Annotated in this window: 42 protein-coding genes and 3 pseudogenes (1 of these 45 cut by a window edge); 28 read left to right on the top strand and 17 right to left on the bottom strand. The window is 60.3% G+C overall.

What is annotated here, in order from left to right; translation table 11 throughout:
- The first annotated feature begins 244 nt into the window (after positions 1-244).
- The gene (locus tag ACVMB1_RS30000; RefSeq protein WP_456849581.1) at positions 245-859 is read left to right on the top strand and encodes a phosphorylase family protein; all 615 of its coding nucleotides are present in this window, start codon (positions 245-247) and stop codon (positions 857-859) included.
- 199 nt (positions 860-1,058) lie between these two features.
- Here ACVMB1_RS30000 and ACVMB1_RS29995 read toward each other — a convergent pair whose 3' ends face one another.
- Both ACVMB1_RS29995 and ACVMB1_RS29990 read right to left on the bottom strand, forming a co-directional pair.
- Positions 1,059-1,754 (bottom strand): sensor histidine kinase, encoded by a 696-nt coding sequence (locus ACVMB1_RS29995; RefSeq protein WP_456849579.1) that lies wholly within the window; start codon positions 1,752-1,754, stop codon positions 1,059-1,061.
- 568 nt (positions 1,755-2,322) lie between these two features.
- Positions 2,323-3,258, bottom strand: a complete 936-nt coding sequence (locus ACVMB1_RS29990; RefSeq protein ID WP_456849577.1) for a LysR family transcriptional regulator — start codon at positions 3,256-3,258, stop codon at positions 2,323-2,325.
- Between the two features lie 432 nt (positions 3,259-3,690).
- Between ACVMB1_RS29990 and trpC the strand changes: the two genes are divergently transcribed.
- The 3 genes from trpC to ACVMB1_RS29975 all read left to right on the top strand — a co-directional run bounded on the left by trpC (position 3,691) and on the right by ACVMB1_RS29975 (position 6,906).
- On the top strand, positions 3,691-4,536 hold the full coding sequence (trpC, locus tag ACVMB1_RS29985; RefSeq protein WP_456849575.1) for an indole-3-glycerol phosphate synthase TrpC: 846 nt from the start codon (positions 3,691-3,693) through the stop codon (positions 4,534-4,536).
- 422 nt (positions 4,537-4,958) lie between these two features.
- On the top strand, positions 4,959-5,768 hold the full coding sequence (locus tag ACVMB1_RS29980) for a class I SAM-dependent methyltransferase (RefSeq protein ID WP_456849573.1): 810 nt from the start codon (positions 4,959-4,961) through the stop codon (positions 5,766-5,768).
- 376 nt (positions 5,769-6,144) lie between these two features.
- On the top strand, positions 6,145-6,906 hold the full coding sequence (locus ACVMB1_RS29975) for a response regulator (RefSeq protein ID WP_456849571.1): 762 nt from the start codon (positions 6,145-6,147) through the stop codon (positions 6,904-6,906).
- Between the two features lie 235 nt (positions 6,907-7,141).
- On the opposite strand, the gene ACVMB1_RS29970 is transcribed toward ACVMB1_RS29975, so the two are convergent.
- The gene (locus ACVMB1_RS29970; RefSeq protein ID WP_456849569.1) at positions 7,142-9,706 is read right to left on the bottom strand and encodes an ATP-binding protein; all 2,565 of its coding nucleotides are present in this window, start codon (positions 9,704-9,706) and stop codon (positions 7,142-7,144) included.
- An 885-nt stretch (positions 9,707-10,591) separates the two neighbouring features.
- Here ACVMB1_RS29970 and ACVMB1_RS29965 point away from each other — a divergent pair.
- Positions 10,592-11,647, top strand: coding sequence for an LLM class flavin-dependent oxidoreductase (locus ACVMB1_RS29965; protein ID WP_456849567.1), 1,056 nt, complete (start codon positions 10,592-10,594; stop codon positions 11,645-11,647).
- Positions 11,648-11,814: 167 nt separating this feature from the next.
- On the opposite strand, the gene ACVMB1_RS29960 is transcribed toward ACVMB1_RS29965, so the two are convergent.
- A complete protein-coding gene (locus ACVMB1_RS29960) occupies positions 11,815-12,219 on the bottom strand; it encodes a baeRF12 domain-containing protein (protein WP_456849565.1) in 405 nt (134 codons plus the stop codon).
- A 107-nt stretch (positions 12,220-12,326) separates the two neighbouring features.
- Complete coding sequence (locus ACVMB1_RS29955) at positions 12,327-13,418, bottom strand: ATP-binding protein (RefSeq protein ID WP_456849563.1); 1,092 nt, start codon at positions 13,416-13,418, stop codon at positions 12,327-12,329.
- Positions 13,419-13,875: 457 nt separating this feature from the next.
- Between ACVMB1_RS29955 and ACVMB1_RS29950 the strand changes: the two genes are divergently transcribed.
- From ACVMB1_RS29950 to ACVMB1_RS29915, 8 genes and pseudogenes are all read left to right on the top strand, one after another.
- Complete coding sequence (locus ACVMB1_RS29950; RefSeq protein ID WP_456849560.1) at positions 13,876-14,562, top strand: antibiotic biosynthesis monooxygenase; 687 nt, start codon at positions 13,876-13,878, stop codon at positions 14,560-14,562.
- 304 nt (positions 14,563-14,866) lie between these two features.
- Positions 14,867-15,802: a LysR family transcriptional regulator gene (locus ACVMB1_RS29945; protein WP_456849558.1), complete on the top strand. Its 936-nt coding sequence runs from the start codon at positions 14,867-14,869 to the stop codon at positions 15,800-15,802.
- Entirely contained in the window at positions 15,799-16,143 is a 345-nt protein-coding gene (locus ACVMB1_RS29940; RefSeq protein ID WP_456849555.1) for a hypothetical protein, read from the top strand. The genes ACVMB1_RS29945 and ACVMB1_RS29940 overlap by 4 nt, the downstream gene beginning before the upstream one ends.
- Before the next feature lie 34 nt (positions 16,144-16,177).
- Positions 16,178-16,537: pseudogene (locus ACVMB1_RS29935) on the top strand (redoxin domain-containing protein); the annotation flags it as partial.
- A gap of 12 nt (positions 16,538-16,549) precedes the next feature.
- Complete coding sequence (locus ACVMB1_RS29930; protein ID WP_456849553.1) at positions 16,550-16,831, top strand: GNAT family N-acetyltransferase; 282 nt, start codon at positions 16,550-16,552, stop codon at positions 16,829-16,831.
- Between the two features lie 239 nt (positions 16,832-17,070).
- The gene (locus ACVMB1_RS29925) at positions 17,071-17,622 is read left to right on the top strand and encodes a cytochrome P460 family protein (RefSeq protein WP_456849551.1); all 552 of its coding nucleotides are present in this window, start codon (positions 17,071-17,073) and stop codon (positions 17,620-17,622) included.
- Positions 17,623-17,694: 72 nt separating this feature from the next.
- Entirely contained in the window at positions 17,695-18,273 is a 579-nt protein-coding gene (locus ACVMB1_RS29920) for a DUF1993 domain-containing protein (RefSeq protein ID WP_456849549.1), read from the top strand.
- A gap of 75 nt (positions 18,274-18,348) precedes the next feature.
- Positions 18,349-19,674, top strand: a complete 1,326-nt coding sequence (locus ACVMB1_RS29915) for an MFS transporter (protein WP_456849547.1) — start codon at positions 18,349-18,351, stop codon at positions 19,672-19,674.
- A gap of 195 nt (positions 19,675-19,869) precedes the next feature.
- On the opposite strand, the gene ACVMB1_RS29910 is transcribed toward ACVMB1_RS29915, so the two are convergent.
- The 3 genes from ACVMB1_RS29910 to ACVMB1_RS29900 all read right to left on the bottom strand — a co-directional run bounded on the left by ACVMB1_RS29910 (position 19,870) and on the right by ACVMB1_RS29900 (position 22,546).
- A complete protein-coding gene (locus ACVMB1_RS29910; RefSeq protein ID WP_456849545.1) occupies positions 19,870-20,571 on the bottom strand; it encodes an alpha/beta fold hydrolase in 702 nt (233 codons plus the stop codon).
- A 1-nt stretch (position 20,572) separates the two neighbouring features.
- Positions 20,573-21,937, bottom strand: coding sequence for an MFS transporter (locus tag ACVMB1_RS29905; RefSeq protein ID WP_456849543.1), 1,365 nt, complete (start codon positions 21,935-21,937; stop codon positions 20,573-20,575).
- A gap of 132 nt (positions 21,938-22,069) precedes the next feature.
- A complete protein-coding gene (locus ACVMB1_RS29900) occupies positions 22,070-22,546 on the bottom strand; it encodes a redoxin domain-containing protein (protein WP_456849541.1) in 477 nt (158 codons plus the stop codon).
- Between the two features lie 437 nt (positions 22,547-22,983).
- Here ACVMB1_RS29900 and ACVMB1_RS29895 point away from each other — a divergent pair, with 437 nt between their 5' ends.
- The 4 genes from ACVMB1_RS29895 to ACVMB1_RS29880 all read left to right on the top strand — a co-directional run bounded on the left by ACVMB1_RS29895 (position 22,984) and on the right by ACVMB1_RS29880 (position 26,728).
- Positions 22,984-23,901, top strand: coding sequence for an NADP-dependent oxidoreductase (locus ACVMB1_RS29895; protein ID WP_456849539.1), 918 nt, complete (start codon positions 22,984-22,986; stop codon positions 23,899-23,901).
- A gap of 283 nt (positions 23,902-24,184) precedes the next feature.
- Positions 24,185-25,621 (top strand): MFS transporter, encoded by a 1,437-nt coding sequence (locus ACVMB1_RS29890; protein ID WP_456849537.1) that lies wholly within the window; start codon positions 24,185-24,187, stop codon positions 25,619-25,621.
- Between the two features lie 91 nt (positions 25,622-25,712).
- Positions 25,713-26,126, top strand: coding sequence for a cupin domain-containing protein (locus ACVMB1_RS29885; protein WP_456849534.1), 414 nt, complete (start codon positions 25,713-25,715; stop codon positions 26,124-26,126).
- 269 nt (positions 26,127-26,395) lie between these two features.
- Positions 26,396-26,728 carry an L-histidine N(alpha)-methyltransferase gene (locus ACVMB1_RS29880; RefSeq protein WP_456849532.1) on the top strand — a complete coding sequence of 111 codons (333 nt, stop codon included), beginning with the start codon at positions 26,396-26,398 and terminating at the stop codon, positions 26,726-26,728.
- A 222-nt stretch (positions 26,729-26,950) separates the two neighbouring features.
- Here the strand turns inward: ACVMB1_RS29880 and ACVMB1_RS29875 are convergent, their stop codons facing one another.
- From ACVMB1_RS29875 to ACVMB1_RS29860, 4 genes are all read right to left on the bottom strand, one after another.
- Positions 26,951-27,496 carry a carboxymuconolactone decarboxylase family protein gene (locus ACVMB1_RS29875; protein WP_456849530.1) on the bottom strand — a complete coding sequence of 182 codons (546 nt, stop codon included), beginning with the start codon at positions 27,494-27,496 and terminating at the stop codon, positions 26,951-26,953.
- A 34-nt stretch (positions 27,497-27,530) separates the two neighbouring features.
- Positions 27,531-28,166 (bottom strand): nitroreductase family protein, encoded by a 636-nt coding sequence (locus ACVMB1_RS29870; protein WP_057016328.1) that lies wholly within the window; start codon positions 28,164-28,166, stop codon positions 27,531-27,533.
- 80 nt (positions 28,167-28,246) lie between these two features.
- The gene (locus ACVMB1_RS29865; protein ID WP_456849528.1) at positions 28,247-29,164 is read right to left on the bottom strand and encodes an NADP-dependent oxidoreductase; all 918 of its coding nucleotides are present in this window, start codon (positions 29,162-29,164) and stop codon (positions 28,247-28,249) included.
- Positions 29,165-29,549: 385 nt separating this feature from the next.
- Positions 29,550-30,041: an OsmC family protein gene (locus ACVMB1_RS29860; protein WP_456849526.1), complete on the bottom strand. Its 492-nt coding sequence runs from the start codon at positions 30,039-30,041 to the stop codon at positions 29,550-29,552.
- 983 nt (positions 30,042-31,024) lie between these two features.
- Here ACVMB1_RS29860 and ACVMB1_RS29855 point away from each other — a divergent pair.
- The 3 genes and pseudogenes from ACVMB1_RS29855 (at position 31,025) to ACVMB1_RS29845 (ending at position 41,550) form a co-directional block, all read left to right on the top strand.
- Entirely contained in the window at positions 31,025-32,281 is a 1,257-nt protein-coding gene (locus tag ACVMB1_RS29855; RefSeq protein WP_456849523.1) for an efflux RND transporter periplasmic adaptor subunit, read from the top strand.
- Positions 32,278-35,452, top strand: a pseudogene (locus ACVMB1_RS29850) (efflux RND transporter permease subunit). The gene ACVMB1_RS29855 and the pseudogene ACVMB1_RS29850 overlap by 4 nt, the downstream one beginning before the upstream one ends.
- A gap of 203 nt (positions 35,453-35,655) precedes the next feature.
- Positions 35,656-41,550, top strand: coding sequence for an AAA family ATPase (locus ACVMB1_RS29845; protein ID WP_456849938.1), 5,895 nt, complete (start codon positions 35,656-35,658; stop codon positions 41,548-41,550).
- Here the strand turns inward: ACVMB1_RS29845 and ACVMB1_RS29840 are convergent.
- Positions 41,515-41,895 carry a response regulator transcription factor gene (locus ACVMB1_RS29840; RefSeq protein ID WP_456849521.1) on the bottom strand — a complete coding sequence of 127 codons (381 nt, stop codon included), beginning with the start codon at positions 41,893-41,895 and terminating at the stop codon, positions 41,515-41,517. The two genes, ACVMB1_RS29845 and ACVMB1_RS29840, sit on opposite strands and share 36 nt — an antisense overlap.
- Before the next feature lie 220 nt (positions 41,896-42,115).
- On the opposite strand from ACVMB1_RS29840, the gene ACVMB1_RS29835 reads away from it, so the two are divergent.
- The 5 genes from ACVMB1_RS29835 to ACVMB1_RS29815 all read left to right on the top strand — a co-directional run bounded on the left by ACVMB1_RS29835 (position 42,116) and on the right by ACVMB1_RS29815 (position 47,992).
- Positions 42,116-42,751, top strand: coding sequence for a response regulator transcription factor (locus ACVMB1_RS29835; RefSeq protein ID WP_456849518.1), 636 nt, complete (start codon positions 42,116-42,118; stop codon positions 42,749-42,751).
- Between the two features lie 280 nt (positions 42,752-43,031).
- Positions 43,032-43,922, top strand: coding sequence for a LysR family transcriptional regulator (locus ACVMB1_RS29830; RefSeq protein ID WP_456849516.1), 891 nt, complete (start codon positions 43,032-43,034; stop codon positions 43,920-43,922).
- Positions 43,923-44,521: 599 nt separating this feature from the next.
- Positions 44,522-44,923 carry an SPW repeat domain-containing protein gene (locus ACVMB1_RS29825; RefSeq protein ID WP_456849514.1) on the top strand — a complete coding sequence of 134 codons (402 nt, stop codon included), beginning with the start codon at positions 44,522-44,524 and terminating at the stop codon, positions 44,921-44,923.
- Between the two features lie 231 nt (positions 44,924-45,154).
- A complete protein-coding gene (locus ACVMB1_RS29820; RefSeq protein ID WP_456849512.1) occupies positions 45,155-46,750 on the top strand; it encodes a GMC family oxidoreductase in 1,596 nt (531 codons plus the stop codon).
- 78 nt (positions 46,751-46,828) lie between these two features.
- Positions 46,829-47,992 carry a DUF3095 domain-containing protein gene (locus ACVMB1_RS29815; RefSeq protein ID WP_456849510.1) on the top strand — a complete coding sequence of 388 codons (1,164 nt, stop codon included), beginning with the start codon at positions 46,829-46,831 and terminating at the stop codon, positions 47,990-47,992.
- Positions 47,993-48,120: 128 nt separating this feature from the next.
- On the opposite strand, the gene ACVMB1_RS29810 is transcribed toward ACVMB1_RS29815, so the two are convergent.
- The 4 genes from ACVMB1_RS29810 to ACVMB1_RS29795 all read right to left on the bottom strand — a co-directional run bounded on the left by ACVMB1_RS29810 (position 48,121) and on the right by ACVMB1_RS29795 (position 52,836).
- Complete coding sequence (locus ACVMB1_RS29810) at positions 48,121-49,134, bottom strand: helix-turn-helix transcriptional regulator (protein WP_456849508.1); 1,014 nt, start codon at positions 49,132-49,134, stop codon at positions 48,121-48,123.
- Positions 49,135-49,426: 292 nt separating this feature from the next.
- Positions 49,427-51,634, bottom strand: coding sequence for a molybdopterin cofactor-binding domain-containing protein (locus ACVMB1_RS29805; RefSeq protein ID WP_456849506.1), 2,208 nt, complete (start codon positions 51,632-51,634; stop codon positions 49,427-49,429).
- A gap of 4 nt (positions 51,635-51,638) precedes the next feature.
- Entirely contained in the window at positions 51,639-52,094 is a 456-nt protein-coding gene (locus ACVMB1_RS29800; RefSeq protein ID WP_456849504.1) for a (2Fe-2S)-binding protein, read from the bottom strand.
- 286 nt (positions 52,095-52,380) lie between these two features.
- On the bottom strand, positions 52,381-52,836 hold the full coding sequence (locus ACVMB1_RS29795; protein WP_456849502.1) for a DUF3788 domain-containing protein: 456 nt from the start codon (positions 52,834-52,836) through the stop codon (positions 52,381-52,383).
- A gap of 914 nt (positions 52,837-53,750) precedes the next feature.
- Here ACVMB1_RS29795 and ACVMB1_RS29790 point away from each other — a divergent pair.
- From ACVMB1_RS29790 to ACVMB1_RS29780, 3 genes and pseudogenes are all read left to right on the top strand, one after another.
- Positions 53,751-55,764 (top strand): annotated as a pseudogene (locus tag ACVMB1_RS29790) (ParB/RepB/Spo0J family partition protein).
- A gap of 725 nt (positions 55,765-56,489) precedes the next feature.
- The gene (locus tag ACVMB1_RS29785; protein ID WP_050421663.1) at positions 56,490-56,801 is read left to right on the top strand and encodes a DUF736 domain-containing protein; all 312 of its coding nucleotides are present in this window, start codon (positions 56,490-56,492) and stop codon (positions 56,799-56,801) included.
- Between the two features lie 504 nt (positions 56,802-57,305).
- Positions 57,306-57,671, top strand: partial view of an IS110 family RNA-guided transposase gene (locus ACVMB1_RS29780; protein ID WP_456849499.1) — the beginning only. 699 nt of this gene lie beyond the right edge of the window; the window shows 366 of its 1,065 coding nt (coding positions 1-366); the start codon lies at positions 57,306-57,308; the stop codon falls past the right edge of the window.

Here is a 57,671-nt window from a genome sequence, read left to right as displayed (position 1 = left end):
GAATCTCTCCGTCCCTCCGCGACGCGGTAGCGGTATATGGGACCTCATCCGATATCGCAGCACACGTTTCGGAGAGCGGTGTCCTTATTTCAACGTCCTTTCGAGTGCATATGAGGCGAACTAGGGGCGCGCGCAAACATGTCGAGCAGATTGCATCTGTAACGCAATAATCCGAAATTGAAATCAATCGGTAGCGAATGGTGCGCAGACTTCGAGTGATGGCTTCACTGCGAATGGGAAAATTATGCTTGATTCAAAGGAGAAAGCATGGAGAGCGCCAACCAAAAAGGAGATGCCGCGGATCGTGGTGCTAACGGCACTGGAGAGCGAACTTGACGCCGCAAGCGCTGTCGGCAACGTTAAGGTCGTTTACGGGGGTGTTGGAAAAATTAACGCCGCGATCGCCACCGCGACAGAGATTTTGGCCGAGAAGCCAAGTCTCCTCGTAAACTACGGAACCTGTGGCAAGATCACGAAAGAATTGCGCGGCCTGGTCGAAGTATCTCATGTGCTTCAGCGAGACATGATGGCAATGCCGTTGGCGCCACGCGGCACAACGCCATTTGACCATGCTGAGTCAATCTTGGCCTCTGGCCATGGTTCTGCTGTATGCGGGACGGGTGACAGTTTCGTTACCTCAGTCGATTCCTGGCTCATTTCGAACAACGTCGATGTGGTTGACATGGAATTGTTCGCCATAGCCCACGTATGTCGGCGATTCGGCGTGGCCTGGCGCGCGTTCAAATACGTAACTGATGGCGCTGATGAATCAGCTCCGGAGCAATGGACGAGCAATTGTGCAAAGGGGTCTGATTTATTCTGGAGCCGACTGAAAACCATTCTCGATGAGTATTCCTGAACACAAACAAGGAGCGGCAGGATTGCGGCGCGTTCCCGATATGCTGACGACGGAGCCGTGGAAGAACCGAGCGTTGCTGCGGTCTGCGACTCGCCAGCCATGATTCTACATGTTCGCGATCGGAGCTGAACATCAAGATCTCTGTCGTCGATGGGCCGGATTTGACTGTTAGCGCACCCGAAGCAAGAATCGCGGGTTTCTAACGTTCGGTTGCGATCGGTAAGTTGATCCTTACACAAGTGCCCTGATGCGGCGTGCTGTGGACTTCAATGTGTCCGCGCGCTTGATCAACAAAATGGCGCACCATCGGAAGCCCGAGCCCCGTTCCAACGCCATTTGGTTTCGTCGTAAAAAAGGGTTCGAATACCTTCGCTATGACGTCGGATGAAATGCCGTCGCCAGAATCTGTGACGCATAGCGAAACATAGCGGTAGCCATTGTCGCCTTCGGATGAGCAAGTCGTGCTCGTTTCGATTGTGATGGTGCCGCCGTTGGGCATGGCGTCCCGGCTATTTATTACGAGGTTGATGATCGCGCATTCGAGCAGGTGAGGGTCGCATCGGACTTCAGTTGTTGAAGCCGACATAATCAAGCGCAGGTCGACGCGGTCTCCGGCGGCGCAGTGCAGCAGATCGTTCATTGAAAGGAGGGCGTCGTCGAGCTGAAACACATTGTCCGCTTGAACGTCCGTTTTGCGCCCAACGTTCATAAGATGATGCGCCAGTTTACTGGCGCTGACCAATGACCGCTCTGCAACTTCTATCAGAGAATCTAGGTCAGACGTGCAGCCGGCCGCAACACGCGCACGCATCAGACTGAGGGCGCTCGCCATGTTCTGCAGTCTGTTATTGAAGTCATGGGCAACCCCGCTTGCGAGTTGTTCCGTCAAATGCATCTTGTGGTCTCCTCGGATCTGCTCATGGAAACTCTCGCAACTCGCGTCTTCAGTTTCGAAGTCATTTTTACCCTGCAGCGCATCAGTGGCTCTTCGCTACGTATCCCCAAGCTGCGGTGCGTCTTGCAAAAGTCGGTGCGCGCCGCCTACAGACAGTCCATGCTGCGGTGATAGCTGAGATGACCGGGGCAGTAGCGCTTCTCGATCCTCGATCAGACGCCAGCGAACGAGCAGGGCTACAGCCATGGCAGTATTCCTAGCTAATCTCACGGACGTCTCGTTTACCGTTCGCGCGCGGTGGGCGACCCGGACGCGGTCTTTCGGTCAGTGTCTCACTGGCGGCGAAACCAAGCGGGTGCGCTTGAACGAAGCACACCCGAACATTCGGACGCTTGCGATGAAGTGTGAAATTCCCTTTGGACATGCATTTGATAGACGGGATATCTCCGTCAAATAGGATATCTCTTTCAAGGGTGTCGCGGGTGCCGTCGTCCAGCACCTTCGCGGGGGGCATTAAGCTGAGGATCGACGGGCTGGAGGTGGTTTGTCGGCTGGGTGCATGTGTGGGTCATGCGGGCGCTCTCGTCACATCCGAAACCGTTGCGTGCGGTCCGGCCCGGTTGGAGGTTTTGAATGACCAGTCGCGAAGGCGCGCGACCTTGACGAAAGCGTCAAGCGCCGGCGAGTAGCGGCGCCCCTGCACGGCCAGTAGCCGCACCTCCCGCGAAACCGGCGAGCCTTCGAGCGGAATGGTCTTGAGCGCTGGAAGGCGAGGCATGTGCTCGGGCGCGAGGATCACGCCAAAGCCGGCGGCGGCCATGTGCTGAAGGTGCAGGTCGTGACCGCTGCAATGGCCAAGTTGGGGCGGTTCCTCAGGGAAATACGACTGCCGGATCTTCACGGCTACGTCACAGTCAGCGCGTTCCAGCAAGATGGTCTCACGGAGGTCGTCGATGCCGATCGAGGGACGGTTTGCCAGTCGATGTGTCGGCGCAAGGACCGCGACGTAGCGCTCCTCGAACAGTGACCAACCGTCGATACGATCGGGCACGTCCTGCACGTCCCCGACCATTGCCGCGCTGATCTCCCCCTCGAGCAAGAGGTCGACGAGCTTGTCAGTCGCGACCTCGCGCAGCTCGACGTGGAGGCCGGGAACGAACTTCGCAATCTCCGCGATCGGGTCGACGACAAGCGAGGCCGAAATAGACGGGGCGAGGCCGATCTTCAGTGGCGCGACGTCCTTGCGCTGGAACTCCTGGGCTCGGCGACGCACGGCCTCTGCCGAGGCCAGCGTCCGCTCCAGCATCGGAAGGACTTCCTTTCCAAGATCGGTGAGCTGCGTCAGCTGACGCTCGCGGTAAATCAACTGGCCGCCGAGTTCCTGCTCGAGCTTCTGCACCCCTTTGGTCAGGGCGGGCTGCGTGACATTGCACTGCTCGGCCGCGCGGGTGAAGTTGAGCGTCGATGCGACGGCGAGGAAATAGCGAACTTGATGAAGCTCCATCGGGTCGATATCACTCCAACACGACGTGACAGGTATGCCTCAACGATGAAGCGTAGATGTAATCTGCATGCAAACGTTGGAATGGTCCGGCTCTATTGTTTGGACGCGCGGACACGCTTTCTAGAGCCTCTGCGAGCATCATCCCTGACTCGCTCTTGCCATTTGTCTCTGACGTAGGCAAGGGGCGCTTAGTCGTCCTGCAACCGTGTTGGTCGCGCAGTGAAGAATGGCGCGGCTTTCCTTTCAGCCGGGAGGCGGTTCGCCGAAGCAATCTCTTACGATTGTGTAGTTTGATGGCACTGCGCGTCGCTCTCCCTCTTAACGCGGGGCTATCCAAGATGTGATTTTGCGTCGATGACGGTTGATTTGTACTCAGTTGGAGAAATGGCGATCTTTCGAAAAAGAATCGTAACGCCGACAACTGAGGTACCAATGTCAGACATCCTGAAGAAGATTGAAGCTTACAAGCGCGAGGAGATCGCGGCCGCCAAACAAGCGCGTCCTCTTTCCGAAGTCGAAGCATACGCAAAGATGGCGCGACCGCCACGTAACTTTGTCGGGGCGATCCGCGACAAGCATGCCGCCAGCGAATATGCGCTGATCGCCGAGATCAAAAAGGCTTCTCCGTCAAAGGGCCTCATTCGCGCCGATTTCGATCCGTCGGCGCTGGCAAAGGCCTACCAGGCCGGCGGCGCCGCGTGCCTGTCGGTGTTGACCGATACACCCTCGTTCCAAGGACACCTCGACTTTATGGTTGCGGCGCGCGCGGCAACTGATCTGCCAGTGTTGCGAAAGGATTTCATTTTCGACGTATATCAAGTTGTTGAATCGCGCGCGCATGGCGCCGACTGCATCTTGATCATCATGGCCGCGCTCAATGACAGTGCCGCGAAGGAAATCGAAGACGCCGCACTAGCGCTCCGCATGGACGTTTTGATCGAAATCCACGACCGCGCCGAACTCGATCGTGCCCTGAAACTCCGCTCGCCGATGATCGGCGTCAACAACCGCAATCTGCGCACTTTCGACACCACGCTCGACACCAGCGAGGCGCTGGCGCCGCTGATACCAAAGGAACGACTAATCGTCGGCGAAAGCGGCATCGTCACGCCGGACGATCTAGCTAGGTTGGAACGGGTCGGCATGTCGACGTTCTTGGTCGGTGAGAGTTTGATGCGGCAGCCAGATGTGGCGGCAGCAGCGCGCTCGCTTCTCACGCGGGACAAGGTCCGCGACGGCGCCGGTCGGGGTCCGGAGCGATCGGCAGGAATTGCATAGCGAGCTGGAGCGCTCGAGTAACTTTGGTACGGTTGGCCTCAGTTTGATAGCAGTTCGCATGGAGAGGTGCGGAGCGGCAGTAGTTTAAGCTCCACGCAGTCGACGTCCTTGCATATCCAGGCTTCGACGAGCCTGCGGATATCGTAAACGCCAGGCCATCACAAACACCGCCCGATACATTCAACGGCTAATGTACGGCACCGCTAGAGATCGCTGCCGTTCGGATGATCATCCGTTTTCCGAGCTGGTTACTTTCCTCGCCAGCAGGTGCCGCACAATCACCGCCGTAGCTGAGTTATGGGAAATTGTAATCCTGACGTGACACCGAGCGGCCACCATGCACTGAAAGCGTTGTGTCCGTTTGAGTCAGAAATCGCCGGTATCGACCATCCGGACCGCAGCGCAACACGGGAGACTGCTTGATGCAAGATTACGTTCTGGGGCATTCGAAGCGGGAGCTTCGCCGGTTGATGCTGCAGGCAGACAACCTGCGCCCGATCACGACGCGGCTACTTCGCGAGATCGGGCTGGCTCCAGGCATGCGAGTCGTCGACCTCGGTTGCGGAGCAGGGGATGTGGCCATGCTCGCAGCGGAAATTGTTGGAGCGAGCGGAGCCGTCGTCGCGATCGATCGCAATGCCGCTGCGATCGCAATGGCACGTGACCGGGCGCGCGCCGCTGGTCACGCAAATATCGAGTTCGTGGAAGGCGATGCCTCCAAAATGATTGGTCCTGGAAACTGCGACTTGGCTATCGGTCGCTATGTCTTGGTGCACCAGAGCGACCCGGTGGCACTGATCCGCGCGGCGGTCACTCATCTGCGGCCGGGGGGCGTAGTTGCCTTTCATGAGGTGTTCCTTCTCGGGACGTGGTGGTCCTTTCCTATGGTGCCGTTGTGGGAGGATACCTCCGACCTCATCGGTAAGACGTTTCGCTCGGTCGTCACGCACCCAGATGCCGGAGCTCGGATGGTGGAGTTGTTCTACAAAGCGGGAGTGGGGTCGCCTCGCCTGTTTTCGGAGACCCCGGTGGGAGGCAGTTCTGATTCGCCTCTTTACGCATGGGCGGCAGAGACCTTGCGCACGCTGTTGCCGAGAGCTGAGGAAATTGGCCTTGCCGCACCCGGCGAGGTCGACATCGACAGACTTGAGGTCCACCTGCGTCAAGCGGTGACCGCAGCCCATGCTCAGATCGGTTTTGCCCATCAGCATTGCGGCTGGTCGCGCGTCTGACGGCGCCTGTCCATTGATGGACTAGTTGCGCGAGACCTCTCGATCGATGCGCTTTCGGTGTGCCCAGTATGGTCGGTTGATCTCGCTGATCAGACCTGGTCCGCACCTCGCCTCATTATACGAACGTTGCCGAGCGGACGCGGAAGTATTCTCCGCAGCTATGAAAACCATATTCGCCGCGCATTGGACGATTTCGGTGCGTACTGCGACAACTGGGCAGTTGAGACTCAGATTTCATCGAGCAACGCTGAGGTCGCCGAAACGAAGTGCGGCGGTCGGAAACGCTGGCCGCAGGCGCACTGGACTGCGAGCCAGGATCAAGGCTTCTCGCTCGTTGAGGTCCGCGGGCGTGACATTCAAGTTTTGAGACCGCGCAATGACATCATTCGGTCCGGAAGGCCGCTCCGAAATGGAGGTGGCGGCCGACGTCACATGCCTCCTCGTCGAGGACGACCATGATTTGCGCAACTTGATGAAGACCTATCTGGGGGAATATGGCGTCCGCGTGATCTGCGTCTCTCGGCCGCGCGAAGTGGCGCCGTTGCTTGTAAAAATTCAACCCGATCTGATCTTGCTTGATTTGCAGCTCGGGCAGGAATGTGGCCTCGATCTCCTTCGTGAACTTCGCGCTCTATCCAGTATACCCATCATTGTCATTACCGGACGCCTCCGGGACGAAGCCGATCGAGTCGTTGGGCTTGAGCTGGGAGCTGATGACTACATCAACAAGCCGTTTAGCTTGAGGGAATTGCTGGCCCGTATCCGCGCTGTCTTGAGAGGCCGTCAGGCTGGATCGACCAAGCGGCGGAGCCGAAATGAAGCGGGCCACCTTTGCTTCGGCGGATGGAGGCTCGAACGGCGGACACGCCGCCTCACCAATCCTGGCGGTGACCCGGTCGCCCTCACCAAGAGCGAATATGCGCTGTTGCGGGCATTTCTTGAGGCGCCACAAAGGCCCCTTTCACGCGAATATCTGCTGCAGGCTACACGGGTCCACGACCACGCATTTGTCCGCAGCATCGACATGCAAGTCATGCGCTTGCGCCGAAAGCTCGAGGACACGGAGCACGGCCGCTCCATCATTCGCGCCGAACGCGGTGTCGGCTACGTCTTCACTCTTTCCGTGGAGGCTTCATGACACTGGAGGTGAGCCCTTGCCGGCGCAAATTGCACGAAAGAGGCCTGCATGACTTCTTCCTAAATTGTGGGAGCTGAAAATGAGGTCGATACCATGGCCTCCCACCTCATCGGTCATACCCGCCATGCCGGCCCGAAGAGATTTGCACGGTGAGGTCTTGGCCTGCGCGTCATTCATCAACTGAATGAACGGTTCGCGGCCTGGACGCTTGCGCTCGAAGGAGACCGCCGCAAATTTAGTGACGCGAGCCATATCGGTCGGCGGACGCGGATTTTGTACACTGCATGACTGCCTGAATGCTGCGCGCCAGCTCCGTAAGGCGAAAGGGCTTGCGGATGATCGGAAATTCATCCACGGCATTATGCCGTTGCAACGCGTCTCTCGCGTAACCCGATGTGAGCAGTATCTTGATGCCATGCCGCAGTCGCCTCGCGTCGCGCGCAAGCTCAACTCCGCTCATGCCGTTTGGCATCACGATATCTGTAAGCAATAATTCAAACTCCTGGTCGCTTTGCAACATTCGAAGCGCCTCCGCGCCGCTCCGGGCGCAAGAAACCTGATACCCGCGCATGGTCAGCATTTCCGACGTGACCTCGAGAATATCCGTGTTGTCATCGACCAACAGGATGCGTTCCGAGCCGGACGTTATCAATTGAGCCTGTTTGACCTCTTTCTCGACTTCAGGTTTCTGCGTAGCTTTAGGCAAATACAGCGAAATCGTGGTTCCCTCTCCAGGCGCGCTTTCAATCGCGACATGTCCTCCGGATTGTCGGACAAAGCCATAGACCATGCTGAGACCAAGTCCGGTTCCCTTGCCAACCTCCTTGGTCGTAAAAAACGGTTCAAACACCCGATCTTGGACTTCCGGATGTATCCCGCACCCTGTGTCGGTTACCGATACCCTGACGTAGGGTCCCGCTAAGCACCCTGTCAGGGCACCTTCTTCCACAACGATGTTTCGGGTCTCAATCTGGAGCGTGCCGCCATCAGGCATGGCATCGCGTGCGTTCAGCACCAAGTTGAGAAGAGCCGCTTCCAGCAGCGATGGATCAACATAGCATAGCCACAATTGATCGTCGGTCCTTAACTTGACCTCGTATCCCGCTCCGACCGCCTGACGAACGAGATCCTGAAACTCTGAAATGCGCTGGCTGGCATCGAACACCTTTGGATTCAATGTCTGGCGCCGTGAAAACGCCAGGAGCTGTGCTGTCAGTTTTGTCCCACGATCAATTGCACGCTGCGCGGCAGCGGCGAACTTGCGAACCTTGCGGACATCCGTGGCCGTCTCGACGAGTTCGAGGTTCGCGGAAACGACCGTGAGCAAGTTGTTGAAATCGTGCGCCATACCGCCTGTAAGCTGACCGACAGACTCCATCTTCTGGCTCTGGTGGAGCTGTTCTTCCATCTGGCGCCGAGCCTCCAATGCATGCTTGTGCTCGGTGATGTCGCGGAGAAAAATCGCGAAGCCCTGGCTGGAAGGGAACGCATTGATTGCGTACCAGATATTTCGCCGTGGGCAATAAATTTCGACGAATGCCGGCAGTTGCTCTGAGGTCTTCTCTTCGATTTGGTGCAAGACTTCAATTTGGCGATGGTCTTGAAACGCCTCGAACAGTGTCTTGCCGATGATATCATGGCCCTCGGCGATCGACGCCCAGGCCGGTCCGTTAAGGTACCGGATGCGCCAGTCCCGATCGACGATGAGCACGCTGTCATTCGTACTTTCAAAGATGGTCGTGATCCGAGCGGCGGCTTCTTCGGCCACATCCTTCGCTTTGGACAATTCCCTCTCGCGGCACTCTAACGCATCGGCCATAGTGTTGAACGCGTCGGCGACGAGCGCGATTTCTCCATCTGCGCCGATGTCCACGCGTCGGGAAAATTCGCCCAGTCGCCATTGGTTTGCGGCATCAACCAACCGTCCAAGCGGTCGGTGGATAAACTGTCGGGCGCCTAATGATGCGAGCGCCAACACCAGCGTAGTGCTCAAGAAAATGAGAAGGATATCTCGCAGCGTTTCACGTTGGATCTCGGTGAAAGCCTGCGCCTTATCGAGACCGAAGCTGATCACGAATCCGCCGGAGCCGTCCTCGAGGACGACGTAGCTTTGGATCCGCTCAATACCATCGACGTCGACAATATCGACAGCGTCGCGGCCGTCCATCGTCAGATGCTTGAACCCGGGCATCTTCGTTCCGACGAACCGGTGGTTATCGGGATAGCGAGCGAGGTAGGTGCCGTTGCGGTCCATGACGGCGAGCGCAGAGCCTGCCGAAGCCTTTCGGGCGACGTAGTCGCCGAGCCAGTCCAGACCGAGACTCGCAATGATGACGCCGCCCATACTCCTGTTGTCGTCGTAGAACGGCAGTGCAAACTGTATGACTTTTTGGTCGGACGATAGGCCTATCGAAAACTCACCGACCGTAAAAGCGCCGGTTGCGAGTGCACGGGTGAAGTATGCGCGCTTGGCAACGGCAACCTGCTTGCCGTCAGTGTGACAAAAGCTAAGCCCGTTCAAGTCGGTTACGATAATGGTAATGAATGCCGGAAACCGCTGCTTTATCGCGCTGAGATAAGCAATGCATCCCGCACTATCCCTCGACTTGATTGATGGGACTTCCGACAGCGCGACCAAGACCTGGCGAATTCCCTGGACGATTTGTTGCTGGTCCGCGGCCGCAAGCTTGGCGAGGCTAAGCGCATGGTCCTGTACGTCGAGCTGGCGCGCACGCCGTCGATCGAATTCATTGTACCCCTGTATCGCGATCGCCGGCAAAAGTGCAACTGCCACCAGCACGAACAGTCTCGACAGAAGAGTCACTTCCGATCTGGCCCCAACCCTGGGAATCTCGTTTGGACAGAGGCGATTGCCGTGCCGATCAAGGGAACAGCAGTCGGTGACCACCCTCCATGCGCGAGTTTCCCGAACTCAGACGGGTTGGACCGACATTTCCAAAAGGCGCGCGCCGCGCGCGCAAAAGTCGCCTGCACAATTTCGCTGCTTATTCTGAGGTCATAGTCGACCCGTTGTATGAGCTGGTACTCCCCGAAGAGCTGAAAGGCTGATACCATCCCAGTCTTCATCTCATGCCAATTCGTCCTGGATACGCTAGTGTCGAATTGCGCGACAGTATGAGGCGATAAGCGTCACAGCATGGTTTCAACGCGGATGAAGCGCGTTACAATTGTGACAGTTTCGCTGGCTTACAGTCGCAATAGCGATTTGTCGGCTCACCGATGGAGCTCCAGGCAAGGGATCGTCTGAGGGGCATTGGTGAAATCGGTCAAGCATATCGTCGAAGCCTTTGGCTCGACGCTGGCACTAGCCACTGGTAGCGGGATTAATGAGCCGCGCTAACGCGCGGTCTGTCGCGACGAACGTCGATCAACGATCCTAATTCATCAATGTCACGCATCGTTTCGATCGAGTGAACCGACGCCACTAATTTAAACACCTTATGCCGCGACCGCCTGGCTATTGTTTCTATAGCTGGAGGTGATTGGACGGTCGGCGCTTCGCGACATATGTCCAAGCGAAGAAGCATGATCAAAGAGAAATGCTCGCGAAGCTTGAGGGACTCGTCACATCAACCGGTCTATGCGGCCGGCGCTACTTCGAAGACCACCAGGACAGCCAGCTAGGCGATCTGACGTCCGAGCATGAGATTAAGGAGAAGCTGCTATGAACCGCGCAATGTCGCCAGCCCTCAGCTTTGGTGTCTTTGATCATTTGGATCACGCAGGCGGCAATCTTCACCAGCAGTACAACGACCGACTAGAAATCGCTTCAGCTTGCGATGAGGCTGGCTTTCGCTCCTATCACGTCGCCGAACATCATGGCACGCCACACGGCCTGGCGGCTTCACCCAACCTGTTCTTGTCCGCCGTGGCGCAACGTACAAGCAGGCTGAGGGTCGGGCCATTGGTCATGTTGTTGAATCTGTATCACCCGTTGCGTGCATTTGAAGAGATCTGCATGCTGGATCAGCTGAGTGGGGGTAGACTCGACCTTGGTGTCGGCCGTGGCGGCGTCCCGCTCGAACTGTCGTTTTTTGGCGTTGCGATCGCTGAGGCACAAGATCGCTACAACGAGGCAGTCGAAATCGTTATCAAAGCGATGAAAACGGACGCCCTTACGTATAGCGGCCGTCATTTCAGCATCTCTGACGTGCCGATCACGCTCTCACCCATCCAAAAGCCGCATCCGCCGCTATGGTATGGGGCGACGAAGCCGGAAACGGTTCGATGGGCGGCTCAGAATTCGATCAACATCGCGTGCGTCGGAACGAGCAGCGCAATTCGGTCAATCACGGATGAGTACCGCGCGCATTGGATAGCGCGACCAACGCAGAAGATGCCATTGCTCGGCATGGTTCGCATTGTCGTGATAGCCGAGTCGGACGTTGAGGCAAATGCTCTTGCAGCTCCCGCCTACGCGCAATGGTTCGAGACATTTACCTTCCTTTCGCGAACTCGCAATTTGCCCCTACCGCCGAATCTGCCGAAGTCCTTTGAAGAGGCACAGGAGGAGGGGTTCTGCTTGGTCGGATCGCCATCCACCGTGCGAGAGGCGCTCGAGGAGCAAGCCGTTGAGGCGGGGGCTACGTACTTGATGTGCCAACTCGCGTTCGGAAATTTGCCGCTCGCGGCATCGCTCCAAACGATCGCGGCTTTGCGATCGACCATCATTCCCGATTTCTTGCGGCATCCGTCAGACGCGCAAGGGGAGGGTCATTGAAGGCGATGGCCCGCGCCGCAGGTAATGCATCAGGACATTGGCTCATTGAGCAGTGAGGATCAGCAGCTCCATCGCCTTCGAAATCGGTTAAGGGACTGATTGATCGTAGCTATTCGCGCGGGCTTTGACAGAACAGGCTTGCCTGCCAGTCGTTTCCGGAGGGCAGGTCAAGCGTCGGCGATGAGTGAGGCGATGTCCTCGAGCGGTCGCCCGCTGAAATCATTCGGGAGCTCACCTATGATCTTTCCCTTCAGGTCGCCGTGGAAGTGTTCGCGCATCTTACCTAGGGTCCTTGGGTCGGAGACAACGACTAGGTGTTCTATGGTCCCGTCCAAGCAGAGCTTGTTCAGGAATGCGGCCGTAATCGCTGCGAAGTCGTCTTCGACGAGCCGCCTGCCCTGGAGGTTGACAACGCCGACGTGAGGCCGTGCACACGAGCTGCTGGGGAAGCGGACAGGCGAAGCCGCCGTAATCTCGACCAAGTGTACCCCGGGTTTCACGCCTGTATTGTGGAACATGCGGATCGACTTGCCGTCAGCGACTGCTACTGTCGTACCGATAGGTAGAATCATCGAAAGATCTCCTCTTCAGGATGCGACAGCTACAACACTTGCCTGCCCGAAAAGTGGTCTGTACTGCGGTGGACCGGACGGTCGAGACGACCGGGCGGATCATGGGCTTACTTGTCGAAGTGGTCTCCGGAGTCGTTCGCCGGCCAAGATGGCGTCATGGCCGTTGCTGGGCTTACAACGTAAAATACTCCACCGTTGGATGACGGCCTGTACGCGATCTCCGTGCCGACGATGGCGTCTCGGAGCGGAGCTGTGTGCACGCGCGGGAGGAAGAGACGTACCTGCGTGCCGGCACCCCGCTCGCTCTTAATACAGATCGTGCCGCCCCGTCCTTCTGCGAAGCGCCGGATCTGGGTAAGTCCGAGTCCCGTGCCGCCTTCGGCCTCTGTCGTGAAATTTGGGGCCGGCAAAAGGGCCTTCTCGGGCGTGCCGTCAGCGTCGTCGGCGACGACGATCTCGACGGATCTCCAGGCAGCGTCGGCGGAGGGCTCGACGTTATGTGCCGTGACCGATATCGTGCCGCCCCTTGGCATGGCATTGGCCGAGTTTCGGCAAAGATCCAGCAAAGCGAAGTACAGCTCCTCCGGGTCGGCATTGAACGCCCATAAGTCAGGGGCGATGTCGATGCGGACCGCGATGTCCGCAGGCAACGTCCAGTAAAGCGTGCCTGCGATCGCTGCGAGGCGAATGCGTGAGACAAACCCGTCGATCGGCTTCGGGCATGGTTGCTCGGCGTCGAGCGGCCGGTTGGACAACGCGCCTTGTGCAATCTCCTCCTGCATTTTGCCAAGAACGGCCTTTCGGTGTGCGGCGTCGCTCTGGCCCTCCAGTAGCAACGAGCCGCTGTCGATCACGACAAGGAGGTTGTTGATGTTGTGGACCAGGAGCTGCGTCGGCTCCGTTATGGCGCGCATCCCATTTCGCCCGCGAGGAGCGACCACACCGCGCGCGTCGGAGGTCGCGCCGGTATGGCATAAAATCCCCGACACCTCGCCATCGGACCCGACGAGCGGGATCTCAACGTACTTGGAGGCGATGAGACGGCAACAGCAGTCACGGGTGCCTCGCACCCTTGCGCTAAACGCACACTCCACTCCGAGCGCGACGCCAGCGCTGTCCACGAGCACGACCACATCCTCTAGCGGCAGGACTTCGACAGAGCTGGGCAATGAAACGCCGATTGTCTCTTTGATCTGCATATCGGACCTCTGACCTGCGATCTTTCAGGGGAACAGCGACTTGCCCGTCTGGGCGCGAACTTCATGCCTGGAGACTGAGTTCATGACGGACGAAAGGAAAATCACCTCTCGCCATGAAGTCGATAGCCGAGCGTTATCGGTTGACTAAAAGGCCGGTGACTAGCTGCAGCGGAGGCGCGCCGGTTACCCAGCGAGACTTGCCGAGCGGAACTCCTTGCGACGCCCAATCGGCGTGCGGTGACCTCATGGGCGCGACAGGTTGCTGAAGCAGCCGCTTGGTGCACGCCGGCCCGATGCTGAACGCGTGCGGCCATCATAACGCCCGGCTATCGACTTCATGGCGTGACGTCACTTCCCATTCGCCGCAGGCAATTCAATGCTTCAACCATATTGCGCTTGGCCGGCGCGTAACATCGAGATCGGGTACGTCGAAGCGTTCCAGGAGCCAGATACGATCATGTTTTCTGCGATTTTCGAGATCCGCCCGAATGATGGGAATTGGGATGAATACCTTGACAACGCCAAGCTGCTGCGCCCCGAACTGCAGCGCGTCGAGGGCGTCGTCGACAACATCGGCTACAAGAGCCTGATCCGCGACGGGTGGTTCCTTTCGCTTTCGAGCTGGCGGGACGAGAAGTCACTTGTCCGCTGGCGGACCAACATGCGCCACCGCGAAGTCCAGCAGAAGGGCCGCGACGAAATCCTCGCGGACTACCACTTGCGCGTTGGTGAGATCACAGCCGACAACCAGGTGCCTGCGGGATACGTTCTGACCGAGCAGCGGCTCGACGAGACTGAGGTCGGGGAGGGAACGACGGTCACGCTGATCAACGCGACTCGCCCCGCGGAATGGAAGCGGACCGACAACCCGTACGACTGCGCCGAATGGCTCGGACTGAACCCTTGGGCTGCCGACTGTATGTCCTGGGACATCTTCGATGCGGTGCTGACGCCCGGCGACCTGATTCTGCTCATATGCTGGAAGGACGCCGCTGCAGCGCGGGCCTATGAGGATGCTTTCGCGCCGATCGACAAGGCAAGAGTCCGAAGGGTCCGGATTGTTCGCGACTATGGGAAATACGACCGTCGCGAGGCGCCGCAATATTACGCAGATACCAAGGGCGGTGAGACACTTCATGTCTGACGCTGCTCGGTCGCGAAGGCGCCGTCAAGACCGGGTCCCCACTTGGGATGGCGCCAGCCCACCAGGCGGAGCTTCCCGGGACGCTGGCTCGCCTTGGGGACGTCCTGTTCTCGGCCGACTTCGCAGAGCGAGCCTCGGCTCTCAGAAGCTCCTGAAAGTGTGTCCGTGCGTCCAAATCAATAGGACAGGCCGTTTCAATGTGCGCATGCAAGTTGCATCTACGCCCTATGATTTGACGTGCCCGTCACGTCGTGGAGAAGGCCCGTCAGTATCGACAGCCGCACCTTGATAGAGAACGCACCCGATGGAGCTTCATCAAGTTCGCTATTTCCTCGCCGTCGCATCGACGCTCAACTTCACCCGCGCGGCCGAGCAGTGCAATGTCACGCAGCCCGCCCTGACCAAAGGGGTGCAGAAGCTCGAGCAGGAACTCGGCGGCCAGTTGATTTACCGCGAGCGTCAGCTGACGCAGCTCACCGATCTTGGAAAGGAAGTCCTTCCGATGCTGGAGCGGACGCTGGCCTCGGCAGAGGCCGTGCGTCGCCGAGCCCAGGAGTTCCAGCGCAAGGACGTCGCGCCACTGAAGATCGGCCTCGCCCCGTCTATTTCGGCCTCGCTTGTCGTCGACCCGATCGCGGAGATTGCGAAGTTCGTTCCCGGCCTCCACGTCGAGCTGCGCGAGGTCGCGACTGACAAGCTCGTCGACCTCTTGCTCGAGGGGGAGATCAGCGCGGCAATGGTCGGGGACGTGCAGGACGTGCCCGATCGTATCGACGGTTGGTTACTGTTCGAGGAGCGCTACGTCGCGGTCCTTGCGCCGACACATCGACTGGCAAACCGTCCCTCGATCGGCATCGACGACCTCCGTGAGACCATCTTGCTGGAACGCGCTGACTGTGACGTAGCCGTGAAGATCCGGCAGTCGTATTTCCCTGAGGAACCGCCCCAACTTGGCCATTGCAGCGGTCACGACCTGCACCTTCAGCACATGGCCGCCGCCGGCTTTGGCGTGATCCTCGCGCCCGAGCACATGCCTCGCCTTCCAGCGCTCAAGACCATTCCGCTCGAAGGCTCGCCGGTTTCGCGGGAGGTGCGGCTACTGGCCGTGCAGGGGCGCCGCTACTCGCCGGCGCTTGACGCTTTCGTCAAGGTCGCGCGCCTTCGCGACTGGTCATTCAAAACCTCCAACCGGGCCGGACCGCACGCAACGGTTTCGGATGTGACGAGAGCGCCCGCATGACCCACACATGCACCCAGCCGACAAACCACCTCCAGCCCGTCGATCCTCAGCTTGACAACTCCCTGCCGATGCTAAGCCAAACCGACAAGACACTCGCCCGGATCCGCACCGAGTTGCTGACGACGTTCAGCGCCGCGGATTGGGAGTCATACAACCACCTCGTGGGCTGGCTCCGCGATACAGACGTGGCATCGCACGCGTTGAAGGTCGGAGACGACGCGCCGGATTTCCTTTTGCCGGACGCTGATGGCCGTCTTCACTCTTCTGAAGAGCTGCGCCGAAACGGACCCCTCGTCTTGAGCTTCTTCCGGGGCGGCTGGGTGTCCGTTCTGCACCGCTGAGCTCTGTGCCCTCCAGGCCGCGAAGGATGAGTTCGAGAGCATCGGCGCGACCCTCGCGGTCGTGACGCCCGAGACGAGGGACTTTCCACGGCAACTCAAGCGAAGCCTGGGCTTGGACCTGAAAGTACTCTCCGACGTCGACCACGGCGTTGCCATGGCGTATGGCGTCCTGTTCCGGGTGCCCGACGAGACCAAGGCACACTACTCCGGCTTAGGGTTCGACTTCGGCGCACGGCACGGGTCATCAACATGGATGTTGCCGATTCCCGCGACCTACGTGATCGACGCGGAAGGCCGAATCCGCAGCGCATTCGTCGAGCCTGACTTCACAATACGGGAAGATCCGGCGCAAATCCTGGCTTCGCTGCGCCGGGCCGCTTCGACATCCAGGTGAAGGGGGCCGAAGGTGGACAGTGACATCCGGGACAATCCGGCAATGAGCCGGTTTGAAATGCCCCTCGGCGGCGGCTTGCTCGCAGTCGCCTACTACAAGATCGAAGACGGACGCGTCGTCCTGCTTCACACGGAGGTGCCGCAAGAGCTATCCGGCCAGGGGTACGGGTCGAGGCTGGCGCATGGCGTGTTCGAAGCCTTGCGAAGCCGCGGGAAAAGAGTGATCGCAAAGTGCCCCTTCATGTCGTTCTACGCGTCCCGGCATTCCGAGTATGGCGCACTCCTCGACGGTTGATCGTGGACGGATGGGACGCCACCGCGCAGCGTTCTTGGACGACAATACCTTACGCCTATCGAATACATGTCCAAAGGGAATTTCTAATTTCGTCGGCTGCGTCCGATCTTTGAAGCTGGCTAGCCAAGCGCATGCGGTCGGCTCCGCGGCGATTGAACCAGTGATTGAAACCGCGCCAAGTCAGCCAGCCGCGCGGACAGCAAAGGAGACCCTCAATGAAATTCTCGAGGACTGTCGGATTGGCTGTCGCCGTCTCGCTGGTCGCCGGCACCGTGACGGCGCTCGCGCAGATCAGCGGAGCTAGGCCGGCCGGCCCGGCCGCGGACGTGGTGGATGCCGCAGGGCACCTGCGCGTGCCGGCGGACTACCGAACCCTCTACCAAGCGCTCGGCAGCTGGGCAATTGCCGCCGACAGCGGCCAGGGCTCGAAAGAAGTTCACGCCGTCTATGCATCCCCGGGTGCGATCGACGCCTATCGGAAGACGGGCCACTTCCCGGATGGTGCCGTTCTGGTGAAAGAGGTATTCGCGACTTCAACGAACGAGATGACCACGGGCACGGTGAGCCACGCCGACAAGCTCCAGGGCTGGTTCGTGATGGTCAGGGACGGCAAGGGAACGCATCCGGGCAACCCATTGTGGGGCGACGGGTGGGGGTGGTCGTGGTTCGACGCCGATAAGCCGCTCAAGACCACCTCGACGGACTACCATTCCGATTGTCAGGGGTGCCACGTGCCGGCCCAGGCCACGGACTGGATTTACGTGAATGGATATCCCGTCCTGCGTCACTAGGCGAGGCGACCTTATGCGTAGACCTCTTCCCGCCGCGGTTTCGCTGAATCCAATGACGAATTCCGTGCGCCTGTGCCCCAAGGCGGAAGGTCAAGTACGAATGAGCGAACGGAGTTCGGCGTGTCCTTCTCAGTGTACGACCTCACGGTCCCTGTCATGCTGCACGGACTGAACGTGATGGCCGACTATCTCGACCACGCCCAGGCTCTGGAGCGAGTCGGCGGTCTTGAGCCCGGAAGGATCCTTGGTGAGCGGCTTGCGCCCGACATGCTAACTTTCGGAGAGCAGTTTTTCGTAAATTGCAACAAAGTCCATGCGCACATGGCGAAGCTGATGCAGCGCGACGCGCCAGCACCCCGTACCACCCCCATGATGTATCCGGCATTGAAGGCGCGCCTCCTCGAGACGCGCGACTTCCTGCAAAAAATGCAGCCGGATGAGATTGCCGGCGCGCAGTCTCACACCTACGAGCTGACTCCGCCTATCGTGCGCGGGTGGTTCGGCGGTGACGACTATATCCGTCACCTGGTGCTGCCTGACTTCTTCTTTCACATCTCGATTGCGCACGCGATCCTTCGGTACGCCGGCGCAAAGATCGGGAAGCGCGACTACCTCGGCAATCTCAGTCAGCAGAGCGGCGACTACTCGTGAAGGCAGGGCGCGGCACGACGCCGAAGTCTTCAAAATCGCCATTTGCGGAGTTCGCATCCTGATGGGTGGTGTTGAATGCTGACGGCGTCGAAGCGCCGCTGGGCGATGCTCTGCATCTTGCTTGGACTTGGTCTGAGTTCCCTTGCAAGCGCGACCGTGAATATCGCGTTGCCTGATATCTCGCGTTCTTTCGCAAGTAGTGAAGCGGCGACCGTTTGGGTCGTGAATGCCTACCAGCTTTCGGCAACGGTCTGCCTGTTGCCCGTCGCAAGCCTGCTTGAATCGCTCGGTCTTAAGTCCGTCTACGCCGCCGGCCTCGCCATTTTTGTCCTCGCGTCGTTGGGTTGCGCTTTCGCTCCAACATTGCCGATGCTGGTGAGTGCGCGCTTGATCCAGGGTGTCGGAGCGGCCGCAGTTTCTGTGGCCGGCGTTGCTTTTGTACGCGTGATCTATCCGCATCGCATGGTGAGCAAGGGTTTCGCGTTGGTCGCGCTAGCGGTGGCGGTACCCGGAGCAGTGGGACCGACCATCGCGGCGACGATACTTGCGGTGGCAAAATGGCCTTGGTTGTTTCTGGCGACTATGCCATTCGGCCTCGCGGTACCACTGTTCATCGCTGTTGCACCGCGAGATGTTCGGATTCCTCGCTCTCTCGATCTGATCGGGATCGCTCTCAATGCGTTGGCGTTCGGGTTGTTCGTTGTCGGTGTCGGCACGCTGGGTATTGGCGATGGGCGCATTGCGATGGTAGAGATGCTGGCCGGTCTTTTCTGCTTCGGCCTCTTCGTTCGACAACAGCTCTGGCATCCCCTGCCAATGCTGCCATTCGATCTTTTCCGTATACGTCCGTTTACTTTATCGGTCTGGACATCTGTCTGCTCCTATGCAGCCCAAATTCTGGCTTACGTCTCTTTGCCGTTTCTGTTTGAGGCGGAGCTCCGTCTTTCGGCCGTGGAGACCGGCTTTCTCTTGACGCCCTGGCCGCTCATGACTGCCATTACGGCTCCAATCGCCGGCCGCTTGACAATCCGCTACGACGCCTCGGCGATTTGCAGCATCGGTTTGGGGTTGTTGGCGGCCGGTTTGTTTCTGATGGTCTTCCTGCCGACAGTTCCGGCAAAGTGGGACGTCGTATGGCGGCTGGCGCTTTGCGGTGTCGGCTTTGGCCTTTTCCAGACCCCGAACAACACTGCGATGATGACGGCCGGACCCATAGGACGCAGTGGCGCCGCGAGTGGGATGAATGCCGCGGCTCGCTACGTCGGATGGTCGCTTGGTTCCGCCTTGGTCTCGCTGATCTTCGGCTTGGGCGGACATCACGGCGTGGCCTTTTGCCTGGTGGCCGCAATGGCCTTCGCTCTGATGGGGGGCGCCGCCAGCAGTGCTCGCTGGTTCAGATAACGGTCAAGTGCGAAACGCCGGCTCTTTGTCGACGGCTGCGTGGTAATGTGCGCGCCGTCGCGGTCTGGGCTCCGGTACACACCGCTACGATACCTACGCCTTAGACGCCGGGATCACCGGCGCCGGCGCGCTCTGCTAGCGAAATGCGTGCCCCATCATCAGCCGCTTACCATGGGACCGAACAGGTGTCTCTCTTTATCCTCGTTGCAGCAACAGGGCCGTCAGTTCGTTTGGCATGTCGAGCATCACATCGTGCCCACATGCAAACTCCTCGCGCCACCAGCGGCGTTCCCGCGCGAGGGCGTAAAAACCGTCGAAATATGGGCTGTCATAGCCCCGCGCCCGGATGTATCCGATGTCTGGAATCTCGTCACAAGCGCCGCTGATCTGCGCTGGCACTTCAAACGTGGACAACGGCTGCATCGTGCACTGTCGGTCCACCCAATCGGCGTCTGCGGCGTTCACCGCCAAGAACGACGCCGGGGGTGGCGGGAGCTTCCAGCCATCGCCTTTCGTCGCGGCGAGTCCTCGGAACTTGTTTCCCTTGTCAGGTACGTAATCGAAAAGAGCTTTGCCGTTATCTGGAACAAAGGCATCAAGATAGATCAATGAGCGAATGCGGTCCGACATCTGGTCGGCGACGTGACGCACGACAAATCCACCATAGGAATGTCCGACCAGGACAATGTCGCGCAGTTCTTCCCAAGTCATGAGGTTGGTGACGTCCGCGATGTGGGTGCCGAGGCTGACCTCACGGCTCAAGAGATGCGACCGTTCTCCAAGACCTGTCAGCGTCGGCGTGAACACCCGGTGGCCTTTTGAGGCCAGCAGGCGGCGCACGCGGGTCCAGCACCAACTGCCGTGGAACGCACCGTGGATCAGAACGTAATCTGTCATTCTAAGCTTCTCCCGAACTGTCCATTTTCGCCGCAGCGAGCGTCGGCATTGCTGCAGCCGCAAAGGCGCCGCAGACCGAGGTCGCGGCGGCTACGAAAAGACCGACTTCGTAGCCGGCCTCGAACGACGCGACACCGGCGGCCATTGCCGCGCCGGCAAGTTGCGCAATCCGGCTCGCAGCATTGTTGACGCCGGAGGCGAGCCCTTCGTCCGCCTGATCAACGCTAGACATGACGGACGCGGTAAGCGGCGCCACGAGCACGGCGAAGGACAGGCCAAGCAGCGCCATCGGTATGATCACGGCAAGCATCAAGGCTTCATTCTGGGCAAGCGCCATCCAGACATAGGCCAGTGCAGCGCCTGCCGGTCCCGCAATGAGCATGGGCCGTCCGCCAATCCTGTCCGCCAAACCACCGAAGACATTCGACAACAGCCCGACGCCGAGCGTGAACGGCAGGAATGCAAGCCCGGCAGCGGTCGATGACAGTACGCGGCGGTCGATCAGGTCAAAAGGTAGCAGGAAGAACATGATGGAAATCCCCGCATAGATCATCACGGTCGCGACGTTCAGTCCGAGGAAAGCGCGGTTCTCCACCAGACGGGGCGGCGTCATCGGGTCTGCGCTTCTGCGCTCCCAAATCGCGTAGACAGCGAGCCCGGCAATGCCGAGCCCGGTGGCTACCACGAGCGCCGTGGTCGTCCGACCGGAACCATCGGCGGCGGCCCGAGCTTCACTGGGGCCGATCTGGCTGAGCGCCCAGGCCAGCGCGCCGAGCGCCGAAGCCAGGATCGCAGCGCCGATCACATCGAACTGGCGCGGAATGCGGCTATCTTTTGGCGCGAAGACCAGCAGAATTCCCACCGCTACGATCGCGAGTGGCGAGTTGATCCAGAACACGAATGGCCAGCCAAAGGCCTCGGTGAGCCAGCCGCCCAGGACGGGCCCCGCGGCGGTGGTGAGAGCCGATGCGGCGGCCCATACGCCGATCGCTTGGTTCCGCTCAGCGCGTGGATAGGTGGCCCCGATCAGGGCGAGGCTGGCGGGAGTAACGATCGCCGCGGCCGCTCCCTGAGCAACGCGGGCAGCGATCAACCAGACCGGCGAAGGTGCCAATGCGCAAGCGGCGGACGCCAGACCGAACAGGACGCAACCCAGCGCGAGCATGCGCGCCTTGCCATAGACATCCGCGAGTGCGCCGCCGATCAATGTCAGCGAGGCGAGCGCCAGCATATACCCGTTGAGAACCCATTGAACGGCGGTGATGTCCGCTCCAAAATCAGCGCGTAGTCTCGGTAACGCGACGGGCAGCGCTGTTCCATCGATGAACGCCATCGAAGACGCGAGCACACAGGCCGTGAGGACCATGCGCCGGCACCGAGGCGACGCCTCGCGCCCGAGTTCTCGGGGGCAGGGTTCAGCATCGATAGCGCCGCGGCTGCACGGTTCCACGAGCGGCTGTGCCATACGTCGACCTCCGCGCACGTCTGCCATTGGGGTTCATTTCTTTACCAAAGATTTGAGGTGGCGGACAAAGCCGAGCACATCATCGGGCATCAGACGGCCGATCGCGCGGGTCGAATAGACGGCCGTCACCACCCGGCCTTCTGGATTGAGGATGAAGCCGGTTGCCTGGAGACAGACAGGATCGTCATTGACGAAGGCGCCGGTGACCGCGGAAACGGCTCGCGCGTTGGCGCCGTAAGCGACGGGGAAGCCGAGCTTGTGCTTTTCGACGAGCATTTCCGATTTTTCGCGGTCATCTACCGATACGGAGACGACTTTGATGCCTTCCGCAGCGAACTTGTCGGCCGCTCGCGCGAAAGCAGCAAGCTGGGCGTTGCAGTACGGGCACCAGGAACCGCGGTGAAACAAGACCACACCGAACCAACCGGCCAGATCGGCGGGCAAATGGATTTCGCCGCCGCCGACGCGAGCAAAGGTGAGAGCAGGAAAGACCTCGTTATTCTGCAGCATTACGATTGCACTCCGTGTTGGACATGTCTGGTGTTCGAGGCGCTAAACGATCCTTCATCTCAGCTCACTGAAAATGTCCCACACCGTGACGGTCGAACCCCGGCGAGGGAAATCACGTCTCGCCATAGAATCGATAGACGATTGCTATAGCCGCTGCTGAGTGCAGCGATGCCGTCGCGATCTGCCAAACCCTGCCTTGATTTACGAATGGCGGAGTGGATCATCGTGGCGGCATTCTCCGCCGCTATCGAAACGATGCGTGCTGGCTATTGGAAAACTTCGTCCCGCGCTGCGAACAAATGGCTGCCACAGCTGCCGATGTCATTGAGAATGCCCAGGGAGGGCACCCGGGCGAATTCTGCGGGCACGAGATGTCGAACGGTTTTTCGCCGCTGGGACACATCCAGAAGAGATAAGTACCCAAAGGGACAGTTCACATGAAGGCAATTGTCGTGACGGATCAGGCCGCGGGAACTGCCGGGATGAGGCTCGTAGAGCGGCCCGAGCCACGCGCAGCGGTCAACGACGTCGTAGTTCGGGTTCGTGCGTCGGGATTCACCGCGGGTGAACTGACGTGGCCCTCGACGTGGACCGATCGCCTCGACCGCGATCGAACGCCGTCGATCCCCGGGCAGGAGCTGGCTGGAGTGGTCACTGCTCTCGGTTATGGCACGACGGGCCTGTCGGTGGGGCAGCGCGTGTTCGGACTCTCGGATTCGTATCGGGGCGGAACGCTGGCAGAGTATGTGGCTGTCGAGGCGCGCAACCTCGCGCCTCTGCCGAGCGACGTCGACTTCACGGTAGGCGCGAGCGTGGCGATGCCAGGTCTGACCGCGTGGCAGGGACTGTTCGTGCACGGACGCCTTCAGGCAGGACAGAGTATCCTCGTGCACGGCGCAGCCGGCGCAGTCGGATCGATGGCGACGCAACTCGCGCGGTCGGCCGGCGCCTATGTTATCGGGACCGGGCGTGCCGCCGATCGTCAGAAGGCGCTCGATTTCGGCGCGCAGGAGTTTATCGACCTCGAGAACGACGTCCTCGAAGACGCCGCCAGAGTTGATCTGGTGTTCGATGTCATCGGCGGCGACATAGGGACGCGTTCCGCTAGAGCGATCCGGCCTGGAGGAACACTGGTGACCATCGCCGGGCCGACCGAGGCGCGGCCCGCCGACGGCCTGACCATTGACTTTGTCCTGATGTCCGATCGCGCTCAACTGGGTGAGATCGTCCAGCGAGTGCGGGACGGACGACTGCGGCCGAACATCGGCAAGATCGCGACTCTCGACGAGGCCGTCGCTGCATTCAATCCGACCAAGCGGATGAGCGGAAAGACGATCATCCGCGTTCGTCCGTAGTGATCTGGGAAAAAGGACCCAGGGGGCCTGTCGATCGCTCACGTCAACCTCTGGATCGTGGCGATCTATCGCTTTCTTCATGTGCACGCAGTGGCGCGACCGTGGCCTCGCGCGTCCGGAGTGCAGCGCGGGCTGGAAGTAACGGCGGTTTTGAGGGTCTGCCTGGGATTGGTTCCATGTTGCGAGGAGTAATTCGCGAACGGACACGACGGCTCGGCTTCGGGCTGCTGGCCAGTAGGTTTGCGCGCCGTGAGTCGCGCGACCTCATCAGAGGGATCAGGTAGTGAGCAGCACGTCGTTGACCCTTGCCGACCGTGGCCTGGCACTCTGCGAGCCTAAGGCCGCCGGCACACAGGACAGCACCAAGGTGCTCGCCGCGTCGAGTCTGGGTGGCTGCCTCGTATTCGTCAACAGTGCCGTCGTCACGGTCGCGCTTGCGGCGATCGGCCGAGACATGCGCCTGTCGCCGCTCGAGCTGCAGTGGGTGATGAATGCTGAGCTCCTGCCGCTCGCGGCGCTGACCTTGGTCGCCGGCGCTCTGGGTGACCGGTTCGGACAGAAGCGGATCTTTCTCGGGGGGATCGCGATTTACGGTCTGGGCGTGGCCGCGATTGGTCTTGCGCCGAGCTTCACGCCGCTCGTCGTTGGCCGCTTCCTGCAAGGCGTTGGCGAAGCTGTGATCCTGCCCAATGGCCTTTCCGTGCTCGGGCAGGCCTTTCCTGCCGACGAGAAAGCCAGTGCGGTCGGCATTTGGTCCGCGGCGGCGGCTGTCGCCAGCGGCGTCGCGCCTGCGATCGCCGGCGCGATCCTGGATCACGGGTCCTGGCGGACGACCTTTCTGATGCTGTTGCCCGTCGTCGTCGGTGCGTTGGCCGTCGGCGCCGCGTGGATACCCAAGGACACCCCGACGGGCCAAGCCCGGGTCGACGTCGGAGAAGCGATCCTTTCGTCAATCGGGCTCGGTGGACTTGGTGCGGGGCTGACCAGCCTAACCAACGGTTCCGCTCTGAACATTGGAGTGGTCGTCACTCTGATCATCGGTCTGGGTGGCTTAGCCGGCCTCATCGTCACTCAACGGCGATTGGGTGACAAGGCGCTGCTGCCGCCGTCTCTCTTCGTCTCGCGGTCGGTCGTCGGTGCGAACCTGTTCACAGCGTTCCTCTATGGCGCATTCACTGTCACGCTAACCTTGATCCCGTTTGTGATGATCCGGGGTGCGCATCTACCAACGCTGCTTGCGGGCTTGGCTTTCATTCCTCTGCAAGTGTTGATTACCGTGATCTCGCCGCTTGCCGGCATGCTGTGCCGTCGGTTCGGCCGCCGCTTGCCATTGTTCGCCGGCGGCGCCGTCGCCGCCTTGGGATGCGCGACGGCGCTTCGTATCGGTCCGAACGCGACTTACTGGACGGATATCTTCCCCAGTATCCTGTTGCTGGCGCTGGGCATGAGCTTGGCGATCGCGCCGTTGACAACTCTGGTCCTCACCTCCGTTGAGCCCGATCGCGCCGGAACCGCGTCTGGCGTCAACGGTGCGGTCTCGCGCGCCGGGTCTCTCTTTGCCATTGCCCTACTCGGCGGCGTCCTTCAGCAGGGCGGTCCTCAGCTTTTCCAGGGATTTCACATGGCGATGGCTGTCGCCGCGGTCGCCTGCGCTCTCGCAACGCTCGCAGTGTTCATTATCGAGCCGGGACCCCACGTCGACTTTATCCCGAGAGACTGATCCGTTCGGTCTCTGCAATCAGCAAACCAGCAAGGCCCGAAAGGGAACGCTGAAATACGAAGACCAACTTAAGGGCAGAAGGAGAAAGCTCATGAACATCCGAACCATTATTGCCATCGTCTGCGCTACCTTCTCGATGGGCAGCCCCATCCACGCCCATGATAGCGAGGCGGAAACTGTCACAAAGAAATTCGAGGCGGCCATTCCCAACATCCCTGGCAAGTCACTGGTTGCCGTGGAGGTCGATTACGCGCCGGCGGCGGCCTCTCCATCTCACACGCACGCGAAGTCGGCATTCATCTACGCCTATGTGATCTCAGGAGCGATCGAATCGAAGGTGAATGACGGTGATACGCGCATCTATCGGGCAGGCGAGGGCTGGTCAGAACCGCCGGGCGCCACGCATTCGATTAGCCGCAACGCGAGCAAGACGGAGCCGGCAAAGCTGCTCGCCGTCTTCGTCCTCGACGTCGATGACAAGCAGCTGACGACGACCATCAAATAGCCTGCTCGCTGCGCCAAGCAAGAATCCACAATGATGATATCGACCGCGAGTTTAGCGCGGCGTTCATCCGCCGCGTCACCGAAAGCGGAAAATGTGCTTCACGCCGACAACAGCATCGACCCAGTTGAAAAAGCACTCGCCCGAGACGTCGTGACCGGATTATCCGCTGAAGTGAAGACACTACCGAGCCGCTAGTTATACGACGCGCGCGGATCTGCACTCTTTGAAAAGATACGAGGCTGGATGAGTAGTACCTGGCCCGAGCCGAAATGTCGATCGCTGCGAGCGGCAGAGTGACATTGCCGATTTTGCACAGCCTGGCGCGATTCTCATCCGAGTATAGTGCGGGAGCTGGCATCAAAACGGAGCTTGTGCTGGCCGGACTGCGTGATCCGCGGGGCTACGTGCCGATCGACATCGCCGACGCTTTCCTCGAAGAAACATCGAAGAGGATCGCTTCACGCTTCCCGTCGCTCTGGGTCCGCCCCATCGAGCGCAATTTCCCTCGGAGGAGAGTTTCGCGGGGCTTGCCCGCTCCGGCGGATGGAAGGTTGCCTAAGATTGGCAGGATGCGGACGGGCTATTTGGCCTGTTCGGCTTGATTCGCGAATGAGCAATCACGTTTAGTCGTCGTTCGAGGCCGGCCTCATGGCCATATATTCTGGGCCGCAAGCTCGACCAAGAAACGTTGCCGGAACGCGAAGCACGTTCGAGATAGTTCCGCACGTGCTCGCTGGTATTGTTAAGTGGCTTTTTGGGCTTACGCTCGCGTCAATCAAAGCTCCAAGAAACCCTTGGCAGTGGCCGTTGCGACTGGACCGAGCTCAGATCGCGCCAGCCGGCGCAACAACGGGAAAGTCCTTCTCCGGATCGAAGACGTTATTGAGAAAATTCGTCAGAGAGTACATCGCAACCAGCGCGACGATCTCCATGACGTTCGCATCCGTGTAGCCCGCGTCTCGGACGGCCTTCAGATCGGCGTCGCTGACCTTGCCCCGGGCCACGATGACTTTGCGCGCAAATTGAATGGCGGCATCCCGCTTGGGGTCGCTGGCATGGCCCATCCGGGCGAGAATGATTTCATTCGCCGGCAACTTGGCCATATGCTCTGCCGTGAAGCTGTGAACCGTGAGGCAATAGTCGCAGCCATTCACTTCGGAGACCGCGAGGCCGATGCTGTCACGCGTTTTCACGTCCAGCGCCTTGCTTAACGAGCCGAGCAGGGTTGCCCATGAATTGAACGCGATCGGACTTGCCGCGAAGGTGGACATCATGTTTGGCGTAAACCCGATGTTCTTGGTGAACATATCGAGGGTCTGTTTCGAGTCGGCGGGCACTCGGTCCGGCTTTAAAGCGGCAGTTCTTGGCATGATAGGCTCCGTAAGTTGCTGGGTGCGCAGAAAGTCAAACGAGATCCAACACGTCGGCCACCGGACGGCGCGGCTTTTGCGCCCAGTTCCCCGAACGCAGCGCCCCTACGGACAACAGCATGACCGGTACTTCGTTTTCGGCCAGTCCGAACTCTTGGTGCACCGCGTCGGCATCGAAACCGATCATCGGCGTCGAACCCAACCCTAGCGAGCGGGCCGCATAGATTATCGCCGCCGCGCCGAACGTGCCGGTGCGAACTGCCTCGTCGCGTTGGCGCTGCGGGTACTCCATGTACAGATCGCGTGCGGGGATTTCCCATTCCGGCACCATCTTCGCCGGCATGATGCCGGCTTCCACCAAGGGCGCTAGCCGCTCTGGCACGACACTGGAGTCGGCCAACTGGCCACAGACGATGAATGTGACTGCCGCCTCGGTGATCGCGGGCTGATCCCAGGCAATCGGACGTAACCGTGCCTTGGCTTCAGGCGAGCGGACCGCAATGAAGCGCCAGTTCTGCAAGTGGAAGGACGTCGGCGCGGTGGTGCCGATTCGTACCAGCTCGCGGATCAGATCGTCGCTCAAGATAGCGGCAGGATCGTAGTACTTGGCGGCGCTGCGGCTGAGGATGCATTCGATGACGGCGTTGGTCATGGTTGTCTCGTTAATCATGGCAGGTCCTGGGTGCGAGGGGTGGCTGAGGCAACGGTTTTCATTCTCGTTGCTCGAGGTGGTGCGGGCACGGTGCGCGTTCACGGACGAATTCGGATAATCGTCTTCCCGTTGATCCGCTTGGTCGCGTTGAAAGCGGCGACGGCATCGTCAAGAGGCACGATGTTGCCGATGTTCGTCCGCAGTCGTCCGTTCCGCACCCGCTGAACAATCTCACTTAGCTGGGCACGATCGGCCTCGACCACGAAGTCGACCGTGAGGACGTCGGCGGGCCGTGCCTCGACCGGCCCGACGATGGACACCAGCCTACCTCCAGCGCGAACCAGGCGCGCAGATCGCTTGCCGATGTCGCCGCCGATGACATCGAACACGAGATCGACTCCACCGACGTCTTCGAGGGCATCGGTCTCAAGGTCGACGAACTCGTTCGCGCCGAAGTCGAGCGCCCTCTGACGATCGGTCGCGCGCCCGGTGCCGATGACGTAGGCGCCGGCCTCTCGCGCGAGTTGCGTTACCATCGATCCGACTGCGCCGGACGCACCGTGCACGACGGCGCTCTGCCCCGCTTGAAGGCGTCCGTGCTCGAACAGCCCCTGCCAAGCAGTCAGACCCGAAATCGGCAGGCTCGCGCCCACCGCGAAGTCGACGTCGCCCGGCAGCGGCGCGAGGTTGCGCGCCTCGATCGCCACATACTCGGCCAGTGTGCCGTCGCGGTGCCAGTCCGCGAGCCCGAACACCCGTTGCCCTACCGACAAGCCCGTCGTGCCGTACCCTAGGGCTGTCACTACCCCGGCCAGCTCGTGGCCAGGGATCGACGGTGTCCGGTCACGATCGAGGCGATCGGTCCAGGTCGAGGGCCACGCCAGCTCGGTCGGAACAAATCCTGACGCATGCACCTGAACGACGACGTCGTTGATGGCAGCCTGCGGCTCGCGCCGCTCAACGAGCGTCATGCCAGCGGCTCCAGCGGTTTGATCCGCTACGACGATTGCCTTCATCGCTCATCTCCTCGTGTGTGTGGGATGTCTTTCCTTGCAGACGAGCAAAAAATACGACCGCGAAATTCGATGGTCCAATGACCTGTGGCTATGGAATCGATGCCATCGACGTGGCTTGGCTCAGATCAAGAATCGGCCGAATTGCCCTCAACAAGCCGCTGCCCGGTGATGCGGTCGTGCTGGCCGAAGAAAGGACGACGGAGAATGGGCGCCGGCGATAGTGGATACGGGGATACGGTTGGGACTAAGCGTCGTGACGGATCAAACGTTGCGCGAGATCTTCTTCGACGCGGGGAGGTCGGGCGCTTCCGCCGACGACAGGGCCTGTTTCGACGCGATGGGCTGGCTTGTTCATTGAGCCGGAGATCGGTGGCGTGAGAGACACTCAATCCGGAGTAATATTCGGGATCGAGAGTTCAGTCAGATCATTTTCGTAACTGGCCCGAGGGCTTTCGTTGCGGCTGGACGCAGTAACGCCCAGGCGCGTACTAATGTCCGCACTGGCGCCGAGAACTTTACCTACGGGACAGAGGTTCGCGGCTTCCAGCAAGAAAGCGCGTTGTTGCGGGTCGAGTTCGCCATCCAGCACCAGGGTGCGCTGGAACGAGTCCTTCTTGCCTTGCGCACCATGGTGGAAGCTGACGCTCACCTCCACCCGCTCCAGTGGCAGCTTCTGGCGCCGAGCTTGAAAACGAACGCTCATAGCGGTGCACGCCGCGAGAGATGCGCTAAGAAGGTCGTACGGAGTGGGACCAGAAGAGACGTGACCGACGCCGTCTGGGCCGCCGACGAGAAACCGGGAGTCGCCGACCTGGCACACCAGCGCACCATGGTTGGTGAGGTCACTTGCGACGACGACTTCGCGAATCTTGGTCATAATTGTGGCCTGATCGTTTGAATGACTGATCCGCCGGCTTCGACGAATGCTTGCGGCAGCACAAAATAGATCCCAAAGCATTCGAGACCTTGGTGGCCGCGTCCAACCGGCGCTTTCAGCAGGTAGATCCAACGACCGTTCGGGTAAAGGTATCGTATCCATAGCCGCCAGGAATGCTCGGCGTGAAGTGCACGTCGAGTCTCCAGTGAGCAAATCCGTGAACAGCTCGGCGGGCATGATCGTGCGTCCATTCAGGTAACAATAGCCAGTCTGACCTTCGCGCCGGGTGAACGCCCCTTCGCCATCTGCTGCCGATCGACTTTCTGCATGATCCGCATGACCGTGCGCGTGACGTCCGTCTCTGCAGGATAAGGGTGCGGTGGCTTTGAGTGCCATCCGGCTTGCGGTACATCTTGCGTCACGCTCGCGCAGCGATCGGCCATAACGACCGTTTATCGACTCGATGGCGAGAGGTGATTTCCTCCGCTGGCATTGCGCGGTCATTCTCCAAGGCATCGTCGAATCTAAACCTGCAGTTCCGAGATCGACGCGCAAAACGCGACGAATGATCAAAACGGCAGAGGGTCGACATGCACAGCAACGACACGATCGAAATCGTCGCACCATGGTCAGGCTGACATTACGACCCGGCGCAACCTTTTGCGGCAGCGGAAGATGGCGGCGCGCCCGCCGTTGGCGGTGGCGCGGTGGGCGAAGAACTTTTGGCAAGCGTTCGACTCCAGTCTGATGACGATGCGATTGGAGTTCGATTTTGGGTCTCGGCGAGGTTCGGCGATCTGTCGGCGCGTCATTGAAATCAAGTAGTCCACGATCGTCGTTGGAAATAACGGTGCCAATGGTCGTGCCGGTATCGAGAGAGATGCCGCTGGTGACAGCGCAAGTTGAGTACTTCGATTGCAACAGCCTAGGTCTTTGGAGGGACGGAAGTGAGTACGATTGATAGAACGGAGCATCGGGCTCCAGTGCTCTGGCTCAATCGCGGTTCGTTTCGTAGCCTTTCTCGATTCGGCTACGCACCTATCGGCCTGCTGTTGACGCTAGCGCTCGCTGGTTGCAACGAGAAGGCTCAATCGCAGGCTGCCGCGCCTCCGCCGCCGGTGACGGTTGCTCAACCGGTCAAGCGCACGGTCACCGACTGGGACGAATTCACCGGCCGATTCGAGGCGGTCGAGGAGGTTCAGGTTCGCGCCCGCGTCGGCGGCTTCGTCAACAGTTTCGAGTTCAAGGACGGTGCGATCGTCCACGCCGGAGATCTGCTCTACATCATCGACCCGCGGCCGTTCGAGGCGGTGGTGCTGCAGGCCGAGGGCCAGCTCGCCGATGCGCGCGCCAAGGGCGAGCTTGCCAAGCGCGAACTCGACCGTGGGCTGACACTGGTGCAGACCAGCGCGGTCTCCGAGCAGGTCGTCGACCAGCGCCGTCAGGCCTTGCAGGCTGCTCTTGCAGCCGAGACACAAGCCGATGGTGGACTGAAGGCGGCCCAGCTCAACGTCGAGTTCACCCACGTGCTGGCGCCGATCACCGGTCGCGTCAGCCGGCATCTGGTGACCCCCGGCAACCTCGTGCAGGGCAGCGACGGCGGCGCGACGCTGCTGACCTCGATCGTGTCGCTCGATCCGATCTACATCTATTTCGACGTCGACGAGGCGACTTACCAGCGCAATAGCAAGCTGTGGTTCGAAGGCAGGCGACCGAGCTCGCGCGACACCGCGAACCCGGTGCAGGTGACGCTGACCGGCGAGACCAAGCCCTCGCATGAAGGCAAGATGGACTTCCTCGATAACCGCCTCGATGTCTCGACCGCGACGCTGCGCAGCCGCGCGGTGATTCCGAACAAGGATCTGTCGATCCTGCCCGGCCAGTTCGGCCGCGTCCGCCTGATCGGCTCCTCGCCCTATGAGGCGCTGCTGATCCCGGACACCGCTGTCGCCACCGACCAGTCGCGCAAGATCGTGTTCGTGGTCAAGGACGACAACACGGTGGAAGCCCGCGCGGTCACGCTCGGGCCGCTCGATGAGGGCCTGCGCGTGATCCGCGAGGGCCTCAAGCCGGAAGACCACGTGATCGTCGACGGCCTCCAGCGCGCCCGCGTCGGCGCCAAGGTGACGCCGAAAATGGCGCAGGCCCCGGCGGGTGACAAAGCCCCGGCGGGTGACAAAGCTCCGGCAGCAGCCACGCCGGCGGCAGGCGACAAACCCGCGGCAGGTGCCAAGCCATGAATCTCGGCAGGCTTTCCATCAACCAGCCCATCCTCGCGATGGTGCTGTCGATCGTTCTCCTGATCGTCGGCGCGATCGCCTACCAGACGCTGCCGGTCTCGGAATATCCGCAGGCGGTGCCGCCGACTGTCACCGTTACCACGCAGTATCCGGGCGCCTCGGCGCAGACCGTGTCCGACACCGTTGCGGCGCCGATCGAGCAGCAGATCAACGGCGTCGAGGACATGCTGTACATGTACAGCCAGGCGACCTCGAACGGTCAATTGACCATTACCGTCACTTTCAAGCTCGGCATCGACCTCGACAAAGCTCAGGTTCTGGTACAGAATCGCGTCGCGATCGCGCAGCCGCAACTGCCGGAAGAGGTGCAGCGCAACGGCGTCGTCACGCAGAAGAACTCACCTGACATCCTGATGGCCGTGTTCGTGCTATCGCCCGACGACACGTTCGACCAGCTCTACATCTCCAACTATGCGCTGCTGCAGGTGCGCGACCAGCTCCTGCGACTCGACGGAGTTGGCGACATCCAGATGTTCGGCGCGCGCGACTACTCGATGCGGCTGTGGCTCGACCCTGACAAGATCGCCAATCTCGGCATGACGTCAAGTGATGTCGTCGCCGCAGTCAGAGCCCAGAACCTGCAGATCACCGGCGGTCAAATGGCGGAGCCGCCGATCGCCGATCGCGCCTTCCAGCCCAATCTCGTGTTCACCGGCCGGCTCAAGGATATCAGGCAGTTCGAGGACATCGTGGTGAAGGCCGGCTCCGACGGGCGGACCGTGCGGTTGCGCGACGTCACCCGGGTCGAACTCGGTGCACTTTCCTACGCCACGAGTAGCCGCATCCTGCGAAAGTCGGCGGTCGCGATGGTAGTGACGCAACGGCCCGGATCGAACGCGCTCGCGACGGCCAAGGCAATCTCGACCACCATGGCGAAACTGAAGGAGAGCTTTCCCAAGGGCCTCGACTACAATATTGGGTACAACCCCACCGAATTCATCACCCAATCGGTCCACGAGCTGATCAAGACGGTCTACGAGGCAATGGCACTCGTCGTCATCGTTGTGTTGGTGTTTTTGCAGGGATGGCGACCTGCGATCATTCCGATCATAGCGATTCCGGTATCGCTGGTTGGAACCTTCGCAGTGATGGCAGCGCTCGGGTTCTCGGTCAACAATCTGACGCTGTTCGGTCTGGTGCTGGCGGTCGGCATCGTAGTCGACGACGCGATCGTGGTAGTCGAGAATGTCGAGCGACATCTTCAGAAAGGTATGAGCCGACGCGAGGCTGCGCTCAAGACCATGGAGGAGGTTGGCGGCGCGCTTGTCTCGATCGCGCTCGTGCTGTGCGCGGTGTTCGTGCCAACAGCATTCCTTGGTGGCATTTCCGGGCAGTTCTTTCAGCAATTTGCTGTGACAATCGCAGTCGCAACCGCAATCTCCTGCTTCTGCTCCTTGACTCTGTCACCCGCCCTGGCCTCGCAGATCCTGGTCCCGCACGAGGAGAAGCGACCGCCGGCGCGCTGGAACGTGATCGCGCGCGGCTGGTCGGTCTTCACAGGAGTCTTCAACCGTGTGTTCGACCGGCTATCGAGTGGCTATGCGGCGACGGCATCCCTTGTGATACGGCATTCGGCGCCGATGTTGTTGCTCTATATCGCGTTGATCGGGAGCGCCGGCTGGCTGTTGGCCACCACTGCTCAGGGCTTTATCCCCGCGCAGGATCGCGGTTACCTCATCATCTCAGTGCAGTTGCCGGGCGCTGCGTCGCTCGCGCGCACCGCTGAGGTGGTCCGCGAAATCGAGCGGATTGCACTGGATACCCCAGGTATCGTCCGTGTTGGAGCGTTCAGCGGCTTCTCTGGCGCAACACGCACGCAAGCCGGAAACGCCGCGGCGTTGTTCCCGGTGTTCGACGAGCCGGAGGCACGACAAAAGAAGGGATTGTCGGCCAGCGCGATCACGGCTGACCTGCGCAAACGGCTGTCGGTGATCCAGGGCGCCTTTATTATCGTCATTCCGCCGCCTGCTGTGCCCGGCATCGGCACCGGTGGCGGCTTCGCCATCCGTATCCAGGATCGACAGGGACGCGGTCCCGAATTGCTCGCGGCCGCGACCGACGAACTCGTCGCCGCCGCACGGAAGTCGCCGAATCTGACCTCTGTGTTCTCGCCCTATACAGCCAACACGCCGCAGCTGTTTGTCGATATCGATCGCGTTAAGGCGCAAAAGCTCGGCATCCCCATTGGCAGCATCACAGACACGATCGAGACCTATTTCGGCTCGACCTATGTCAACGACTTCAACCTGTTTGGGCGCACCTATCATGTGACCGCGCAAGCGGACCTTCCGTTCCGCAAGGAGACCACTGATCTTGCGCGGCTGCGGACCCGTAACGCCAATGGCGACATGGTGATGCTCGGCAGCGTGGTAGACTTCAAGGATGTTTCGGGACCTGATCGTGTCGCGCGCTACAATCTCTACACCGCGTCTGAACTCCAGGGCGAGCCGGCTCCGGGTGTAAGTTCTGCGACCGCCCTCAACACCATCAAGCTGCTGGCCGACAAGACGTTGCCAAGCGGGTTTTCATTCGAGTGGACCGATCTGTCGTATCAGCAAGCGACAGGCGGCAGTGCTGGCCTCTACGTGTTCCCAATCTGCGTGCTGTTCGTCTATCTGGTGCTGGCCGCGCAATATGGCAGCTGGACATTGCCCTTTGCGGTAATCCTGATCGTGCCGATGTGCCTGTTCGCGGCCACCATCGGCGTGCGCATCATGGGGCAAGACGTCAACATCCTGACCCAGATCGGCTTCGTGGTGCTGGTGGGGCTGGCGGCCAAGAAATGCCATCCTGATCGTCGAGTTTGCCCGGGACATCGAGCTCGAGGGCCGGCCTCGGCTGGAGGCTGTGATCGAGGCCTGCCGCCTGCGGCTGCGGCCGATCCTGATGACGTCATTCGCCTTCATCTTCGGCGTGCTGCCGCTGGTGGTGTCGACCGGCTCAGGCTCGGAGATGCGCCAGGCGGTCGGCGTTGCGGTATTCTTCGGGATGCTCGGCGTCACCCTGTTCGGTCTGTTGTTCACGCCGATCTTCTACATGGTGGTGCGCAACCTCGCCGAAGGAAAGAATGAGGGCAGGCCGGCCGCCCGGACGACAGCGGCGGCCGAATGAGCCGCTGCTGCCCCCGCGAATAAAGTCGGCAAGTGGCTCAAAATCGCTAAACTGCTGCTGAAGGAGAAGGTTCCGCGTCCGCGCGACCAAGGGATGACTGACATTTCTCGACCGGCGGGGTACGTTCTCTCCAGGCCGGAGAGGTCTCGTGTGTGAAGCTCGACGCCGGAGTCTCGCAGGTGGTGCAGCAGCCGCTTAACGTCGTGTGCTCGGACAATGACTCTCAGCCGGTTTGGGAGGACGGCGAACGAGTGTTCAGCCGCGGCTGGCGACTGGACGACGATGGCAACCAGATCGCGGTGATGCTCGTCGCCGTTGCTGCCGACCACCCGTCTGGGCCGGCGCTCGATCGCCTCACGCACGAATATGAGCTGAAGGATGAACTCGATGGGGCATGGGCCGCGCGGCCGCTAGCCCTCATGCGCGACGCCGGCCGGACCGTGCTGGTGCTAGATGATCGGGGCGGTCAGCCGCTCGACCATTTGCTCGATGGGCCTATGGAGATAGGGTCGTGCTTGGCTCTGGGTATCGCGGTTACTTCGGCTCTGGGCAAGCTTCATCAGCACGGGCTCATCCATAAAGACATTAAGCCAGCCAATGTTGTGGTGAACTGCGTGGATGGACACGTGCGGCTCACCGGGTTTGGCATCGCGTCGCGCTTGTCTCGCGAGCGGAAGGCACCCGAGCCGCCCGAGACCTTGGCCGGTACGCTCGCATACATGGCACCAGAACAGACCGGGCGGATGAATCGCTCGATCGACGCCCGCAGCGACCTCTACTCCCTCGGGGTCACGCTTTACCAGATGCTCACGGGCGCGCTGCCGTTCACAGCGACCGATCCAATGGAATGGGTGCACTGCCATATAGCAAGGCGACCGATGCCGCCAGGGGAACGGCTTGTGAGTGCTCCGGCTCCGGTCTCGGCGATCATTATGAAATTGCTCGCCAAGACACCTGAGGATCGCTATCAGACCGCCGTCGGTGTCGAGCGCGATCTGCGACGCTGCCTGGCGGAATGGGAAGCCCGCCGCCGCATCGATGAATTTCCGCTCGGCCTGCAGGACGTGTCGAGCCAGCTCCTGAATCCCGGTAAGCTGTACGGGCGAGATCGTGAGATCGCGATGTTGCTTTCCTGCTTCGATCGCATCACGAAAACTGGTGTTCCGGAATTGGTCCTGGTTTCGGGATATTCCGGCATCGGAAAATCTTCCGTCATCGACGAACTACACAGAGTACTCGTGCAGTCGCGCGGCTTGTTCGCGTCTGGTAAGTTCGACCAGTACAAGCGCGATATCCCTTACGCGACACTGGTTCAGGCGTTTCAAAGCCTCATCCGGCCCCTCCTCAGCAAAAGCGACATGGAGTTAGCGAGCTGGCGTCACGCGCTCTTAAAGGCGCTGGGATCGAACGGGCGGCTCTTAATCGACCTCATACCCGAGCTCAAGCTAATCATCGGGGATCAGCCGCGGGTCCCTGAGTTGCCGCCACAGCAGGCGCAAAGCCGATTTCAACTGGTATTCCGTCGCTTCATAAGCGTATTTGCCCGCACGAATCAGCCACTTGTGCTCTTCCTCGACGACCTGCAGTGGCTCGACGCGGCGACGCTTGATCTGCTGGAAGATCTTTTGCGGTCAGATATCCAGCATCTGATGTTGATCGGCGCCTATCGCGACAACGAGGTCGCTGCCGCCCATCCGCTCATGAAAAAGCTCCACGCCATCAAGGCCGCCAACGGAAAAGTAGTTGAGATCGAGCTTTCGCGGCTCGACCAAGAGCATCTCGGTCAACTGGTCGCCGACGCCCTTCGCTGTCAGCCAGAGCGCGCCGCGCCGCTTGCGAAACTGTTGCATGTCAAGACGGACGGCAATCCGTTTTTCGCCATTCAGTTCCTGTCGTCGCTGGCCGAAGAAGGTCTACTTGCATTCGATCGTGATGGCGCGCGTTGGTCCTGGGATATCGACCGTATTCACGCCAAGGGCTACACCGACAATGTCGTGGATCTTATGGTGGGAAAGCTCAGCCGGCTTCCCGTCGCGACGCAAGATGCGTTGCAGCATTTGGCTTGTCTTGGAAGCATTGTCGAGAGCACAGCACTTTCGCTTGTTCTCGGGATGTCGGAGGCGCAGCTCGATACGGTTATGTGGCCGGCTCGTCTTCAGGAGATGGTCGAGCAAGCGGAAGGTGGCTACCGATTCGCCCACGATCGCGTTCAAGAGGCCGCCTATGCACTGATCCCGGATCAGCTACGTGGCGAGATGCATCTTCGAATAGGAAGGCTGCTCGCGGCGAGGACTCCTCCGGAGAAGCGGGACGAAGCGATCTTTGAAATCGTTAACCAGCTCAACCGAGCTCTTCATTTGATCAAATCGATCGAAGAGCGCGAGCAGGCCGCGGAATTGAACCTGGCGGCAGGCCGGCGCGCGAACGCATCAACGGCTTACGTCTCGGCGCTCAGTTACTTTATTGCAGGTCGAAGCCTATTGGCAGAGGATTGCTGGGAACGCCGTAGGGAGCTTATCTTCGCACTCGACTTTCGTCGCGCCGAATGCGAGCTACTGACGGGCGCGCTTTCGGACGCAGAAAGCCACTTCGCAGCATTGTCTGCTCGCGTCACGAGTGCGGGCGATCGAGCGGTGGTGGCGCGCCTGGGTGTCGACGTTTACATCAGGCTTAATCGACCCGGCCGCGCGGTCGCGGTCGGTCTTGATTACCTAAGTTATCTAGGGATCAGTTGGTCGCCGCATCCGACGGATGAGGAAGCGCACCAAGCGTACCAGCGTGTCTGGTCGGAACTCAACCGGCGCACGAGCGAGGAGCTGAAGGCGCTTCCCATCATGACCGACTCGGCGTCTCTCGTCGTGCTGGATGTTTTGAATCGGCTTTCTTCGCCGGCGCAATACACCGACTTCAATCTCTACACGCTCGTGGTCTGCCAAATGCTCCGTCTTACCTTGGATAGTGGCAACAGCGATGCGTCTGCGGTCGCCTATGCCCGGCTTGGAATGATCGTCGGGCTACGGTTCAGTGACTATGAGGGCGCATATCGCGTCGGGCGGCTCGCCTATGAACTCGTCGAGGAGCGAGCACTGTGGCGTTTCCAAGCGGGCGTCTATCTGAATTTCGGAAATATGGTCATGCCGTGGAGGAAGCATATCCGGGCGTGCTGCGAACTTATGGATCGTGCATTCGATGCGGCGCGGAAAACCGGCGACCTCGTGTATGCGCGCATCTGCTCCCATCTAAGGGTGCTCAATCTTCTTACAGTCGGCGACGCGCTCGTCGACATCGAACGAGAAGCTGAGAGGGCAAGGTTTCGGCAAGTACAGCTTGGCACGGACGTCGAATTCATCAGTGTGGCGGTCGCATTAGTGCGGATGCTGCGCGGCAAGACGATAAGATTCGGCTCTTTGGATCACGATCAGTTTGATGAGCAACGGTTCGAACGCGATTTCGTGGGCGCCTCGAAAGGGACGGCCGGCCAATGCTTGTACTGGATTTGCAAGTTGCAGGCTCGCTTTATGGCTGGTGACTACCCGGCAGCGATTGATGCCGCATCGAGGGCGCGACCCCTTTTGAGCCTCTCTCTCACTATCATGGAGGCCGCCGATTATCACTTCTACAGCGCCTTGTCATACGCGGCGTTCTACGACTTGGCGCCTGCAGACCGGCGGGTGTCAATCTTGGAGGCGCTGGCTCTTCATCACCGCCAGCTCGCCAGCTGGGCCGCGGCATGTCCGGAAAACTTCGCGGACCGCGCGGCGTTGGTTGATGCGGAGATTGCCCGAATTGATGGCCGCGCATTCGCTGCAATGAACCTCTACGAACACGCGATACGTTCGGCGCAGGCGAGCGGCTTTGTCCACAACGAGGCGCTTGCCAACGAGTTGGCTGCACGCTTCTACACCAGCAGCGGCTTCGATCAAATCACGCACCTTTATCTGCGAAACGCTCGGGACTGTTACCTGCGCTGGGGCGCGAACGGCAAGGTGCGCCATCTCTACGCGATGTATCCGCGCGTCAGGATGGAAGGGCCCACACCTGCCCCGACAAAAACGATCGCAGCGTCTGCCGAACAACTCGACCTCGCGACGGTGATCAAGGCGTCACAAGCGATATCGAGCGAGATTGTTCTGGAGAAGCTGCTCGAAACGCTTATGCGGACAGCGCTCGAGCAGGCCGGCGCCGAACGGGGCTTGTTGATTGTTTTACGAGCGGACGTGCAGCGAATTGCCGCCGAGGCGACGACCGACGGCGATTTGGTGATCGTGCATCTGCGCGACGAGGAGGTGGCCGCGACTGAGCTGCCGGAGACGATGCTCCACCATGTCCTGCACACCCAAGAAAACGTGATTCTCGACGACGCATCATCCCTTAATCCATTTTCGTCCGATCCGTACCTGGTTGAAGGCCATCTTCGTTCTATTCTCTGTTTTCCATTGATCAATCAAGGAAACCTTACGGGCATTCTCTACTTGGAGAATAATCTGGCGCCCGGGGTGTTTACATCGGATCGCGTCGCTTTGTTGAAAGTGCTTGCGTCGCAGGCGGCGATCTCGCTCGATAATTCACGGCTTTATCGCGACATTGAAGACCGCGAACGCAAGATCCGGCGTTTGGTCGATGCGAACATCATTGGGATCATCATTGCCGACCGCGAAGGTAGGATTATTGAAGCAAACGACGCGTTTCTGCACATCTTAGGATATAGCCGTGAGGAGTTGGTCTCGGGCCGCGTACGCTGGACCGAGCTGTCCGCGCCCGAATGGCGTGAGCGCGACACATTGACTCTGGCGAAACTGAACTCAACCGGGATAGTGCCGCCCTACGAGAAGGAGTATATTAGGAAAGACGGCACTCGCGTTCCTGTGCTCGTTGGCGCCGCTTTAGTTAAAGAAGGTGGCGACGAGGGCCTCGCATTCGTGCTTGATTTGACCGAGCGCAAGCGCATCGAGGAAGCGCTCAGCCAAGCACAGAGACTGAGCCGCACCGGCAACTGGATCTACGACGCAACAACAAAGCGTTTCCTTTATTGGTCGGACGAGTGCTACAGGATCTGGGGGTTTGATCCACTGCAGGGCCTTCCAAGCCATGACGATGTGTGGCGACGCATCCACCCAGAGGACCGCGACAGGGTGTCAGGAGCGGTTCAGGAGGCCGTGCACCAGAGAAGAGGTTTGAGGGCCGAATTCAGACTCCTCTTACCTGATGGAATAGTAAAATTGATCGAAGGAACCTGCCATCTTGTGTTTTCCCCCCAGGGCGCACCGGTTGAGGCTATCGCCACAAGCGTCGATGTGACGGAACGAAGGCGTGCGCAGGACGAACGCGAAAAGCTGCGCCAGCTCGAACTGGATTTCGCTCATATGAATCGCGTGAGCGTGATGGGAGAATTGGCGGCCTCGTTGTCTCACGAAATTCTGCATCCGATCGCTACCGCACGTAACAACGCCCGTGCGGGGATGCGCTTTTTGGAGATGAAACCGCCAAATCTGGATGAGATCAAGGAAGCGCTCGCTTGCGTTGTCAGGGACGCGGATCGAGCAAAGGATATCATCGGACGGATGCGTGATCACATCAAGAAGGCGCCTCTGCGAAAGGAGCGGTTTGATCTCAATGCGGCTATCGACGAAGTAATTGTACTGGCGCAAAGCGTCGTTCACAGGAACGGCGTTTCAGTCCATACGCGGCTCGCGGATGAACTTCTTCCGGTTGTGGGGGATTGCGTTCAGCTGCAACAGGTCTTGCTGAACTTGATTTTGAACGCGGTCGAAGCAATGAGTTCGGTTGATGAAGGGCCACGACATCTGTTGATTAGCACCGAGCAGGATCAGGCAGGCGCCCTCGTTACCGTGCGTGATTCGGGGCCCGGGATTGACGCGCAGCATCTCGATCAAGTCTTCGACGCCTTTTACACCACGAAGTCCAGTGGAACAGGGATGGGCCTGGCGATTTGCCGCTCCATCATTCACGCCCACGAGGGCAAGTTGTGGGCGGAAGCAAACGAACCTCGCGGCGCCGTTTTTCAATTCACGTTGCCCACGAACACGGCTCATGAATGGTCTTCAGCTGGCGAAACCAGGCTGCAGAGCCGAACGTAGGCACCGGGCGAGATCTTCGTCGTCCAACGGCTTGCTGAGGTAGCAAACAACTCCATCCTTTAGCGCTTGATCCTTGGCGACCTTATCGGGGTAAGCAGTAATAAGGATCGTCGGGATCGCGTAACCCGCATCTACCAAGCGCCGGTGCAACTCGACACCGGTCATTCCGGACATATTAACGTCGGTGACCAGGCAAGTGGTTTCAGGCAAGACACGCGATGCCAAAAAATCGGCCGCCGACGGAAATGCCTCGACGGTGTAGCCCAGCAACGTTATGAGCTTTCGCATTGACTCACGATATGGCTGGTCGTCGTCGACGATTGATATCAGTGTTCGATTCACCATTGCGGGTTCCAAGCGCCTCCGCAGAGCGGCACGGCAAGACCTCGCGCAGCATGCGGCTTAATGTCATCGACTTTCCTCAATAACGCAATGTTACCGTTCCTAAGCGATGGCTTAGGTTCTCGGCCGTCCGCTTAGGCGACAAGCATTGTTTCTTGCGGTCGATTGGGCATAGAATGATGTTGGTAGTAGGAGAGCGCTTTGCCAACGCAGGATGCCGAGAGTGGGTGAAGCAAATCCCAGTGTCTTGGTAATCGACGATGATCCGGAGTTTCGCGACTCGGTCGCGCGGCTGTTGCGGACAGTCGGCTTGCCTGCCCGACAATTTTCGTCTGTTTCCGATTTTCTCAAGGCCGATCCGCCGGACGGTCCTACCTGCTTGGTGCTCGACGTGAGAATGCCGGGACGCAGCGGTCTTGAGCTTCAGCGCGACCTTGTCGCCGCAAACAGGCAAGTGCCGATCATCTTCATCACAGCACATGCCGACGTGCCGATGACCGTGCAAGCGATGAAGGGCGGTGCGATTGAGTTCCTTACAAAGCCATTCCGTGATCAGGATCTTCTTGATGCCGTCGAGGCAGGCCTAGCTCGCGATCGTGCCCGTCGAGAGAGTGAAAGCGCGGTGGCCGCGCTCAAGGAGCGTTTCGACACACTCAGCTCCCGAGAGCGTGAAGTCATGTTCGGCGTCGTGGCCGGCCGCCTCAACAAGCAAGTTGCCAACGATATCGGCATCTCCGAATCCACGGTGAAGGTGCATCGAGTGAATTTGATGCGGAAGATGAAGGCGCGTTCGCTTCCCGAACTCAGCCGAATGGCGGACCTTCTCAACGAAGGTCTCCATCACCCGCACAGCTCCTGAACCCAGAAGGTGTCTATTCCGCGCTTCGCGTGAGGGTGCATTTCTGCGGCCTCTTGCTGTGCCGACATCTCCAATTGGTGCGCTTATCCGGCTAGCGGTTCCGGGCGCGCGCCGTTTACGTCTTGCGTCTAAGCGAACGCTTAGCACAATTAGCAACAAGTGAACTTCACGGTACCTTCGCGGAATCGACCGTAATACCCCAAGCCGTCAAGATGGGATGCGACGGTGTCGGGTCATCGTAGCATCTCAAGACTCGCCGCGACTTGACGGAGAATCAACGATGGAGCTTCATCAGGTTCGCTATTTCCTCGCCGTCGCATCTACGCTCAACTTCACCCGCGCGGCCGAGCAATGCAATGTCGCGCAGCCCGCGCTGACCAAGGGGGTGCAGAAGCTCGAGCAGGAACTCGGCGGCCAGTTGATCTACCGCGAGCGTCGGCTGACGCAGCTCACTGACCTTGGAAAGGAAGTCCTTCCGATGCTGGAGCGCACACTCGCCTCGGCGGAGACGGTGCGCCGCAGGGCCCGGGATTTCCAACGCAAAGAGGTCGCGCCCTTGAAGATCGGCCTTGCTCCTTCGATCTCGGCGTCGCTCGTGCTCGACTCGATCGCCGAGACCACGAGGGGCGTCCCCGGACTTCACGTCGAGTTGCGTGAAGGAGCAGCAGAGAAGCTTGTCAACCTCTTGCTTAAGGGGGAGATCAGCGCGGCAATGGTCGGGGACGTGCGGGACATGCCTGACCGGATCGACGACTGGTCGCTGTTCGAGGAGCGCTATGTCGCGGTCCTCGCGCCGACACATCGGCTGGCAAACCGTCCCTCAATCGGCATCGAGGACCTCCGTGAGACCATCCTGCTGGAACGTGCCGACTGCGACGTGGCAGCAAAAATCCAGCAGGCCTATTTTCCTGAGACGCCGCTTCACCTCGGCCACCGCAGCGGCAACGACTTGCACCTGCAGCATATGGCCGCCGCTGGGTTCGGCGTAATGCTCGCGCCCGAGCACATGCCGCATCTTCCGGTGCTCAAGACTATCCCGCTCGAAGGCGACCTAGCTTCGCGCGAGGTGCGGCTACTGGCCGTGCAGGGGCGCCGCTACTCGCCGGCGCTTGACGCTTTCGTCAAGGTCACGCGCCTTCGCGACTGGTCATCCGTTGTGCGAACGACGTGAAATTGCAGTTCAGTGGGACGGCATGCAGCGCATACCTCGCTGTTGCCACTCAAAAAGCCAGCCCAACGCGCCGCGCATGAAGCAACGCAGCAGTTCGAGGGCTGACGTGCCGTGGAACGCGTCAGGTCAATAGAAGCGAGCCATTCCACCCGGGAAGGCGCAGTGGCAGCTCGCGAGCATCTCGTCCGACCCGATTGACGACATACTCCGGCAAGATCGGGCCGCTCTGGGCTATGGGCTCCGGGTTAAAGGAGCAAGGACGAGAATAGGGCGGCGACCCGGGAATGAGCGGATGACGTAGTCCTTGGGCTGCGATAGCGGGACACTGAAGCACCATTCTCGACTTGGTGGCCGACGCCACGCACACACAAACCTCGCCTCCCCGGCGCTGAGTGAGGCGGAATGGAAACGATAACGACCGGGCATTTCTAATGGTTCGCGTGCCTGCTTACTGTTCGTCCAACGGGGCTGACCTGTGACGGTTGAACGAAGTGCTACAGCGCAGGGCGGCGCAATCGTCCTGATCACCGTCGGGTGATGCACTCTCCGCACCGTAAGGACCCGCTCAACTAAACAAATCCAACAACTAGGAGACAGCGATGTCGCTTCGCTTCATCACCAAATCCATTCATGCTTACTTGATCGACTATCCGGTCGCTATCCTCTTGATCGCAGCGCCTTTCGTGCTGGATCTCGGTCAGAACAACCCGGTCGCAACGTGGCTTTCGGTCGTTGTCGGTGCGACCGCGCTGCTCTTGGCCGCCCTGACTGACCATCCCACCGGGCTCGTCCGCATCATTCCCTACTGGCTTCACCTTTGGGTCGATCGCGCCGTCGGCGTGTTGTTTATCATCGCCCCGTTTGCGTTCAAGTTCGTCGGGCTCGATGCGTGGTACTACTGGGTTCTCGCTGCCGCCGTTCTGCTCACGACGACAGTCTTGAATGCGCCTGAGGAACAGCTCGCTACGTGCTCGACATTGGGTAGGCGCGCGGCGGGTTAAAAGCGACAACAGTGCGTCACCTGCTCTGTCTCAGCGTACGCCATCGCGCGGTGTGGTGAAGCGTCAATAACGATCGTCTATCGACTCCATGGCGAGAGGTGATTTCCTTCGCCGGTCGAGAAGGATCACCCTCCAAGAGCAAGGTCTAATCAATCTCCGAACCGGGTGCCGCGATAGCGCGGCACTCGGGGCGAGATTGGACTAAAAATGGCGCGAAAGAGAAAGATACGGATGTCCCAGGAGAGATACGACATCGTTATTGTCGGCGCGGGTGCGGCCGGTTGCGTCGTCGCGAGTTATCTCGCCGAACACACCGATGTATCGATTGCGCTGATCGAAGCGGGCGACTTGGATCGCGATCCGTTCATCCACATCCCCGCCGGCTTCGCCAATATATTGGTCCACGACCGGCATGTCTGGAAGTATGAGACGGTTCCCCAGCATGGCAAGAAAAGGGCATATCGTTCGGGCAAGGTGCTCGGCGGCGGCTCCTCGATCAACGCGATGTGCTACGTCCGTGGTCAGATACGCGACTTCGCCGCGTGGCAGGATGCGGTCGGCGACACTGGCAAATGGTCGTATGAAGACCTGCTTCCCGTCTTCATTGCGCAGGAACGCAACGACACCTTCCATGATGAATATCACGGCATCAGCGGCGGTTTGGCGGTCCAGTTGCCCAAGGGCATCAACGAGCTGAATCAACATTGTCTCAAGGCGTTCCAGGAATATGGGCTGCCCTACAATCCCGACTATAACGGCGAGAGCCAGATCGGCGTCTCGCCGGTGCAGTCGACGGTCGGAAATCAACGCCGGTGTAGCGCGGTCGACGCTTATCTGCGTCCGTATCTCGCCTCGGGCCGTGTCACACTTCTCACCGGCAAGACCGTCGTTCGGATTCTCGTCGACGACAAGCGGGCTGTCGGGATCGAACTGAAGGATAACGGCCTAGAGAGGATCATGGCTGGCGAGGTCGTTCTGTCGGCCGGGGCCGTTCATAGCCCCAAAATTCTCATGCACTCAGGCATTGGACCGGCCGAGCAGCTCCGGCGACACGGCATCACGGTAGTCGTCGATTCTCCGGGAGTTGGCGAAAATCTCCACGACCACCCGATGGTCCCGGTTCGCGCCTATGTGAAGGGAGATCTCGGCTATCAGGCCGCCGCTCAGGGACTCGGCACAATTAAGGCCGGCCTGCGGTATCTCGTCACCAAGGACGGCCCCGCGTCGGGCAACGGCATTGAGACGGTTACTCACTGGAGCCCGTCAGACTTCGCCGCCGACCCCACGATCCAATGCTACCACGCTCCTATCATTTTGAACGAGCAACTCGGTCCGACAGGCAACCGCTCGGGCGTCACCTTCGAGCTCGTGGTGCTTCAGCCCAAGAGCCGCGGCTGGGTGCGGCTGGCCGACAGCGACCCGACGTCGATGCCCCTCATCAATCCAAACTTCGTCGGCGAGGCGGAAGACTTGAAGGCCGCGGTGGAATCAGTACGGGCGATCCGCGAGGTTATGGCCCAGGAGTCTTTGGCGTCGGTGATCGAGGAAGAGATGGATCCCGGTCCGCATATCCAGTCGGACGCGGAGATCGGCGAATGGGTGAAGCGCGTCGTAACGACGATGTGGCACCCGGTCGGAACGTGCCGGATGGGACAGGATGAGCGAGCGGTGGTCGACGCCAGGCTCAGGGTCCGCGGGGTCGACAGCCTTCGGGTGATCGACGCCTCGATCATGCCGAACATCACCAGCGGCAATACCAACGCGCCAACCCAGGCGCTCGCACGCCATGCGACGGCGATGCTGGTCGAGGATCTGAAGCGCACCTGAGAAGCTCCGGCAAGGCTATCGAACAGCGAAACTGCGCCTGGCTCCGAACTCCGAAGACGACCGGAGGGTCTACAGACGATGTTGAATCGATCAGGCGACGGTTTCTATCGGGCGCTTGTGCCCTTCGATTCCTTCGATGACGTAATGCAGCGAGATCTGTACCGCCCGCTGCCGGAAGACTGGATCATCGCCGTTACAGATGTCAGCCATTCGACCAAAGCGATTGAACAAGGACGGTACCGAGATGTGAATACGGCCGGCGCGGCGGTTCTTGCCGCCATCAGCAATGCACTACCAGACCTACATCTTCCGTCCAGTTTCGGAGGCGACGGCGCGAGCATCGCAGCGCCCGGCGCCCGTTCGTCCGTTGTCAAGGATACCCTGGCAAGAACTGCCGCTTGGGCTGAAGACGTGTTGGATCTCACATTGCGCGTTGCGGTCATTCCGGTCGTAGACATTCGCGCTCAGCACTTGGACGTCCTGGTCGCCCGCTTCGCGCCCTCTTCGAATGTCAGCTACGCGATGTTCGCCGGCGGGGGGCTTGCCTGGGCCGAGCGCGAACTCAAGGAAGGCAGATACATCGTTCCACGCGCGCCTTTCGGAGTTTCAGCCGACCTCACAGGTCTCTCGTGCCGATTTGCCCCGATCGATACCAAGAACGGCATCATTCTGTCTCTTATCGTCATTTCGCGCGATGATCCGGCTTTGTTCGCGGAAACTATAAAGGAGCTCCTGCAAACGCTTCGTTCCAACGATCTCGACCTGCGTCCGCTGCCCGCCGAAGGTCCGCTTCCCGCAATGACGGGCGACTATCTTGATCATGCTATCAAGGAAAGCAGGCGGAAGATGCTCTTTGCGACCTGGGTCGCGGAGTCCCGGCGCGCCGTTCTGGCTTGGGTAGGCGCCCGGTCGGGGCCTCCGATTGAAGGCTTTGATGAAGCGCGGTTCCGACGTGAGCTTGTGGAGAATACAGATTACCGAAAATTCGATGACGGCCTGCGCATGACGGTGGATTGCTCATCCGAGCTCGCCGATGCGATAGGCGCGCGCCTGGAGGAGGCCCAGCGACGAGGCGCCTGCTTTTTCGGGACGCACCGACAGAAGGCTGCGAATCTGACGTGCTATGTGCCATCACCCACGAGACCCGATCACGTGCACTTCGTTGATGGTGCTTCCGGGGGATATGCCTTCGCCGCGGCCAACTTGAAGCGTAATGTCGCCAGTTTCTCAGAGGATTCGTGACTTGGCCGCTCACGTCAACCATCAGACCTTCGGGCAATTGCGCTTCGGTTGCCATTGCAGAGCGCACAGCGACGGCCATCGTTGTTTGGAGATTGGGTGACCGGCCCGCGCGCGCTAAACAGGTCGTTTCAGACATCCTGCCGGGCATTGCGCTCGCCGGCTGTCCGCCGATAGTCGCTCGGATCTCGCTTGTACGCCTTTCGAAAAGCCCGCACAAAGCTTGAACGGCTCTCGTACCCCGCATTAAGAGCTACGACGTCGATCGGCATCGTCGTCGTCGTCAAATCGACTGCGGCCTGGCGCATCCTCAAGTCCCGCAAGATGGCCATCGGCGATTGTCCAAAGATGGCCGAGAAGCGAGCCATAAATGCCGAGCGGCTCAATCCCGCACTGTGCGCCAAGCTTTGAACTGAATGGGCTGCTCCCGGCCGCGCCACCATATCCGCAAAAGCACGGGTCACCTGCCTGTCGGCAAGTATCGAGAATCGCTCGGTCCACCGCTGGGAAGACCTCAGGGACCGCCGCACCAAAGAGACGACGATCTGCTTGAGAAGAGACGCTGTCATGGCTCCCACGCCGACCTCTTGCTGCAGCAGCTCGTCCATAGCCTCGCGAAGCTTCAAGTCGATTTTGTCAGCCGGCTCGAATTGCTCGATCACTGGTTCGCGGAGTTCTCCGAACAGCCTCACCGATTGACCAAAGGATGCGTTAAAAAAGCCGCATACCTGGACGATTTCGGGTCGCTCATTCGGCGCTGCGACGCGGAGAATGCCTTCCTGATGGGTCCAGCAGTCTTTCGAAATGAGCTTCGGTGGGCCGCTCCCACCGTCAACCTCGATCATGAAGGGAGTGTTTGGCGGCACGATGATGAGCAAATGAGGGCTCAACGGTATCGCTGGTCCGCCGTTGATCGATATGTGTCCCACGCCACTCAAGTTGTAGTGGATTCCGGGTACGTCAATCGTCCCAAATTTCACCCGGTGGCCGTGGGGCACCAGGATCTCGGTCAGCGCGATGACATCGATGTCGAGCGCCTGCATTAGGTTGTCGAGGTCCGTTGTAGACAATTTCACCGTGGACCCCGTGGACAGCAACACGTTCTGCCTGGTGAGTGCGTGCTTTGGAACCGCTTTCGTGTGCATGAGACCGGCCCTTTATTGCTGGCTACTGGCGCCGATAGTGCTCCTACGCCTGTTCTCCAAGGATCAATGGGAGCGTCGCCATTCTCGCTCCTACCACTGCTCGGCCTTCCTCCCGTGCCCGATGGCGCAATCATGATCAGAGTACCGGAGTATGGAAGTGAAACGTTTGCAGATCAATCCTGAACCGCCTTCAGGTCGAGATGCTGCGACGAGTCTTCGACGCCACCATCGAAAAGCGCGGCACGCGATGAACGCGCCAAGAAAGCTGTCATGCGGGATGAATGGCAAGGACCTAGGATGACGACTTCAGCGAATCCGTATCGATCGGCAGGCTGCGTACACGCTTGCCGGTCGCGGCGAAGATCGCATTGGTCACTGCAGCACTCACGATGGCTGTCGGAGCTTCACCAATGCCGCCCGGAGCCTCTGCGTTCTTGATCAAGTGCGTCTCCACCACCGGGACCTCGTCGATACGCATCGGCAGATAGCTGTCGAAATTGCTCTGCTCGACCCGTCCATCCTTGAAAGTGATTGATCCATGGAGAGCGGCGGTTAGGCCGAAAAGCGTGCCGCCTTGAATCTGTGCTTCGATTGTATCCGGATTGACGTACATGCCGCAATCAATCGCACAGACGATGCGCCTGACTTTGACAGAGCCATCGACGCCGACGCTGACCTCGGCGACTTGCGATGTGTAACTTCCGTATGCGAACTGTACCGAAATTCCGCGGCCATGCCGCGTCGGAAGGGGGGATCCCCATCCCGCTTTTTCCGCTGCAAGCGACAGAACAGCGAGCGCTCGCGGATTGTGGCGAAGTAATCTCTTGCGATAGGCGAGGGGGTCTTGTTTCGCGGCATGAGCGAGCTCATCGATGAAGCTTTCGACCACAAAAACGTTGTGAGTCGGTCCGACGCCGCGCCACCACGACGTCCGGACACCAGGGGGCTCGACACGGACGAAGTCGACGTGGATATTGGGCAGTGCATAGGGCGGGTCGGCCGCCGCTTCCACGGCATCGGGGTCCAATCCGTCCTTGAAATAAGGGGGATAATAGCGCGCCATGACCGAGGAGCCGGCGATCCGATGCGTCCAGGCGACCGGCTGGCCAGTCGTATCAAGTCCTGCCGACAGCCGATCAAAATAGTAGGGCCGATACATGTCGTGCTGGATGTCTTCCTCGCGGCTCCAGATTACCTTCACCGGGCCGTCGACGTGCTTGGCGATCTTGACGGCGAGAATCGTGCCATCGGCTTCCAGCCTTCGACCGAAGCCGCCTCCAATCAGATGATTGTGGACTTTGACCGCATCCTTTGGCAGGCCGGTGAGTTCGGCCACTTGGGACTGCGTGATCGTAGGCGCTTGCGTACCGACCCAAATGTCGCAACGATCCTTCCGCAGATGAACAGTACAGTTCATCGGCTCCATCGTCGCGTGGGCCAGGAAAGGCACCTGATAGACGGCGTCAACCCGTTGCGCAGCGTCCGCAAGCGCCTTTCGGGCATCGCCGACGTGACGGGCAACAGCGCCCGGCTTCTTCGATTCTTCCTCCAGTTGCAGTACGATATCGGCACTGCTGATCTTGCTGTTCGGGCCATCGTCCCACCTGATGGCGGCGGCCTCGAGACCCTTCTTCGCCGCCCCCATGTGATCCGCCACCACGGCGACGGCTTCGCCGATATTGACGAACTGCCGGACATTCTTCACCGCCAGTGCGGCCTTCTCGTTCACCGCCTTCACCTTGCCACCGAGCACAGGCGAAATAGCAACCGCTGCGACCTTCAAGCCCGGCAGTCGCGTATCGATACCGTAGAGCGCGCGTCCGTCGACCTTTATCGGAGAATCCACGCGCTTGGCGCGAGTACCGATCAGCGTGAAATCCTTCGGATCCTTCAATTTGACGTCAGCCGCCGGCGGCACAGGCAATTTCGCAGCAGCTTCCGCAAGCTCGCCATAGCTCAGATGCTTCGAACCCGAAGCGTCGGACACGACGCCGTTGCCGGCGCGACAAGTCGCCGGATCGACATTCCACCGCTTGGCGGCCGCCGCAATCAGCAATTTACGACCTACCGCGCCCGCCAGGCGAAGCGGTGTCCAGAAGGCGCGGATGGAGGCGGAACCGCCCGTATTCTGGATGCCGATGATCGAATTGACGTAAAGCGCATGATTTGGCGGTGCATGCTGTACCTGAATCTGGTCAAGCCTCACTTCCAGTTCTTCCGCGAGAAGCATCGAGAGCGACGTGTAAACCCCTTGTCCCATCTCGACCATTGGCATGATCAGGGTCACAGCGCCGGTCGGATTGATCCGAATAAATCCGTTCGGCGCGAAGGTACCCGTGACCTCGTTTTCGACCACTCGTGACGCAGGTGCCGCGAACACAGGCTCCGTGCCGGCACCGCTCAGCGCAAAACCGAGCAGCAAGCCTGCGCCCCGAACAAACGCGCGCCGTGAAATTGCCATGTCGTCTTCGGCGCGGTCCTTCAGAATCGGCATATCCATGAGCTCAAACTCCCGCTGCTTGCTTGATAGCCGCACGGATGCGCTGATAGGTGCCGCAACGGCAGACATTCCCCGACATCGCCGCGTCGATATCCGTGTCGCTCGGCTTCGGAGTGTTTTTGAGCAATGCCGCCGCCGACATGATCTGGCCGGACTGGCAGTAGCCGCATTGCACGACCTCCAGATCCAGCCAGGCCTTTTGCAACGCGGCTCCTTGCGGCGTGCGGCCGATCGCTTCGATGGTGATGACCGCACTGTTGCCGATGCTATCGATCGACGTCTGGCAGGATCGGACCGGCTGACCATCGACATGCACGGTGCACGCGCCGCACAGCGCCTGGCCGCAACCAAACTTGGTCCCGGTCATGCCGAGCACGTCGCGCAGCACCCATAACAAAGGGATATCGCCGTCGACATCGACCTCATGAAGCGAGCCATTGATCTTGAGTGTGAAAGCCATGAATGCCTCTTGAGCACGCTGGGAGTGAGCAGTGAGCCAATCAACATCACTCATGAATCCGCGAAAGTGGTGCGGATTGATCGCAATACGAGGCGAAGCTTTCCAATAGCCAGTATGTATGGTGTCTATAGCAATGAGGAATGCAGCCACGACGCTCCGGCACGAGCGCTGCAGCGTTCCACATTACTTGCGAACGATGTACTTTAACTGCTGGACAGCGTCGTCTTGCGCTTCCGAAGGTCCAGCGTCGCCGAGCCGGTCGCGAAGCTTGGGGTTTCCGTGGCTTTCAACGGCGCGATTGCGGAGGGCGCTTCATAGTTAAAAGCTCAGTCACATCATGTCGGTCATCGGCCGACGAGATCGCTACTGTCAGGAACTTCCCGTCTGGGTATGTTTTGGCTTCATCATAAAGCTTGATCAACCGCGACCGCCACACATATCGCCGCTCTTCAAATTGTTCTCGTTCCGCTCTTCCCAAGACCACCACAGCCGAAAACCGCTTGTATTCAGGCAGGAGAGTGCAGAACGCTTTTGTCTTCTTGTAGCGCAGCGACCAACCGCGTTTCTTGCCGCCATAGAGCCATTCCGGCGCGAAAATGCCGGGGTAGAACTTCTCGATCCAGTTCTGGAGGTGGGTCCAATGCTTGAACGCACCCGGTCCGATCCAGTCGCGGACAACGCTGTCATCGGGCGAGGCTGATTTGTCGGTGATCCTGTCACCGACCTGGGGGGACTGTTCCATACCTTTCCTTTCACTGCGATTGGCGGCTCTTCCTTGAGCTTGCGCGCAAGTTGCGTTGCCGTGTTCCTTACGAGTGAACTTATGTTGCACTAGATATTTCTTCCGTCGCGGAATCAGAAGTTTTGCCGGGGGCCCCTCTTCGCCAATTGCGCATGGGCGAGCTGCCCGTCAATGGTGGTGTCTCGCGGGCGGATTTGCGGACACGCATTCGGGACTTCTTGTTGCTCCCTTCAGGACAGGACTGCGCTTGTTGACAGGCGATTGTGGTCTGTCCAGCGGGTCGTTCTTCGTTGGGTGGGGCGCGTCCGCTTGTCGCGGACCGGGCTCTCGTGAACCGAGCCGCATCCGTCTCGGCCATCCGGTTCGATCCCTCGCGCAAGTAAGAAATAGATAATAATGAGTCGCTCGCCGGAGGCACTCGCCCGCAGGCCCCGCCGTCATTGCATGCCGGCGTCGTTATCACTGTCCCGCGCTCGGGTGCCTTGTTAACCGGTCGCGCGACCGCAGTCGCCTCGGTGCCCGCGTGCATTGCATGCCCGCGTCGCTATCACTGCCCTGTCGTCGGCTGCTCTTTGATCTTGTCACTCTTGGCTTGATTTCACTTCTTTCGGGTTGCGCAGCGTTCTCATCGTCGAGGCTATGGGCGCTGCCCCTCGCGCGCACCAGGGTGAAGCGCCGGCTTGTGCCGGCGCCGACCCGAGCGGTCTCCCCGGTCTTCCGCGCTGTTCTCGCTCTGACAACGTTGGACGACATGGACGCACGCTTGTGCAGACCCGCTTCTTGCGAAGCGGCCCTCATCGGGCGGGCGATACCCCTCCACTCGGGTCGCCCTGGCACTTGCTACCCCCGGTCTCGCCGACGGGCAGGGGCGCAGGCGCGGAGTGCGCCCTGCACCCATGGAAGCAAAAGGAAGAATGATCATGTCGGCCAAAACATTTGGAATACCTGATGGAACAGAGGTTCGCATTCCGCTCGGCAAGCTCAAGAAGTCGCCGAAGAATGCGCGCAAGATGCCGCACAGCGAGGCGGCGATCGAGGCCTTGGCGGCGAGCATCGCCGTCAAGGGCATCCTGCAGAATCTGGTGGTTGAACCGGAGGTCGATGGCGAGGGGGCGGCTACCGGGTTCTTCTGCGTGACCATCGGGGAGGGCCGTCGGCTGGCTCAGCTGTTGAGGGTCAAGCGCAAGGAGATCAAGAAAAATGAGCTGATCCGCTGCGTCATCGATACCGCGAACGATCCCCACGAGATCAGCCTGGACGAGAATGTCACCCGGGAGCGGATGCATCGCGGCCGACGAGTTCGACGCGTTCCGGAAGCTCGCGGATGAGCGCGGGCTCGGTGCGGAGGAGATCGCGGCCCGCTTCGGCGTCACCGCGCATGTGGTGCGGCAGCGCCTGCGGTTGGGCGCGGTTTCGCCCAGATTGGTGCAGCTCTATCGCGACGGCGATCTGACCCTTGAGCAGCTGATGGCGTTTGCCATCACGGATGATCATGCCCGGCAGGAGGCCGTCCATGAGCGCCTGCCCTTCGACCCGGATGCTGCCACCATTCGCCGTCTGCTCACCGAAACCCACGTTCCAGCCACGGATCGGCGGGCGCGTTTCGTCGGGCTCGAGGCTTATACGGAGGCGGGCGGCACGGTGTTGCGCGACCTCTTTACCGAGGATCGTGGCGGCTATCTGGAAGACGTCTCGCTGCTCGATCTCTTGGTGACCGCAAGGCTCGGCCGCGAGGCAGATGCCCTGCGGGCGGCCGAGGGATGGCGGTGGACGGAAGCCCATCTCGACTTCCCGCATGCCCTTGGCATGCGCCGCGTTTACCCGCATCCGGTCGAGCTGTCGGCGGAAGATCAGGCCTCCCTTCAGGCGGTTCAGAGCGAGTTCGACCGGCTGACCGAGCAGCATCAGACGGCCGAGGAACTGCCCGACGACGTGGACGCGCGGTTCGGCGAACTGGAGGCTGAGATCGAGCGGCTGGAGGCGAAGCGGCAGGCCTACGATGCCGCCGACGTCGCGCGCGGTGGTGCCTTCGTGGTCCTCAATCACGACGGTACGGTGCGGGTCGAGCGGGGTTTCATCCGTCCGGAGGACGAGAAGCCCGGGGCCGAAACCGATCCGGAAGGCGGCGCCGAGGCGCGAGATGAGGACGATCGGGATGGCGAGGAGGGCGCGCCGGATGACGAGGACGACGAGGGCGCGAGCGATGAGGAAGACGAGAACAAACGGCTATCCGACGCCCTTGTTCGCGACCTGACCGCGCACCGGACCTTGGGGCTGCGGCTCAATTTGAGCGAGCAGCCTGATGTTGCCATCGTGGCGGTTACCCATGCGCTCGCCGCGCAAATCTTTTATCTCGGAGCGAACGCGCATGTGGTCGGCATCCAGCCGGTGCGGACCGATCTGGCTACGCACGCAGCCGGGATCGAGGACACACCGGCCGGAAAAAGTTGGTCGGATCGCCATGCCAATTGGGCGCGGCAGATGCCCAGAGACGTCGCCGGACTGTGGGAGTTCGTGGCCGAGCTCGACCACGACAGCCGCATGGCGTTGTTCGCGCATTGCGTTGCGCTCACGGTCAATGCGGTCAGATTGCCGTTCGACCGGAGGCCGCGCGCGCTGGCGGCGGCCGGCCGTTTGGCCGAGGCCGTCGCCCTCGACATGACCGCCTACTGGCGCCCGACCGTGCGCAGTTATCTCGGTCGCGTCACCAAGGCGAACATTCTGGCGGCGGTCCGCGAAGGCGTCGGCGAGGAGGCGGCCGAGCGGCTGACGGACATGAAGAAGGCCGACATGGCGCAGGCTGCGGAGCAACTATTGGCGGCGACCGGCTGGCTGCCGTCGGTGCTGCGGGCGGCCGTGCCGCAGGAGCAAGCCGACGCGCAAAGCGAGGCGGAAGGCAGCGAATTCCGACCGGAAGCCGCGGAGTGAGACCAGTGCCGGGACCCGCTTAGGCGGCCCCGGCGGGCTCAAAAATTGCGGCCGCGCACCTGACGGCGCGCGGCCGATTCCATGGATGCAAAGCGGCGACTCCCCACGCAAGAGCTCCCTCCGATTGGGGGCGGATGACCCGTCTGATCTACGCCGATTGCTGTAGCCAGGGAGACTGTATGGCGCCTCCTTCGACCTTCACCAGCGAGGCATAGATCGGGGCCGGGAAGCAGGGATCGTGCCTTGATTGCGACTATAGAGGATGCAGCCGGGCGGACCGTTCCGGCGGTGTGACCGGTGTCCTCTGCGAACATGTGGCCCGGTTCTTCGCGTTGATCCCGATGCGCCCTCGTTGCAATTGATGGGCGGGCATCGGCTTATCTTCCACCGATTCAGCCGTTGTCTAATGCTGTCACGTGGGGCGATCGCCATGAAAATCTCCGTCAGTCCGGTCATGGGCTCGCGTCCAACGCAGTCACGATTGGGCTGATCAAGCCCGGGGGGGACGGCAAGCGCCTCGATCGCCTTCCCGCAACGGCTCACGCCTGCTTTTTTCCCCTGCCGCGAAGGGGGCGGCATTCCTCGCGGGAAGACAAAAAAGCAGGCTTTCGCCGTCCTTCGCTGGCGCTGCGGGCCTAAAGGCTGCGGGCCGATCGCTCCCCGGGCAAGGGATCGCCATCGAGGCTGCGATGGACGCGGCCCGAGCAAAACAGACGGAGATTATCATGGCGACCATCGGCACTTTCACCGCTTCCGACAACGGCTACACCGGCTCGATCAAGACGCTGACGCTCAACATCAAGGCCAAGTTCACGGCATCCGAGAAGGACAACGACAAGGCTCCCGACTACCGGATCTTCGCCGGCGCGACCGAGTTCGGCGCCGCCTGGAAGAAGACCGTCCGCGACAGCGATCGCGAATACCTCTCGGTCAAGCTCGACGATCCGAGCTTCCCGGCCCCGATCTACGCCTCGCTGGTGAAGGTCGAAGGTGAGGAAGGTTTCAGCCTGATCTGGTCCCGCCGCAGCGGCGACTGATCGGCCGCAACCATCGGCCCCGCCTCTTCGGAGGCGGGGCTTTCTTGCGTTTCTTGCGCCGCTTTGGCGAAGGCTGAAGGGCATTTTGCGATCGGAAAAGGAGGCTTCGCATGGGGAAAAATGCGGCTGATGGAAGGGGTTTGGCATAGCATTTTGGACCGGTCGCTTGGAATTTTGCGGCCGATCGGTCTGTAATTTTCGATCCAGGGGCGCGATATTTCGTTCGTCTCTCAGGCAGGAATGACGTCGCTGCGCGTGCACTCTGAGCTCGAATTTGCCGTCCGTTTGTTGAGCGAAAGGGCTGTATTTCAGGCCGTTCCTAGAAACGCGCTACGGCAGAGAGAGGAAGCGAGAAGGGGTGAGGTGAAGCGCAGATAGCAAGCGATTGGGAGGGCTCTTCAAATCGGGCTTTGAGATACCGGTGCACGGGGATAGCGCGGCCGTGGCCAAATCCGGAGCCTGGTGCAACGACTTGGAAGGTCGTTGCAATAAGGGAGAGCTCCGATGAAACTCTATGTTGGATTGGACGTCGGCCTTGAAGAAACCAGCGTTTGCATCGTTGATAGCGAGGGTCTCACGGTCCGCGAAGTCAAGGTCAGCACCGAGCCAGAGGCGATCCGCTCCGCGTTGGAGGGCTACGCGGATCGCCTCGATAGGGTGGGGGTTGAGGCGTCATCGCTAGGTATCTGGCTGTATCGCGAACTACAGGCAGCCGGCCTTCCAATCATTGTCGCGGAAGCGCGCCATATGCGCGTTTCGCTATCGACGATGCGCAACAAAACTGACCGAAATGATGCGCGCGGCATCGCGCAGATGATGCGGCTGGGCTGGTACCGCGCCGTCCATGTCAAGAATATCGACATGCAAAAA

It is taken from the genome of Bradyrhizobium sp. USDA 4504 (genome assembly GCF_054063995.1).
Note: the sequence above shows the minus strand (reverse complement) of the source record. Positions and strands in the feature narration are given on the sequence as shown.

Coding starts and splice junctions, on each gene's coding strand:
- ACVMB1_RS29965 (WP_456849567.1), top strand. CDS start 10,592: ATGAACCGCGCAATGTCGCCAGCCCTCAGCTTTGGTGTCTTTGATCAT.
- ACVMB1_RS29810 (WP_456849508.1), bottom strand. CDS start 49,134: ATGCACACGAAAGCGGTTCCAAAGCACGCACTCACCAGGCAGAACGTG.
- ACVMB1_RS30000 (WP_456849581.1), top strand. CDS start 245: ATGCTTGATTCAAAGGAGAAAGCATGGAGAGCGCCAACCAAAAAGGAG.
- ACVMB1_RS29915 (WP_456849547.1), top strand. CDS start 18,349: ATGCTGACGGCGTCGAAGCGCCGCTGGGCGATGCTCTGCATCTTGCTT.
- ACVMB1_RS29875 (WP_456849530.1), bottom strand. CDS start 27,496: ATGCCAAGAACTGCCGCTTTAAAGCCGGACCGAGTGCCCGCCGACTCG.
- ACVMB1_RS29910 (WP_456849545.1), bottom strand. CDS start 20,571: ATGACAGATTACGTTCTGATCCACGGTGCGTTCCACGGCAGTTGGTGC.
- ACVMB1_RS29975 (WP_456849571.1), top strand. CDS start 6,145: ATGACATCATTCGGTCCGGAAGGCCGCTCCGAAATGGAGGTGGCGGCC.
- ACVMB1_RS29870 (WP_057016328.1), bottom strand. CDS start 28,166: ATGATTAACGAGACAACCATGACCAACGCCGTCATCGAATGCATCCTC.
- ACVMB1_RS29825 (WP_456849514.1), top strand. CDS start 44,522: ATGTCGCTTCGCTTCATCACCAAATCCATTCATGCTTACTTGATCGAC.
- ACVMB1_RS29940 (WP_456849555.1), top strand. CDS start 15,799: ATGACCCACACATGCACCCAGCCGACAAACCACCTCCAGCCCGTCGAT.
- ACVMB1_RS29895 (WP_456849539.1), top strand. CDS start 22,984: ATGAAGGCAATTGTCGTGACGGATCAGGCCGCGGGAACTGCCGGGATG.
- trpC (WP_456849575.1), top strand. CDS start 3,691: ATGTCAGACATCCTGAAGAAGATTGAAGCTTACAAGCGCGAGGAGATC.
- ACVMB1_RS29960 (WP_456849565.1), bottom strand. CDS start 12,219: ATGATTCTACCTATCGGTACGACAGTAGCAGTCGCTGACGGCAAGTCG.
- ACVMB1_RS29995 (WP_456849579.1), bottom strand. CDS start 1,754: ATGCATTTGACGGAACAACTCGCAAGCGGGGTTGCCCATGACTTCAAT.
- ACVMB1_RS29955 (WP_456849563.1), bottom strand. CDS start 13,418: ATGCAGATCAAAGAGACAATCGGCGTTTCATTGCCCAGCTCTGTCGAA.
- ACVMB1_RS29900 (WP_456849541.1), bottom strand. CDS start 22,546: ATGCTGCAGAATAACGAGGTCTTTCCTGCTCTCACCTTTGCTCGCGTC.
- ACVMB1_RS29990 (WP_456849577.1), bottom strand. CDS start 3,258: ATGGAGCTTCATCAAGTTCGCTATTTCCTCGCCGTCGCATCGACGCTC.
- ACVMB1_RS29840 (WP_456849521.1), bottom strand. CDS start 41,895: ATGGTGAATCGAACACTGATATCAATCGTCGACGACGACCAGCCATAT.
- ACVMB1_RS29815 (WP_456849510.1), top strand. CDS start 46,829: ATGTTGAATCGATCAGGCGACGGTTTCTATCGGGCGCTTGTGCCCTTC.
- ACVMB1_RS29805 (WP_456849506.1), bottom strand. CDS start 51,634: ATGGATATGCCGATTCTGAAGGACCGCGCCGAAGACGACATGGCAATT.
- ACVMB1_RS29950 (WP_456849560.1), top strand. CDS start 13,876: ATGTTTTCTGCGATTTTCGAGATCCGCCCGAATGATGGGAATTGGGAT.
- ACVMB1_RS29800 (WP_456849504.1), bottom strand. CDS start 52,094: ATGGCTTTCACACTCAAGATCAATGGCTCGCTTCATGAGGTCGATGTC.
- ACVMB1_RS29945 (WP_456849558.1), top strand. CDS start 14,867: ATGGAGCTTCATCAAGTTCGCTATTTCCTCGCCGTCGCATCGACGCTC.
- ACVMB1_RS29785 (WP_050421663.1), top strand. CDS start 56,490: ATGGCGACCATCGGCACTTTCACCGCTTCCGACAACGGCTACACCGGC.
- ACVMB1_RS29860 (WP_456849526.1), bottom strand. CDS start 30,041: ATGACCAAGATTCGCGAAGTCGTCGTCGCAAGTGACCTCACCAACCAT.
- ACVMB1_RS29820 (WP_456849512.1), top strand. CDS start 45,155: ATGTCCCAGGAGAGATACGACATCGTTATTGTCGGCGCGGGTGCGGCC.
- ACVMB1_RS29980 (WP_456849573.1), top strand. CDS start 4,959: ATGCAAGATTACGTTCTGGGGCATTCGAAGCGGGAGCTTCGCCGGTTG.
- ACVMB1_RS29885 (WP_456849534.1), top strand. CDS start 25,713: ATGAACATCCGAACCATTATTGCCATCGTCTGCGCTACCTTCTCGATG.
- ACVMB1_RS29880 (WP_456849532.1), top strand. CDS start 26,396: ATGTCGATCGCTGCGAGCGGCAGAGTGACATTGCCGATTTTGCACAGC.
- ACVMB1_RS29795 (WP_456849502.1), bottom strand. CDS start 52,836: ATGGAACAGTCCCCCCAGGTCGGTGACAGGATCACCGACAAATCAGCC.
- ACVMB1_RS29905 (WP_456849543.1), bottom strand. CDS start 21,937: ATGGTCCTCACGGCCTGTGTGCTCGCGTCTTCGATGGCGTTCATCGAT.
- ACVMB1_RS29865 (WP_456849528.1), bottom strand. CDS start 29,164: ATGAAGGCAATCGTCGTAGCGGATCAAACCGCTGGAGCCGCTGGCATG.
- ACVMB1_RS29830 (WP_456849516.1), top strand. CDS start 43,032: ATGGAGCTTCATCAGGTTCGCTATTTCCTCGCCGTCGCATCTACGCTC.